Source organism: Wolbachia endosymbiont of Dactylopius coccus (genome assembly GCF_977011065.1).
In genome coordinates, this window is sequence record NZ_OZ347065.1 from 1 (window position 1) to 57,671 (window position 57,671).

Annotated in this window: 47 protein-coding genes, 1 tRNA gene and 7 pseudogenes (1 of these 55 running past the window's edge); 18 read left to right on the plus strand and 37 right to left on the minus strand. The window is 36.1% G+C overall.

What is annotated here, in order from left to right; genetic code table 11:
• Both ACWHVF_RS00005 and ACWHVF_RS00010 read right to left on the minus strand, forming a co-directional pair.
• Window positions 1-205, minus strand: a pseudogene (locus tag ACWHVF_RS00005) (cation:dicarboxylate symporter family transporter); the annotation flags it as partial.
• Between the two features lie 138 nt (window positions 206-343).
• Window positions 344-1,333 (minus strand): ribonucleotide-diphosphate reductase subunit beta, encoded by a 990-nt coding sequence (locus ACWHVF_RS00010; RefSeq protein ID WP_064124838.1) that lies wholly within the window; start codon window positions 1,331-1,333, stop codon window positions 344-346.
• A 131-nt stretch (window positions 1,334-1,464) separates the two neighbouring features.
• Between ACWHVF_RS00010 and ACWHVF_RS00015 the strand changes: the two genes are divergently transcribed.
• Window positions 1,465-1,803 (plus strand): outer membrane protein assembly factor BamE, encoded by a 339-nt coding sequence (locus ACWHVF_RS00015; protein ID WP_006279908.1) that lies wholly within the window; start codon window positions 1,465-1,467, stop codon window positions 1,801-1,803.
• A gap of 131 nt (window positions 1,804-1,934) precedes the next feature.
• On the opposite strand, the gene ACWHVF_RS00020 is transcribed toward ACWHVF_RS00015, so the two are convergent.
• Window positions 1,935-2,087, minus strand: coding sequence for a hypothetical protein (locus ACWHVF_RS00020; RefSeq protein WP_237357331.1), 153 nt, complete (start codon window positions 2,085-2,087; stop codon window positions 1,935-1,937).
• A 70-nt stretch (window positions 2,088-2,157) separates the two neighbouring features.
• Window positions 2,158-2,778 (minus strand): hypothetical protein, encoded by a 621-nt coding sequence (locus ACWHVF_RS00025; protein WP_064124839.1) that lies wholly within the window; start codon window positions 2,776-2,778, stop codon window positions 2,158-2,160.
• 172 nt (window positions 2,779-2,950) lie between these two features.
• Here ACWHVF_RS00025 and ACWHVF_RS00030 point away from each other — a divergent pair.
• Both ACWHVF_RS00030 and recO read left to right on the plus strand, forming a co-directional pair.
• A pseudogene (locus ACWHVF_RS00030) lies at window positions 2,951-3,975 on the plus strand (PDDEXK nuclease domain-containing protein).
• Window positions 3,976-4,169: 194 nt separating this feature from the next.
• The gene (recO, locus tag ACWHVF_RS00035) at window positions 4,170-4,892 is read left to right on the plus strand and encodes a DNA repair protein RecO (protein ID WP_064124840.1); all 723 of its coding nucleotides are present in this window, start codon (window positions 4,170-4,172) and stop codon (window positions 4,890-4,892) included.
• 144 nt (window positions 4,893-5,036) lie between these two features.
• Here the strand turns inward: recO and ACWHVF_RS00040 are convergent, their stop codons facing one another.
• The 6 genes and pseudogenes from ACWHVF_RS00040 to ACWHVF_RS00065 all read right to left on the minus strand — a co-directional run bounded on the left by ACWHVF_RS00040 (window position 5,037) and on the right by ACWHVF_RS00065 (window position 14,608).
• Window positions 5,037-6,419 carry a PleD family two-component system response regulator gene (locus ACWHVF_RS00040; protein WP_064124841.1) on the minus strand — a complete coding sequence of 461 codons (1,383 nt, stop codon included), beginning with the start codon at window positions 6,417-6,419 and terminating at the stop codon, window positions 5,037-5,039.
• The gene (gene tatB, locus ACWHVF_RS00045) at window positions 6,391-6,687 is read right to left on the minus strand and encodes a Sec-independent protein translocase subunit TatB (RefSeq protein ID WP_064124842.1); all 297 of its coding nucleotides are present in this window, start codon (window positions 6,685-6,687) and stop codon (window positions 6,391-6,393) included. Before tatB ends, ACWHVF_RS00040 begins: the two co-directional genes overlap by 29 nt.
• 4 nt (window positions 6,688-6,691) lie before the next feature.
• Window positions 6,692-11,452: an NAD-glutamate dehydrogenase gene (locus ACWHVF_RS00050; protein WP_064124843.1), complete on the minus strand. Its 4,761-nt coding sequence runs from the start codon at window positions 11,450-11,452 to the stop codon at window positions 6,692-6,694.
• A 26-nt stretch (window positions 11,453-11,478) separates the two neighbouring features.
• Window positions 11,479-14,136, minus strand: a complete 2,658-nt coding sequence (locus ACWHVF_RS00055) for an ATP-dependent Clp protease ATP-binding subunit (RefSeq protein WP_064124844.1) — start codon at window positions 14,134-14,136, stop codon at window positions 11,479-11,481.
• 119 nt (window positions 14,137-14,255) lie between these two features.
• Window positions 14,256-14,411 (minus strand): annotated as a pseudogene (locus tag ACWHVF_RS00060) (transposase); the annotation flags it as partial.
• A gap of 65 nt (window positions 14,412-14,476) precedes the next feature.
• On the minus strand, window positions 14,477-14,608 hold the full coding sequence (locus tag ACWHVF_RS00065; RefSeq protein ID WP_447933019.1) for a hypothetical protein: 132 nt from the start codon (window positions 14,606-14,608) through the stop codon (window positions 14,477-14,479).
• A 265-nt stretch (window positions 14,609-14,873) separates the two neighbouring features.
• On the opposite strand from ACWHVF_RS00065, the gene ACWHVF_RS00070 reads away from it, so the two are divergent.
• On the plus strand, window positions 14,874-15,437 hold the full coding sequence (locus ACWHVF_RS00070; RefSeq protein ID WP_447933020.1) for a WD_0033/WD_0034 family tandem repeat-containing protein: 564 nt from the start codon (window positions 14,874-14,876) through the stop codon (window positions 15,435-15,437).
• Here the strand turns inward: ACWHVF_RS00070 and ACWHVF_RS00075 are convergent.
• Window positions 15,421-15,762 (minus strand): transposase, encoded by a 342-nt coding sequence (locus ACWHVF_RS00075; RefSeq protein ID WP_447933021.1) that lies wholly within the window; start codon window positions 15,760-15,762, stop codon window positions 15,421-15,423. The two genes, ACWHVF_RS00070 and ACWHVF_RS00075, sit on opposite strands and share 17 nt — an antisense overlap.
• Before the next feature lie 70 nt (window positions 15,763-15,832).
• On the opposite strand from ACWHVF_RS00075, the gene ACWHVF_RS00080 reads away from it, so the two are divergent.
• Window positions 15,833-16,844 (plus strand): IS630 family transposase gene (locus ACWHVF_RS00080; RefSeq protein WP_447933022.1). Its coding sequence is split into 2 segments (ribosomal slippage): window positions 15,833-16,282 and window positions 16,284-16,844, totalling 1,011 coding nucleotides; the frame shifts between segments, so codons are not numbered across the junction.
• On the opposite strand, the pseudogene ACWHVF_RS00085 reads toward ACWHVF_RS00080, so the two are convergent.
• The 12 genes and pseudogenes from ACWHVF_RS00085 to ACWHVF_RS00140 form a co-directional block, all read right to left on the minus strand.
• Window positions 16,822-18,855, minus strand: a pseudogene (locus ACWHVF_RS00085) (phage tail tape measure protein); the annotation flags it as partial. The gene ACWHVF_RS00080 and the pseudogene ACWHVF_RS00085 sit on opposite strands and share 23 nt — an antisense overlap.
• A 109-nt stretch (window positions 18,856-18,964) precedes the next feature.
• On the minus strand, window positions 18,965-19,222 hold the full coding sequence (locus ACWHVF_RS00090; protein WP_064124952.1) for a phage tail assembly protein: 258 nt from the start codon (window positions 19,220-19,222) through the stop codon (window positions 18,965-18,967).
• Between the two features lie 34 nt (window positions 19,223-19,256).
• Window positions 19,257-19,769: a phage major tail tube protein gene (locus ACWHVF_RS00095; protein WP_064124953.1), complete on the minus strand. Its 513-nt coding sequence runs from the start codon at window positions 19,767-19,769 to the stop codon at window positions 19,257-19,259.
• 15 nt (window positions 19,770-19,784) lie between these two features.
• Window positions 19,785-20,966, minus strand: coding sequence for a phage tail sheath subtilisin-like domain-containing protein (locus ACWHVF_RS00100; protein WP_064124954.1), 1,182 nt, complete (start codon window positions 20,964-20,966; stop codon window positions 19,785-19,787).
• 9 nt (window positions 20,967-20,975) lie between these two features.
• Window positions 20,976-21,533, minus strand: coding sequence for a hypothetical protein (locus ACWHVF_RS00105; protein WP_064124955.1), 558 nt, complete (start codon window positions 21,531-21,533; stop codon window positions 20,976-20,978).
• Window positions 21,534-21,543: 10 nt separating this feature from the next.
• Window positions 21,544-23,010: a hypothetical protein gene (locus tag ACWHVF_RS00110; protein ID WP_447933023.1), complete on the minus strand. Its 1,467-nt coding sequence runs from the start codon at window positions 23,008-23,010 to the stop codon at window positions 21,544-21,546.
• Entirely contained in the window at window positions 23,007-23,201 is a 195-nt protein-coding gene (locus ACWHVF_RS00115; protein WP_007301885.1) for a hypothetical protein, read from the minus strand. Before ACWHVF_RS00115 ends, ACWHVF_RS00110 begins: the two co-directional genes overlap by 4 nt.
• Before the next feature lie 4 nt (window positions 23,202-23,205).
• Window positions 23,206-24,387, minus strand: coding sequence for a hypothetical protein (locus ACWHVF_RS00120; protein ID WP_447933024.1), 1,182 nt, complete (start codon window positions 24,385-24,387; stop codon window positions 23,206-23,208).
• 11 nt (window positions 24,388-24,398) lie between these two features.
• Window positions 24,399-26,333, minus strand: coding sequence for a DUF4815 domain-containing protein (locus tag ACWHVF_RS00125; RefSeq protein ID WP_064124958.1), 1,935 nt, complete (start codon window positions 26,331-26,333; stop codon window positions 24,399-24,401).
• A 13-nt stretch (window positions 26,334-26,346) separates the two neighbouring features.
• Window positions 26,347-27,030, minus strand: coding sequence for a hypothetical protein (locus ACWHVF_RS00130; RefSeq protein ID WP_064124959.1), 684 nt, complete (start codon window positions 27,028-27,030; stop codon window positions 26,347-26,349).
• Window positions 27,031-27,557: 527 nt separating this feature from the next.
• The gene (locus tag ACWHVF_RS00135) at window positions 27,558-28,310 is read right to left on the minus strand and encodes an IS5 family transposase (RefSeq protein ID WP_064124816.1); all 753 of its coding nucleotides are present in this window, start codon (window positions 28,308-28,310) and stop codon (window positions 27,558-27,560) included.
• A 62-nt stretch (window positions 28,311-28,372) separates the two neighbouring features.
• Window positions 28,373-29,028, minus strand: a pseudogene (locus ACWHVF_RS00140) (IS630 family transposase); the annotation flags it as partial.
• Between the two features lie 30 nt (window positions 29,029-29,058).
• Here ACWHVF_RS00140 and ACWHVF_RS00145 point away from each other — a divergent pair.
• The gene (locus ACWHVF_RS00145) at window positions 29,059-30,075 is read left to right on the plus strand and encodes an ankyrin repeat domain-containing protein (protein ID WP_064124990.1); all 1,017 of its coding nucleotides are present in this window, start codon (window positions 29,059-29,061) and stop codon (window positions 30,073-30,075) included.
• 4 nt (window positions 30,076-30,079) lie between these two features.
• On the opposite strand, the pseudogene ACWHVF_RS00150 reads toward ACWHVF_RS00145, so the two are convergent.
• From ACWHVF_RS00150 to gltX, 6 genes and pseudogenes are all read right to left on the minus strand, one after another.
• Window positions 30,080-30,238: pseudogene (locus tag ACWHVF_RS00150) on the minus strand (Rpn family recombination-promoting nuclease/putative transposase); the annotation flags it as partial.
• A gap of 5 nt (window positions 30,239-30,243) precedes the next feature.
• Window positions 30,244-30,783 (minus strand): pyrimidine dimer DNA glycosylase/endonuclease V, encoded by a 540-nt coding sequence (locus ACWHVF_RS00155; RefSeq protein ID WP_064124988.1) that lies wholly within the window; start codon window positions 30,781-30,783, stop codon window positions 30,244-30,246.
• On the minus strand, window positions 30,784-31,581 hold the full coding sequence (locus ACWHVF_RS00160) for an Rpn family recombination-promoting nuclease/putative transposase (RefSeq protein WP_064124987.1): 798 nt from the start codon (window positions 31,579-31,581) through the stop codon (window positions 30,784-30,786).
• Window positions 31,578-33,125: a group II intron reverse transcriptase/maturase gene (gene ltrA, locus ACWHVF_RS00165; protein WP_064124986.1), complete on the minus strand. Its 1,548-nt coding sequence runs from the start codon at window positions 33,123-33,125 to the stop codon at window positions 31,578-31,580. Before ltrA ends, ACWHVF_RS00160 begins: the two co-directional genes overlap by 4 nt.
• A gap of 635 nt (window positions 33,126-33,760) precedes the next feature.
• A pseudogene (locus tag ACWHVF_RS00170) lies at window positions 33,761-34,006 on the minus strand (PD-(D/E)XK nuclease family transposase); the annotation flags it as partial.
• 155 nt (window positions 34,007-34,161) lie between these two features.
• On the minus strand, window positions 34,162-35,484 hold the full coding sequence (gene gltX / locus ACWHVF_RS00175) for a glutamate--tRNA ligase (protein ID WP_064124984.1): 1,323 nt from the start codon (window positions 35,482-35,484) through the stop codon (window positions 34,162-34,164).
• A gap of 503 nt (window positions 35,485-35,987) precedes the next feature.
• On the opposite strand from gltX, the gene ACWHVF_RS00180 reads away from it, so the two are divergent.
• The 3 genes from ACWHVF_RS00180 (at window position 35,988) to ACWHVF_RS00190 (ending at window position 37,847) form a co-directional block, all read left to right on the plus strand.
• Entirely contained in the window at window positions 35,988-36,452 is a 465-nt protein-coding gene (locus ACWHVF_RS00180; protein ID WP_447933025.1) for an IS5 family transposase, read from the plus strand.
• A gap of 45 nt (window positions 36,453-36,497) precedes the next feature.
• Window positions 36,498-37,509 (plus strand): IS630 family transposase gene (locus ACWHVF_RS00185; protein WP_447933026.1). Its coding sequence is split into 2 segments (ribosomal slippage): window positions 36,498-36,959 and window positions 36,961-37,509, totalling 1,011 coding nucleotides; the frame shifts between segments, so codons are not numbered across the junction.
• Window positions 37,506-37,847 (plus strand): transposase, encoded by a 342-nt coding sequence (locus ACWHVF_RS00190; protein ID WP_447933027.1) that lies wholly within the window; start codon window positions 37,506-37,508, stop codon window positions 37,845-37,847. Before ACWHVF_RS00185 ends, ACWHVF_RS00190 begins: the two co-directional genes overlap by 4 nt.
• Before the next feature lie 46 nt (window positions 37,848-37,893).
• Here the strand turns inward: ACWHVF_RS00190 and ACWHVF_RS00195 are convergent, their stop codons facing one another.
• The 4 genes from ACWHVF_RS00195 to ACWHVF_RS00210 all read right to left on the minus strand — a co-directional run bounded on the left by ACWHVF_RS00195 (window position 37,894) and on the right by ACWHVF_RS00210 (window position 45,891).
• Window positions 37,894-38,541, minus strand: coding sequence for a hypothetical protein (locus ACWHVF_RS00195; protein ID WP_064124974.1), 648 nt, complete (start codon window positions 38,539-38,541; stop codon window positions 37,894-37,896).
• A 42-nt stretch (window positions 38,542-38,583) separates the two neighbouring features.
• Entirely contained in the window at window positions 38,584-41,400 is a 2,817-nt protein-coding gene (gene uvrA, locus ACWHVF_RS00200; RefSeq protein ID WP_064124973.1) for an excinuclease ABC subunit UvrA, read from the minus strand.
• 416 nt (window positions 41,401-41,816) lie between these two features.
• The gene (locus ACWHVF_RS00205; RefSeq protein WP_447933028.1) at window positions 41,817-41,951 is read right to left on the minus strand and encodes a hypothetical protein; all 135 of its coding nucleotides are present in this window, start codon (window positions 41,949-41,951) and stop codon (window positions 41,817-41,819) included.
• 658 nt (window positions 41,952-42,609) lie between these two features.
• On the minus strand, window positions 42,610-45,891 hold the full coding sequence (locus ACWHVF_RS00210; RefSeq protein WP_447933029.1) for an AIR synthase-related protein: 3,282 nt from the start codon (window positions 45,889-45,891) through the stop codon (window positions 42,610-42,612).
• Between the two features lie 107 nt (window positions 45,892-45,998).
• Between ACWHVF_RS00210 and ACWHVF_RS00215 the strand changes: the two genes are divergently transcribed.
• The 3 genes from ACWHVF_RS00215 to ACWHVF_RS00225 all read left to right on the plus strand — a co-directional run bounded on the left by ACWHVF_RS00215 (window position 45,999) and on the right by ACWHVF_RS00225 (window position 50,110).
• Window positions 45,999-48,797, plus strand: a complete 2,799-nt coding sequence (locus ACWHVF_RS00215; RefSeq protein ID WP_447933030.1) for a WPE palindromic element domain-containing protein — start codon at window positions 45,999-46,001, stop codon at window positions 48,795-48,797.
• Window positions 48,798-48,934: 137 nt separating this feature from the next.
• Window positions 48,935-49,105 carry a hypothetical protein gene (locus tag ACWHVF_RS00220; RefSeq protein ID WP_447933031.1) on the plus strand — a complete coding sequence of 57 codons (171 nt, stop codon included), beginning with the start codon at window positions 48,935-48,937 and terminating at the stop codon, window positions 49,103-49,105.
• A 252-nt stretch (window positions 49,106-49,357) separates the two neighbouring features.
• Entirely contained in the window at window positions 49,358-50,110 is a 753-nt protein-coding gene (locus tag ACWHVF_RS00225) for an IS5 family transposase (protein ID WP_064124816.1), read from the plus strand.
• 388 nt (window positions 50,111-50,498) lie between these two features.
• Here ACWHVF_RS00225 and ACWHVF_RS00230 read toward each other — a convergent pair whose 3' ends face one another.
• Window positions 50,499-50,696 carry a hypothetical protein gene (locus ACWHVF_RS00230; RefSeq protein ID WP_447933032.1) on the minus strand — a complete coding sequence of 66 codons (198 nt, stop codon included), beginning with the start codon at window positions 50,694-50,696 and terminating at the stop codon, window positions 50,499-50,501.
• Complete coding sequence (gene gatA, locus ACWHVF_RS00235; protein WP_064125455.1) at window positions 50,668-52,137, minus strand: Asp-tRNA(Asn)/Glu-tRNA(Gln) amidotransferase subunit GatA; 1,470 nt, start codon at window positions 52,135-52,137, stop codon at window positions 50,668-50,670. Before gatA ends, ACWHVF_RS00230 begins: the two co-directional genes overlap by 29 nt.
• Window positions 52,138-52,381: 244 nt before the next feature.
• Here gatA and ACWHVF_RS00240 point away from each other — a divergent pair, with 244 nt between their 5' ends.
• From ACWHVF_RS00240 to gpmI, 3 genes are all read left to right on the plus strand, one after another.
• Window positions 52,382-52,573: a hypothetical protein gene (locus tag ACWHVF_RS00240; RefSeq protein WP_082860942.1), complete on the plus strand. Its 192-nt coding sequence runs from the start codon at window positions 52,382-52,384 to the stop codon at window positions 52,571-52,573.
• Between the two features lie 19 nt (window positions 52,574-52,592).
• Window positions 52,593-52,664 (plus strand) — tRNA-Asn (locus ACWHVF_RS00245).
• Between the two features lie 33 nt (window positions 52,665-52,697).
• The gene (gene gpmI / locus ACWHVF_RS00250; protein ID WP_064125454.1) at window positions 52,698-54,194 is read left to right on the plus strand and encodes a 2,3-bisphosphoglycerate-independent phosphoglycerate mutase; all 1,497 of its coding nucleotides are present in this window, start codon (window positions 52,698-52,700) and stop codon (window positions 54,192-54,194) included.
• Between the two features lie 147 nt (window positions 54,195-54,341).
• Here the strand turns inward: gpmI and ACWHVF_RS00255 are convergent, their stop codons facing one another.
• Window positions 54,342-54,467: a hypothetical protein gene (locus ACWHVF_RS00255; RefSeq protein ID WP_447933033.1), complete on the minus strand. Its 126-nt coding sequence runs from the start codon at window positions 54,465-54,467 to the stop codon at window positions 54,342-54,344.
• Window positions 54,468-54,512: 45 nt separating this feature from the next.
• Window positions 54,513-55,475 carry an ACP S-malonyltransferase gene (gene fabD / locus ACWHVF_RS00260; RefSeq protein ID WP_064125453.1) on the minus strand — a complete coding sequence of 321 codons (963 nt, stop codon included), beginning with the start codon at window positions 55,473-55,475 and terminating at the stop codon, window positions 54,513-54,515.
• Between the two features lie 128 nt (window positions 55,476-55,603).
• Between fabD and rpmE the strand changes: the two genes are divergently transcribed.
• The 3 genes from rpmE to ACWHVF_RS00275 form a co-directional block, all read left to right on the plus strand.
• Window positions 55,604-55,816 (plus strand): 50S ribosomal protein L31, encoded by a 213-nt coding sequence (gene rpmE, locus ACWHVF_RS00265; protein ID WP_064125452.1) that lies wholly within the window; start codon window positions 55,604-55,606, stop codon window positions 55,814-55,816.
• 19 nt (window positions 55,817-55,835) lie between these two features.
• Entirely contained in the window at window positions 55,836-56,630 is a 795-nt protein-coding gene (locus tag ACWHVF_RS00270) for an NAD kinase (RefSeq protein ID WP_064125451.1), read from the plus strand.
• Between the two features lie 316 nt (window positions 56,631-56,946).
• Window positions 56,947-57,671, plus strand: partial view of a hypothetical protein gene (locus tag ACWHVF_RS00275; RefSeq protein WP_064124782.1) — the beginning only. 733 nt of this gene lie beyond the right edge of the window; the window shows 725 of its 1,458 coding nt (coding positions 1-725); the start codon lies at window positions 56,947-56,949; its stop codon lies beyond the right edge, outside the window.

A 57,671-nucleotide genomic window follows, 5' to 3' on the forward strand; every position in this document is an offset into this window, starting at 1 on the left:
ACAATATAAACTTTATAGCTGACTGCTTAAGATTGTTAACACTGCTAAAGATTAACGTAAAAATAATAAAAGGCATTATAAATAGCAAAACCTCTTTTATACTCAGGCTCGTTGAGTACAAGAAGGTTTTTGCTTCCATTGGAACTAAATGACCAAAGAATGCAACTGAAGTGATGACCGTGAGTAAGATTAATAGTTGTAGCACGTTCTTATATACCAATGTCCTATGGACATATATATGGTAAGTTAGTTGTTAAGTAAAGCAAAACTGTCTAAACTGTACAGCAAATGGTGTAATGAAAGTAGCTGACACTGGAATGACAAAGAAGAGTGAAATTAGCACTCACTTATTATTCGTGTCGTTTTCAGTAAAAGCCTCCTCCCATGTGCCTTGAGTTGCTGCACGGCTATACTCTGTTACTCTATTTTCAAAGAAATTCGTATGTTCCACGCCATTTAGTATTTCATCAAGCCACGGAATAGGATTATCATCAACATCATATATGGACTCAAGACCTAATTGCATTAACCGTCTGTTTGCTACGTAGCGTATGTAATTGCGCACTTCTTCTGCAGATAGTCCTTCAACGTCTCCGAAATTAAAAGCAAGCTTTATAAACTCATCCTCAAGCTCAACAATAGTGCGGCATGCAGAATATAATTCCTCTTTAAACTCATCGTTCCAAATTTCATTATTCTCTTTAACAAATGTATTAAATAACATAATAATTGAATTGGTGTGCAAAGTTTCATCACGGGCTGACCAGGCGATTATCTGCCCCATTCCTTTCATTTTTCCAAAGCGTTGGAAATTGAGCAAAATTGCAAACGATGCGAATAACTGCAACCCCTCGGTAAATGCACCAAACACTGCTAGGGTTTTAGCTACATGTTTTTTATCATGTTTTTTGCTTTCCTCAAATTCTAGCATGTATTCATATTTCTTTCTCATAGCATCATACTTTAAAAATGCTTGATACTCGCTTTCTGGCATGCCAATTGTGTCTAAAAGATAAGAATAAGCTGCAATGTGTATGGTTTCCATATTGGAAAAACTTGCAAGCATCATGCATATTTCTGTTGGCTTAAATATATTTGAATAATGCCTCATGTAGCAGTTATTTACTTCAATGTCTGCCTGAGTAAAGAATCTAAAAATCTGAGTTAGTAGATTTTTTTCTACGTTTGAAAGTTTAGTTTTCCAATCCTTTACGTCATCAGCAAGCGGAACTTCCTCAGGTATCCAATGGATTCTTTGTTGCTGCAGCCACGCATCATACGCCCAAGGGTAATTAAAAGGTTTGTATATTGGATCTGCTTCTAACAATGACATAAGACACCTATTATTTTCTAAAGTAAATATTATATTAAGTGATATTGAGAATCAGTCAATTTAACTTTTTTGAAATTTGACGGCAGATAATTTATTAGTGTATTATAGCTTCAAGTAATTTATCAACAGAAATGCGAGTATTAATATCTTTTATTTTATTATTTACAGTGAGCTGCACTCACACTATTCACAATCACGGAGCTCCTGGCATTAGTGTTGAATTGTGGAGCAAGATAAAAGTAGGTGACGATAAAGAAAAAGTGGTTCACACTTTAGGATCACCAACATTAGTATCAAAGTTCGATGACAATGTTTGGTACTATGTCTCATATAAAATTAAACAAGCCAACTTTTTAGGAAAAAGGAAGTATAGTAGTAAGTCTCTGCAAATTTCATTCGACCAGGACGGTAAAGTTGAAGATACAAAAGAAACTGACATCTTAGAGAGATCTTTGGCTGTTTCTGATTGAAAGTTTGCTCAGATCTTCCTACGTCATACCGCGGTTCATTCCATAACTGTACGAACATTGCGATTTGGGCCTACCAGAAGGGTGTCATGAAAGTAGTTGACACTAGTTCCTTTATGACGGCAGTGCCCAGACTACTTGGATCCAGGAAACTTAATTGCAAGTAATGCATTGGGTTTGGTAAGTATGGGTTTTGCGTTATAGAATGAAGCACTTTTGGTGAATTTGTAAAGAAAACTGGATCCCAGTGTCAAGCACTGGGATGACACCATTTGTTGTAAACTCACTTTTACTCTATGGTCTTGCTGCTATCCTGAACGGATACAGTGGGCTTATTAAATTATAGAATTACTTTAGCTATAGAATAAAATCTAGTGTTACTTCACGCCAAATGTGGTGGTGCTGAGTAGGCAAGCCGGTCAATGGGCTACATTTATATACTGCACGCATTGCGTTATCTGCTATCGACCTGAAAAGTGGATTATTTCGATAGGAATCACTGTCTGCTACATCCGCCATAATTATCTCGCCTTGACTGGATAACAATAAGTTAATTTTTATATTAAAATTTTCTTTGTAAGCTATGCTTTCAGGAATGCTCCAGCATTTTGTGAGCTTGTCTCTTATAGAGTTAATAATTTCTGTTACAACTAATTCATCCTTTTTGCTCTCAACGCTTTTTTCGTTTCCTATTTCATTTTTTGCCCCTCTAACATCCCTTCTTAGTTTTTTCTCTACACTTTTTTTTCTTTTTGGAATTGGAATGAATTCTTTACCCTCGTTAATAATGACTTCTTCTTGCATTTCGATAATTTGCCTCGGTTGTGCTACAACAGTGTGCTCAACTATTTCTTTTTTCCTTTGTGGTATAGGAACAGCTACCGTATCATTCGTTTGGGCTTTTGTTGAAGATAACGAAAAAAGCAAAAAACAACATAAAGACAAAAAAAGAATATAATTAGAATAGAAAAAACGCATATGTTAAGCAGCTTGTTTTACTGGTTTAAAGCTAATATTGCACGTAAAGTCAATATATTTTAGTTGATGGACGAGTTTGAAGTCAATAAGGAATCCCTTCAAAGCTGAAGGCAAGCGGAAGATTGTCTTCTCGACAGACAAAGGAATTGTATAATGGATTAAAAGGAACCGTATGACAAAAATTATAGCAAAAGAATATACAGAATTTTTAGAGCAGTTGAAAGATCGTATTGCAACAAGCCGTTATAAGGCAGCAAGAACAGTAAATAAAGAACTGCTACTGCTTTATCATTATATTGGAACGCGGATTCTAGAAAAACAAAAGAGTCAGGGTTGGGGAGCTAAAGTAATTGAGCAGTTAAGTAGAGACTTAAAGGCTGAATTCCCGGAAATGAAAGGATTTGGTATTGCTAACTTGCATAATATGAGGCGTTTTGCGGAGATTTATCCTAATCCTGAATTTCTCCAGCAAGTTGCTGGAATATTACCATGGTATCATCATGTCGTTTTAATGGAACAGATCACGAAGCAAGGCTATTTTATGTAAGAAATGCTTCAGAGTATGGTTGGTCACGCGCTATAATGATACATCAAATAGAACTTGGCCTTCATAAACGGCAAGGTAAAGCAATTACAAATTTTAAAGAAAAACTGCCTTATCCAACATCAGATCTAGCAAATCAAACTCTTAAGAATCCATATATTTTTGATTTTTTAAGTATAGGCAAAGACGCTCATGAGAGAGAAATAGAAAAAGGGTTAGTGGCACATATTGAGAAATTCCTACTGGAACTCGGCGCTGGTTTTTCTTTTGTTGGGCGCCAATACCATTTAACAGTTAGACAAAAGGATTACTACTTAGATCTCCTATTTTATCACTTAAAGCTTAGGTGTTTTGTAGTAATAGAAATTAAAGCAGTTGAGTTTGAACCAGAACATTCTGGAAAGATGAATTTTTACTTATCAATGGTTGATGACTTGCTAAAACATTCAACAGATAACCCTTCAATAGGATTAATTTTATGCAAATCTAAAGATAATGTACTTGCTGAATATGCACTCCGAGACATGACCAAACCAATAGGTCTTGCAGAATATTAAATCACTGAGAATCTACCAGAAAACATAAAAACAGCTCTGCCAACAATAGAAGAATTAGAAGCTGAATTATCGAAAGTTTCAGATAAGGAAAAGTAATGCTACTAAAATCATTCAAACAATTATTTAGCAAACCAAAAGCTCAGCATGGAGGCTCAGGAAGAAGAGTGGCAGCCAATAACTTACTCTCTCATAGCCTTGAAACTTTGGAATAGTAACGGAGTAAGTGATTTTTATGGATTACAAGCTCTAGGTGTACTATTCTATAATATCATACGGTCAATATACTCTAAATGAGATGGAAAGATGAAGGCATCATTATAGCTGCTAAAAAATACGGCGATAAAAACTTAATTCTTTCTCTGTTTACAAAAAATCATGGAAAGCGCAGGGGATTAACTAAGCTAACAAACAATAGCAATTATAAGTTTCAGATAAGTAATCTATTACATGCAGAATGGAGTGCTAAGTTACCTGAAAATCTAGGTTTTTTTAAGTGCGAATTAATCGAATCTCCATTCCATCATTTCTTTCAAGATAGGTTAAAAAGCATTACTATTGTTTCTTTCTCCTCTATTTTAGAAAAAGTGCTTCCAGAAAGTGAACCCTGTGCCATGCTGTATGACAATTTTCGATATTTCATCGATGTAATTAAACACAACAATCAGTCTTGGCAAAGCCATTATCTTAACTTAGAGCTTCTGCTTCTTACGCAATTGGGATTCAAGTTAGACTTATCCAAATGCGCTGTAACAGGTGTTAAGGAAAATCTGCAATTTATTTCTCCAAAAACTGGTAGAGCAGTGTCAAAAAAAGTAGGAGATTATTATGCAGATAAACTCCTACCTTTTCCACAAATGTTGCATGATGTATACAATAATACCCTACAAAACAGCTACTCATTCCAAGAATTTCAGTTAGGACTGAAAGTCACAGGATATTTTTTAAATAAGTATATATTTTTGCAGTTAAACATGAAATTTCCAGAGCTGAGAAACCTCATGTTGTCGCTTTAATCTTAGTTATCATTTTTTTGAAATCATTTCAGAAATCTATAGCTAACCCAAGCAACACGTCATACCGCGATTCATTCGCGGTATCTCAGCATAGATTCCGCTAACGAGTAGCGGAATGACGGTTGTCGGTAAACTTAAGCCACTTTAGCTATAGCCAGTAACCACTCTATTTCTACCACTGTTTTTTGCTTTATATAAATATCTGTCAGCACGTACTATAAATTTTTTAATATCATCAAAGTCAGATCCTTGCATTTCTGCAATTCCAATGCTCACAGTTACATTATGGGTTGTATTTTTATCCGCAAGTACAAAAGGTTCTTTAGCAATAATTTTTCGTATTCTCTCCGCAATAGTATACGCATCTGATACATTGGTATCTGGCATTACAACAACAAACTCCTCACCACCAAACCTAGCTAGTAAATCTGTCACTCTGATATTTTCAGAAATTCTTTTCTGTACTTGCTTTAAAAGTTCATCTCCAGCACTATGCCCAAAACTGTCATTCACTATCTTAAAATAGTCTATATCAAGTATCATAAGAGACAACCTTCTATCCTTTTCCACAGAGTCCTTAACAATGTTTCTTAAGTGTGCATCAAAATATCTTCTATTATAACAGTTAGTTAATGGGTCCTTTATAGACATTTCCGCATTATTAAATAAATTCATTCTCAAGGCATCTTGATATCTTTTGCGTTTTACTTGCGAATTAACCCTTGCTATTAACTCACCCTCATCCAAAGGTACTGTTAAATAATCATTAGCACCTACATCAAGTGCTTTTACTAAATTGTTTTTATCATAATCCTCAGAAAGAATCAGAATTGGTGTATAGCGTGTTTCTACTTTACTACGAAACTTAGAACACAAACGCAGGCCGTCAGTTTTTGAAAACTGCATATCAGAAATGATCAGGTCGTAATTATTCTTAATACCAACCTTCAATGCTTCCATTGGATCACTCAGTATTTTAATTGACCTAAAGCGGTGCTTTAGTACATTATATATCTGCTCTGCTTGAAAGACATCTTCATCTACAACAAGTATGTTAGCATCAAAAATCTGATTAGAATAATCCATAATACTGTTTCCTGCTACTCCGCCAATCTCAGCGTTGGTTTCTCCTCTTAAACGCAATTCATCTATAATCATTTTTAAGCGCGTGAGAGACTTGATCCTTGCAGATAAAGCAGTTTCGTCTATTGGTTTAGTCAGAAAATCATCTGCACCAGCATTAATGCCCTGTACTCTATCATGAGCGTCATGCAGCGCAGTTACCATAATTATTGGAATATGGGTTGTCAAGGGATCATTCTTTAGCTCCTTACAAACTTCAAAGCCATTCATTTTTGGCATCATAATATCGAGTAATATAATATCGGGCTGCTGTTTTGCTACTAAATCCATGGCTTCCTCACCATCATAGGCCACGATAACCGTATAGTACTCTGCTTTTAGTCGAGCTTCTAAAAGCTTAACATTACATAGTACATCATCTACTACTAGGATCTTTGCTGTCATTATCTTTGGATATATTATCTATATCGTAAGTAGGATAAAGCTTACCATTTTTACCAACTATGTAATTTACTTTCTCAGTATTACACTCTTTATATAAGTCTTCAATTCCTGCGTCTTTCAATAACCTCCTAGCTTTTGATTTTATAATCATAAGATACTTATATGTATTCCTAATAAGATCAATAAATACAGGTACCTTATTTTTATCAAGAACAATTATGCTCACTAAAGCTACAACTAAAATTTCTGAAAGACCTATATTGAACATTTTCCTATGAAGCAAGTACTTTAATCCTTCTGATTATAAATATTAATTTGCTTAAATCAAGTTTAGAAGCAACCATCTCATCTAAAAAACTATTATAACGTTCTATGTAGTCCTTATCATTACAAGCCCAGGTTTGAACCTTATCTTCAGGGTTATCAGTAGCTTTTATGACTTTAACAGCTAGCTTGTGATGGTAATTGCTTAAATCGTCCAATAAATCATTAACTAAGCTGCGATCCCAATAAGAAGAGCGGCTTTTCATCTTGATGGCAATTGTTTTAATCAGATCGAATCTTAACAGCGACTTTAACTCAAAGTATATTTTACCAGCATCAAGAATGGACAAAGATGTCTGTTCAGCAACAGATATAATGTCCAGTGCATAAGCAAGAACGCATAGATCAGCAACTTTTTTTGCTAGATCTTTATTTATATTAAGTTCTACTAAAGAAGTTGATTCATGGCTATAGACCTTTAATAGGTGTTCATCTAAAACATCAGTTAAGTTCTGGCCTAAAGTTTCAATTGCATCTTTAAATTTTGTAACATCATCCAATTCTACAAAGCTAAGCTTGCCAAGATTTTTCACTAGCCAAAATGATACTCTGCCAATAAATTTCTGCACGTTCCTCACTATTTGTAAGTATGAGTTAACATCAATTTTTCCATCCAATTCATCAATTTTCTGCCACAGGCTGTTTAAATCATACAGGTGGTTAACAACAATATATATGTTAACCGCTTCTTGTACCTTAATTCCAGTGTTCTCAGCCAAATTATTGATGAATATACAGCCCATTCTATTCACTACATCATTTGCAATGCAAGTAGAGATAATTTCTCTACGAAGTTGGTGTTTTAATATGAAATCCTTAAACTTTGTTATCATCTTTTTAGGAAAATAACCTAGCAAGTAGTCATTAGATATAAGATCTTTTTCAGGCAGATCGGAATGTATAATTTCATTTTTTATTGCTGTTCTAGCATAAGACATTAGAATAGAAAGCTGAGGAGAACTGAAACCTTCTGCACCAGTTAACATCCTTGCTATCTCTTCTTCAGTTGGAAGAAATTCTACGCTTCGGTTTAACAGCCCAGATTTTTCTAAACTGAGCAGTAACCTGTGGTGCTGCTCCAATCTCTCTTTAGCTTGCAAACACTCAAGAAGTAATGCTTTTGTTTCAATTCTGTTGTGGTTCTCAAGCACTTTGGATGCAACTTCGTCCACCATACTTGCCAGTATTTCATTCCTTTTTTCTAAAGAAACACCCCCTGCTTTCATAGCCGAAACAAATGCAATCTTGATGTTAACTTCAAGGTCCGAACATATCACTCCGGCTGAATTATCAACAAAATCTGCATTGATATATCCACCTCTTTCAGCATATTCTATTCTTCCAAGCTGTGTGCATCCCAAATTTCCGCCTTCTATAAACATAGAAGCTCTAATATCTTTACCATTTACTCTCAGCTCATCGTTTGCTTTGTCACCGACCATGCTATGATTTTCACTCTTTGCCTTAACAAACGTGCCAATTCCTCCATTCCATATGAAGTCCACTTCTGCTTTGAGTAGATATCTAATCAAATCACTTGGAGGTAGCATATCTTCCTTTATATCAAAGCGTTTTTTTATTTCTTGAGAAATGTTTATTTGCTTGCTGCTACGCTCAAATACTCCTCCACCCTTAGAAATCAAATCTTTGTTATAATCCATCCAAGTTGAAAATGGTAACTCAAAAAGGCGTTTACGCTCTGTGAAACTCTTTTCTGCACTAGGATTTGGATCAATAAAAATATGCATATGGTTAAATGCGCCGATTAAATGTATATTTTTTGAAAGCAGCATACCATTTCCAAATAAGTCGCCAGCCATATCTCCAATTCCAATAATAGTTGCATCTTGGTAAATATCCTTATTCATTTTCCAAAAATGCCTCTGCGCTGCAATCCATGCACCTCTGGCTGTAATACCCATTTTTTTGTGATCATAACCTGCTGATCCACCAGATGCAAATGCATCGCCAAGCCAAAAATTGTATTCAGAGGCTATTTGGTTGGCATAATCAGAAAATGAAGCAGTGCCTTTATCAGCAGCAACCACGAGATATGGATCATCCTCATCATACCTAATCACATTCTCTGGTGGAATTATTTTGCCATTAACTACATTATCAGTAATGTCAAGCATTCCCCTGATAAAACTCTTATAGCATTCAACACCTTTCTCTCTTAAAATATCTTTGTCTTTATAAACTTGCTTAATTACAAACCCACCCTTTGCGCCAACAGGTACAATAACCGCATTTTTTGTCATCTGAGCTTTCATGAGCCCCAAAACTTCAGTGCGAAAATCTTCCGTCCTATCCGACCACCTTAAGCCACCACGGGCCAATTCCCCTCCTCTTAGATGTATTCCCTCAAAAAGATTTGAATAAATATACAATTCACGATATGGACGAGGATCAGGCAAACCATTTATTTTATTTGAGTCAAATTTTGTAGATAAATATGGTTTATCGTCTTGATAATAACTGGTCCTTAAAATAGCCATTATCAAGTTAAATATCGAGCGCAAAACGTAATCATGTGAAACATTGCTGATCTCTTTTAGAAGTTCCTCAATCTTTTCTATGAAAATGTCCGTGGTTTCTGCTCTATCAATGTCTATGCTAGGATCAAATCTTGCATGAAATAGTTGTATCAAATACTTTACTATTTTTGGATACTCTGAGACTACCTTTTGGATATATTCTGGATTGTAGTTAAATGACGTCTGCTTTAGGTAAGCACTTAACGCTCTAACCAGAAGCACTTCTTTCCACTCCAGTCCAGCAATAATGACCAAACTATTGAAATAATCATTTTTAATTTCCTTTCTAAACACTTTCGCAAGTGTTATTTCAAATTGCTCTTTTAGAGTAATGTTGTCTATTAATTCATCAACTCTTGACAACACAAAATGGTGTATCCATATTCCGCCGTTAATTTCTATGTAATAGCCATTATGAGATAGAATCTTAGCTCCCAAATTCTTAGTAATTCTTAATATCTTCGATAATTCAAGACCTCCATTGCTCGAAGTGTAAACCTTTAATTGATAATTAAGATTGTCACGAGTAAGTCTTAAATCGACCTCGCTAACTCTTTTTTTCCTCACTATCTCCAATTTTTTCATATCGTAATATGCGTCATGAGGTTCGAAACTCTCTTGATAGCTTATTGGAAATGCCTTGCAATAACGGATGAATATATCCTCAACAGTACTAAAAGTATTATATAAATTGTCTATAAAACGATCTTCCCACTTTTCCGTAATGTTCCTTAATTTGTTTTCGATACGCAAAACTTCATCATCAAGAACGCTAGCATTTTTGGTCTTTAGCACTACATGCAATTTCATCAAATCATATTCATTGATAATGTGATTGTTATAAATATCTGAACTCTCTGCACTTGTCTCATCCTTCAATATATCACGTATCTTGAACATTAGCCTAGCGCTAGCATAACGCATCGGTATCAGCACTATGCAACTAATAAAATCCCCTACTCTTCTTAAAAATAACCTGACCCTTGGTCTAATCGCAAGAGACATGATCGAAATGCAAATTTTAAATAATTCGTCTTCATTTGATTGGAATAATTCATCACAAGAGAATGTTTGTAAAATAGAAATCAAAGCCTTGTTATTGTGACCCCCGGTTACAAACCCTGCATTTTTTTCTATAATTTTAACTTTATCTCTTATTATTGGAATAGTTCGAATATCTTGGACTTCCGCTACAGAAGTAAATAAACCAAAAAAACGCCGTTCCCTTACCACATTACCCTGGTCATTAAATTCTTTTACTCCTATACAATTCATGTATGTACGCCGATGGACTATTGAAACTAGATCTGACCTAAATATATACAAAGAACCTAGATCCTCAGATGAGATCGATGCATTTTGATACTCTTCACTTGCTCTCATCAAACCAAGATTTTCCTTGCTAGTAGCAAGGAATTTTTCATCCTGATTTGCGGTGCATTCTTGATAACCCAGAAATACAAAATTATTATTCTTTAACCAAACTAGAAAATCTTTTTGCTCTTGATTTCGGTCTGGTGTCATTCCAGTGCGTGACACTGGAATCCACGTGTCCTTTTCCTGGATCCCAGTATCAAGTACTGGGATGACAGAAAGACTTGCCTCATCAAGTTTCTTGAGCATTAAGTGCCAATCTTTCACAACGCAATTAACTGCTTTCAGCGTTTTTTGTAGAGATTCTTTTAATATATCAATAAAACTGTCACTTATACCTTTGATAATTACATATATAACTGACTCTTTGACTCCATTGCTTTCTTCCAAAGAGTAAATCTCGTCTATTAGGCCATCTTTTCTTTTAATGTTAATTATGCTGTTGCTGTAATAGCATATGGTTAAATTGTGCGATTTAATAGTTGCAATAACAGAATCAACCAAAAATGGCATATCATCGCTTGTTATCTTAATCGCGGTAAAATCGCCTTCTATTCCTGGTATATCATCTATATTGCTTACTACTAACTTACTTTCATCTTTCTCTTTTTGAGAAACAAAATTGTAAGCATCGCTTACAATATATAGCAAAAACTTATCGTTGGCTTTCAGGTCGCTTTTATAAACAAAACTATAAAAATACTTAATAAATTTTTTAATTTTTTCTTTATCTTGCTGATTTTCTTGATCAGCTAACTTAAATAAAGACTCAGTGTCAACATTATGATCTATACACATTTTTTTAACAAAAATACACAGTGAACTTAAACCTTTTTAACTAAGATTTCATTATCAAGAGCGTACACTATTAGCTCATCATTTTCTACTACTTCCCCTGATAAAACTAATTTAGCTAAATTATTTTGAATACACTCTTGTATAACCCTTTTTAAGGGCCTTGCTCCATATTCAGGGTCATAGCCAGTTTGTGCTATTAGTTCTTTAGCTTCCTGCGACAAACTTATACTCAGTTTACGCTTAGCAAGTGTTTTTTGTAAATAAGAAAATTGAACATCTATAATTTTATAGATGTTATCTCTGGTTAAACTGTGGAATATAATAATTTCATCCAGCCTGTTTAAAAATTCTGGACGAAATGTTGATTTAACTATTTGCATCACTTCATTTGATCTCTCTGGTGTCATTCCAGTGCGTGACGCTGGAATCCACTTTTTTTCCTGGATCCCAGTGTCAGCTACTTGGATGACAGAGGGCTTTTCAAGAGAGCTATTTTCTTTTGCTCCTTTAAGCATTATCTCAGCGCCAAGGTTAGAAGTTAAAATCAGTATGGTATTGCGAAAATCAATTAATTTGCCATGACTATCAGTGAGTCTACCCTCATCCAAGATTTGCAGCAATATATTAAATATATCTGGATTTGCTTTCTCTATTTCATCAAACAGAATAACCTGATATGGCCTTCTTCTTACTGCTTCGGTTAATCTGCCACCCTGCTCATAGCCAACATACCCTGGAGGCGCGCCAATTAGCTTTGAAACAGAATGTTTTTCCATATATTCTGACATATCAAAACGCAAAAGCGCTGATTGATCGTCAAACAGAAATTCAGCAAGGGCTTTTGCCAGTTCCGTTTTACCAACCCCGGTTGGGCCTAAGAATAAAAATGAACCGAAAGGTCGATTAGTATCTTGCACACCAGAGCGAGAGCGCCTAACTGCATTACTTATTGCTTCTATCGCGCCTTTTTGCCCTATTACTCTTTTTCCTATTTCATTCTCCATGTTAAGAAGTTTTTCCTTTTCGCTGTGCATCATGTTATCAACTGGAATTCCTGTCCACTTTGAAACAATGTTTGCAATATCATCTCCAGTCACTTCTTTCTTTAAGAAACTATCAGTAACCTTTTCCTGATTTTTTAATTCATTCTCAAGCTGAGGAATCACACCATACATCAGCTCTCCTGCTCTTCCCAAATTCCCACTACGCTGAACTAATTCCAACTCTTTTCTAGCGTTATCTAATTTTTCGGCTGTTTCTTGTATTCTAGCTATTTTATTCTTTTCCATCTGCCATTTGCTGTTCAAGTCAGCAAATTTACTGTTTAGGTTTTCGATCTCTTCATTTATCTTTTTTAAACGCTGTTTAGAATTTTCATCACTTTCTTTTTTTAAAGCCTCTGCTTCAATCTTTAGCTGTATAACCTTTCTCTCAAGTTCATCAATAACTTCAGGCTTGCTATCCATTTCAATTCTCACCCTGCTTGCTGCTTCATCAATCAAATCAATTGCTTTATCAGGTAAAAACCTATCTGTTATATATCTATTGGACAACGTTGCAGCAGCAATTATTGCACCATCTGTAATTCTTATACCATGATGCACCTCATATCTTTCCTTCAAACCCCTCAGTATTGAAATGGTATCAGTTTCAGTTGGTTGAGAGATAAACACAGGCTGAAAACGCCTTGCAAGTGCAGGATCTTTTTCTATATGTTCACGATATTCATCTAAAGTTGTGGCTCCTATACAGCGAATTTCTCCACGCGCAAGAGCAGGCTTCAGCAGATTCGAGGCATCCATTGCACCACTTGTTGCTCCTGCTCCAACTAAAGTGTGCAATTCATCGATGAATAATATAATTTTTCCCTCCGCTCTCGAAATCTCATTAATCACTGCTTTTAACCTTTCCTCAAACTCTCCTCTAAACTTAGTGCCAGCAATTAGTGCTCCAAGATCGAGGGCTAAGACCTTTGCATCACGCAAACCAAGTGGTACATCGTTTGCAACAATTCTATTTGCAAGCCCCTCAACTATTGCAGTTTTTCCAACACCAGGTTCACCGATCAGCACTGGATTATTTTTTGTCCGCCTCAGTGATACCTGCATAGTTCTTCTGATCTCTTCATCACGACCAATTACAGGATCAAGCTTTCCTTGCATAGCAAGCTCTGTAACATCTTTTGTATATTTCTTTGCTGCGTTTAATTTTTCCTCACTGTTTGGCGAGTCCGCACTGCTGCCCTTTCTCATTTCTGCAATAACTGAGTTCAGTTTTTGTGGAGTCACACCATTCTCTGCCAGAATTTTGCCTACAGTATCATCTTTTTGTGCAGTGAGGCCCTGCAGTAAACGCTCAACAGCAACAAATGAATCTTTATTTCTCTTTGCAATACCAATTGAATCTTCAAAAACTTTTGCTATTTCTCTTGAAAGCTGAAGGCCACCACTTCCTGGACCTTCAATTACTGGCAACTTTTTTATTGCGCTATCCACAGCATCAGAAATACTTTGCACATTTCCACCACAAGCGTTTATCAAATCCTGAACTAAACCTAATTCATCCTCAAGCATCACTTTGAGTAAATGCTCAGGCATAAAAATCTGATGCCCAGCTCCCAACGCTTTCATCTGAGCACTTTGAATTAGACTTTTTGCTTTTTCGGTAAATTTATTTAAGTCCATAACACCAGTTAAATTCGTATTTGCTGATGTATATAACAACTGATTTCATAAATTTAAACCTAAAGTTGTTTATTGTTAGGTATGGTCTACAAAAATTTAAAACTTTCTTAAGAATCTGTTTAAAATCTTCGTAATAGGAGAGAGATGAAGGAAAGGACAATCATTTGCAAGCTGGTATTGAGTTTACGTTCGCAATTTTTCCACAACCGCCTACACTTTTCCAACTAAGCAAAAGAGCGCTCAACGACCCATCTCTTTGGCAATACAACAAAGGTCACTGGGATCCAGAAAAGTTTGCTTGTTTATAAGCAAACTAGCATGGAAAGTAGCTGATCTTATACTAAATGAATGTTTTTGATGAGGTTGCATAGAAGCTGGATTCCAGTGTCAAGCACTGGAATGACAGCAGTCCTACGTCATACCGCCTCGGTATCTCATCCGCTAACAAGTAGCGGGATGACGAATTTGTCATTTTTCAAATTGTCGGTAAATCTGATTCACGCTAGCTACAAGTTTCGTTCTTCCCTTACAATGACTTTACTGCGTCTTTTTTTCTGATTCAGAATTAGCAAGAAACGTTCTTGTAAGGTGGTCTACTAAAATTTTGCTTTATAAAACAATGTCTGAACTATGCAATTAATACATTATCAACACAACTGATTCATAAAAGCAAATATTATAACCACGAAGAGAGGAAATGTTATGCTTAGTTTAATAAGAAAGACCTTGAGAAAAAAATGACTTATCAGGTAAACGATTCGAAATTGAAAGAGAAAGATGAAAAAAGTATTTTAAAATTAGCATCAAAAATAAAAGGCAAAAAAAGTAGCATTGCTGAAGAACTAGAAAAAATATCTAAAAAGGAAAAACAAAGGATTCTTACTACGGAAGTAAGCAAACATCGGGGTAAAGAATCAACTTTTACACTACTTACTCATGCTATATTTTGCGAGAATAGTCAAACTGTAAAGGATATTTTGCAACAAGCCAAATTGAGCAACCTTTTAAAGAGTGTTCTTAATGCAAAAATCATTAGTGATGATTCATTAATTTACACACCGCTTACTTATGCCATATTATGTAAAAATAGCAAAGCTATTAAAGAAATTTTAAAAGTCTCTAAGGAGAACGGTATTCTGAAAGATATTCTTGACGCAACAACAACTATAAAATATCTAGATGGTCGGAGAGCAACTGTCACACCACTTGCTTGTGCTATACTATGTGGAGATAGTATAGCTATTGAAGAAATTTTAAAAGTCTCTAGGCTCTGTGGACAAAATTTTAGAGAAGCCATATGAGAGCTCCAACAAAATTTAGAAATCCCATGTAAACCTCTGCGGTCTTGTCAAATCTGGAAAAAATGCGCCTAAAATTTTTAATTTTACCGAAAAAGCACTCAATCAAATGACGTTCTTTATAAATATGCTCATCATAGTATCTTTGCACTTTTCGATTCCTTTTTGATGGAATTACGATTTCACATTTCCTGTTTTCAAGGCTGACCACAAAAGCATTGCTGTCATAACCCTTATCAGCTACTACAATGGAGTTATAGACATTTTTTGTTAATACTTCAGCTTGTGTAATTTCATTCCTCTGGCCAGGAGTAATACCAATTCCCATTACACGGCAAACAGATAGACAATAATAGAAGACAAGCCATAATGAAATAAGTGAAATAGTCGAGGTATAAATGGCACTAAGATCAAAATTATTGGATGAAGAAGTAGTAAAATCAGCAAAAAAAATGCTGAAGAAAGTAAGGAACAATGCATATGTTGCAAAAAAACTAAATGCTGTAATTGCAGCAAAAAAGCATAGTATAACGGCTGCAGCAAAAATATATTGCATTTCAAGAAGCGCACTAACTTCGTGGATAAAACTCTTGAAATTAGGCAGAGAAGAAAAATTGTTTGCTCCTCCACAACGGCGTAGAAAAACTAAATTAAATCAGGCTCAACTACAGCAAGTTGAAGCATGGGTAGGAGAAAATCCTAATATTACCATTAAAGAAATGAGAATAAGAATCCAGGAAAAGTTCGGCTTAAATATTAGCAAATCTACAGTACACCGCTATATGCAAAAGATGAAATTCTCTTATATTACACCAAGACCAGTACACAATGTACAAGATAAAAGAAAATAAGAGGAATTCAAAAAAAAATCTCAACGAAGTTATTGGCAAGTATCCTGAAAAAGAGCTGTTTTTCTTCGATGAATCGCGGTTTGGCACACATTCAAAGACCGGGCATGGATGGTTTAAAAAAGGCGTCAGAACAAAAGTTAAGGTAAAATTAGGTAGGGAAAATTTTTATCTCTACAGTGCAGTTAATCCTAGAAATGGGGAGAATTCTAGCTTGTTTGCACCGAATGTCAACACTGATTGTATGAATATATTTCTTGAGCAAATGTCTCAATATTTGGGACCACGAGAAGCCTTTCTTGTTATGGATTGTGCTAGTTGGCATAAGTCGAAAAGTTTAAAGGTACCTAAAAATATTGAGATTATATACCTACCACCATACTCACCTGAACTCAATCCAGTTGAGAGGCTTTGGTTGTATGTAAAACAGAACATTTTGCGCAATAAAATATACGATACTATTGCTTTGCTTGAGAGTGCTTTGTGTAAATTTATTACTTCTCTTACCTACTCCACAATTAAACAACTCTGCTATGTATCCTATTTGAATGACCAACAATGAGAATTGGTATTAGCAAAGGATTTCCACTGTTGAGAATATTACTCTTTAGGGGACTATGTACTGCTTTTACTTCAGTTTTTCTTTTTTCAAACTCTTTCAGTGGGCTATTCCCTAATACTTTTCCAAATACACTTTCCCCTATCCATGAAAAAGCTTCTTCTATGGGTTTTATTATCAATTTCCAAAAGCTAGAGAAAAAGTCTTTCACCTTTTGCCAATTAGTGATAACAAAAGCCGCACCAGTGACAAGTCCAGCAATTAAAAGTCCTATAGGGTTAGTTATTACAGCTAGTGATATTGCTCTTAGCCCTGTTATTACTGCAGGAAAAACTGTAGCTGATAAAAATGAAAATGTTGCCAGTATCGTTGCTTTAAGACCAAAAATTGTACTTCCTAATAAAGTAATTCCATAGCCTACTCCCACTACTAAGACTTTTAAACTTATCAAAGCTGCTAAAGTACTCATGATTGCCGTAGTTAAAGTTGGATGTTTTTCTGCAAAAGAAGCTATATGCTCTGTTATTGTTTTCACACTTCCAGCTACATAATTCAAGGTAGGTAACATTACTGACCCTAGATTCATGCCAGCTTCAACTATTGCATTTTTAAGTAATTGTAATTTATTAGCTGTGGTGTCTGCACGATTTTTGAATTCTTTCTGCAGAGATCTTTTATACTCTTCTGTTTCAGCCAGTAACTTTATTGCATCCTTGTACTTACTGAAACTTCCAGCTAATAATGCAATGTCATCTTGATATTCTTGACCGAAAAGTTTCATCAGGGTTGTAGAGCGTTCCTGGTTGTCCATTTTCTTTAGAGTTTGGAAAAAGTGAAGTAGTGCTTCTTCCCCATTTTCACTGATCCTTTGTACCATTTCTTCTGTGGTTATACCCATTTCTTCTAGTGCTGCCTTAAACTCTTTTCCTTGACCTTCAGCAGTTTGCAGCTTAGAAAGTAAAGCATTTATGGCAGTTCCTGCTTTTGCTGGTTGTTTGCCTAAACTAATGAAAGCATTTACTAAACTGCCTGTTTGTTCAAACTTTAATCCAAACTGCTTTGCAGTACCACCAACTATTGCTAGAGCTTCAATCATGTCTTTTGCTTTAGCAGCAGTGTTATCTGATAAGTGGTTGATTACATTACCAACATGCTCCATTTCACTAACATCAATTCCGTAAATGTTAGAGAGTTTAGCTATGGAATCACCTGCTTGCTCTGCGGACATATCAAATGCTGTAGACATTTTTGCCACTGTTTCTGTAAACTTAAAAAGATCTTCTTTCTTGATACCAAGCTGTCCACCGCTTGCAGCTATTTGTGCTAATTCTGCGGCCGATAATGGTATAGTACGTGACATCTCTTTTAACTTCTTGGCAAATTTATCAGCTTCCTTTGCTTCATTATTGAAATTGACAACTTTTTTTACATCAGCCATAGCCGATTCAAAATCAATTGCAACTTTAACTGGAGCTGCAAGCGTTAATCCAAGCCCAATTGTTTCTATTATTTGTGACTTAAAATGTGCCTTACTTGCTAAAAAACTTTGGCGACTACGTATTGCAGACCCAAGCTTACCATACTTGCCTTTCAGCGCTTCAATGGACGAGCCAAGTTTATATTGGTCACTTACTAATGACTTAATATTTCTTCCACTTTTTCTTACTTCTTCATTAAATGAATGTAAAGCATCTCTCTTTTTCAAATATGCTTCTTTTGCTTTTGTTGCGGAGGTTTTGGCCTTGTCAAACTCTGCTTTTAAAGTTTTGCTTGGTTTCTCCACCGCTTTCATTTGTTTAGCTAAAGATTTTACTTGATCTTCAAAGCCCTTCCACGACCTCCTGCTGGTCAAAACATCATGACCTAACTGTTTAAACTTTGATACTGACTTGAAAGATGAATCAAGCTTTCTTATATTCTCACCAAGATTAGAGAGTTGACTACTACTTCCCTTTATTACAGTATTAAAACTGCCATCTAAAACTGCTCCGATTTTTATAGATAATGTTGACATTGTACCTTCCTCGCTGCTTTATGCCATAAGATAAATTCATTAATCTCCATATCAAGTATTTGTTCAACCCCGCCTCCTACAACAGAGCTGAACATTAATACTTCTAATCTCAAGTTTTTTGGATAATCGGTGAAAAAAAATCCTTTAATACCTCTTGAATTTTCACATAATCAGCAATATCTAACTCTTCAATTGCTTCTTTTGCAACTGATGTCAAATTAGCAGTCAAAGTTACTTCTTTACTAAGGTCACTACCATTTAAGCGTTCAATTGCAAGATAGTCTCTAACTTTTGGACGTCTAACAGTAAGTTCTGAGACAGAAATTCCATCAACTGTAATTGGGTTGTTTAGTGTTATAGTGTGCATTATTGCCTCCTTAAAATAAAATTTCGAAATCTTTTCATATGCCTAAAACCGTTTGCAGCAAGGCCATTTGATCAACACCATTTATCTTTCTAATCATATTTTCAGCATCGATTTCTATTAATTCATTACCACCTATGGTAAGTTTGTAGTAATGGGCAGCTACAGTACACTTTAGCGTTGCTTTTTCAGCCGGTTTCCAGCCACCAAAATCAAACTCTTTAAATATTCCCCTAAGGTTGATAATTACTCCTTCAATATCATTGTTTCCGCTGCCTTGTAATCCTCCTCTTAGCGTCAAAGATACCGAATTTCCATTTATCAACCCAAATAGCCGAAAGAGCTCTGTATCGTATTCAGAAAAAGTGAAATCTGCTTCAAGTTTCTCCATCCCCATCCCCATATCTATATTTACTGGAATATCCATACCACCAGCTCTATATTCCTCAGTTTTAATGGTGAGCTTCGGCAAGGTTATCTCATCAATTTTTCCTGCATAACCCCGACCATCTACGAATACATTAAAATTCTTTAAAATCTTCGGTAACATCTCTTTCTCCCATTTTTATAATATTGTACCACTCACAAGATGTGACCTGAAAGTAATCTGTTCTGCTGGATATGGCGGTGTAAACTCAAAATCAAAATATACTTTTCCACTTGCAATATTTGTTGGTGTATTGAGTTCTGGGGTTGCATAACATTTTCCGCTGATAATTGCTCCTTGCGCTTTTAAATTAGCCAAATAAGAATTCACCCCCTCAATCACATCATCTATATAAGTTTTGGTAATATTGCGATCAACTGCCCATAGATGAGCTCGAAGTAAACTATCATTGATTAAATCTGCAGTACGCCTCACTGACAGAAAAGCCCATTTCGAATCATTTGAACATGTTCTATTTCCCCAAAGCCTGTAGCCATTTTGATGAATTATTGTTGTTACTTCATTTTCATTCAAGTGATTTGCTCTACAATTTGTATCACCAAGCGTAAAATCAATAGGCCTGCTTGTTCCAACAATACCATTTATCTCTTTATTTGAAGGTGAATGCCAGAATCCTTGTTCGCTATCTACTTTCGCTATTAAACCAGCTACAAATGGGCTTGATGGCAAGATTTCTTCTTTTCCTTCAATAAATACCTTAATCCATGGGTCAACCACGTAAACTCTTGAGCTGCCTACACTTTTTCTCCACTTGATTGCTTCTTCATCATTGGTATTTGGTCCATCTGCTACTATTATGCTTCTCAGCTTTTCTACTATAGGAATTAATGCTGAAACTACTGGATTTTTGCCATCTTCTGGTAGTTGGTGAGTAAACTGAGGTGCAATTAATATTCTTGGAGCAACATGAACTATACTTTCACTGCTGAGAAATGCCTCAATTCCCTGATATTCCCCGGTTTCTTTATCAACTCCTCCAATTACATTTCTCAGCGTTTCTTCTTTTTTTAATTTTGGATCGCTGTTCTCACTTTCTTCAACTCGAATAACTACTACTGTTGCACCAATTTGGGAAAATATTCCATTTATTGCAGAAGGTAAACTGCCACTCTTTCCAAGCTTTGCTGCTTCCTTTAAGCTTCCTGCAATTAACACTGGTTTATTCAGTGGAAACTTTTGCTCATCGGCTTCAGATGCAGTACCAATTACACCTATCACTGATGATTTAGCTGTACGTACTGATCTTGTCCCTGAGGTTACCTCAATAACATTTACTCCGTGTAAAAATTCTTCTGGCATTTTTTCTTTTTAACTTTCTTGCATTTTTTGTTTAAAATCATTGAGCAAAGTCTGTAGCTCTACTTCACTTTTAGCTTCTTCAATTTTCTTCTTGGTAATGTCTTCCAACTCTTCACATTTAATTATTGCTTTTACTGCTTTTTTCACTTTTTCCTCAATTATTCTTGCCATTTCAATAACTGTAATACCACGGACTTTTGCTAAAGGCTCTATAATTTCTGCATCTTTTTCATCTATAGATTCTGGTGATGCTAGAATGCTTTTTGCGGCTTTTTCTTGTATTTGATACGATTTAGACTTTTGATGAGATACTCCTGTGTATTGGTGAGTATAGTTATCATAATGAGCACGAAGATTAGAAAGTACAGAAAGTTTTGCATTTTCGAGTAACTCCAACTGAATATCTTCCTTATTCCTTTCAACAATTTTCTCTCCTTCAGTTAAACAATAGCTTTTTTGCCAATCAAAATCTTCTGGTGCTTCACGCCAATCATTTCCAGTTGGCTTGTTTTCAAGTGTTGTTGTTTCAATCTGCTTATGATTTTTGAAACGTATATAAATAGTCACAAATTCCTCCTCATTGCCATATTTGATCAGTTCGTTCTAACCCTGGACATTGCCAAGCCCTGAGCGTCCTTTCCACATCTACTTCAAGCCCTGTAGTCAGAAAATTGCTACGTATGTTATAAATTCCCCACTGAATAAATTGAACATAGTTGTGTACATAATTTGATGCAAGCATACCTTGACTAACTTGTGTTCTGGAATACAGGTAAGATGATGTGTAAAGTAATATTGCAACTGTTTTTCCTGCTGGAATCTCCACATTACCAGATCCAGCTAATTTGGTATCAGAACTTGTGTATTGGTAAACATTTTTCCATATTATTCTTGAAATACTTGATTTGTTAGAGTTAGTATTATCTGGTGTCCCCACAAATAATCCTGCACCCCCATACTCCGTACTAGAGTATGATGATCCAACAAATTCTATTGTTTTACTTATGTTCACATTGGTTGTATTTTTTATAAATACTACTCCAAGTGCAGCATATGGGTAATAGTATATCTCATCATAACTACCCGAAAAGCTTTTTGTGCATAACTCTCCGTAAATAAAGGTTCCTTTACTTCCCTCTATAAAACTTAGTTGTCTTGGCCGATAAAAACTAACGTAATCTGTATCGTATGTATGGCTACCTGCTAGTAGTTGTAACATATAGTCAGTTTTTGTTATATCACTACTCCACTTTCCAAGCTCTGTCATAAAAGTTCCGTGGCCAAAGTAATTATTTTTTCTTCCAAGTACACCAAATAAGAAAGGTAATGACCCTGGTTCAACCATATTGCGCTTTCTTATTTCTTGTGTAAGCGACGCTTTCAACTCATCATCTCTAGTTTTTATCTCGTTTATCAGGGATATTTTTAATTGGTTATCACGAGTTTCTATTTCCCTAATAATTGATGAGCCAGATGGTACATTATTAACAGCACGAAAATCTTCTACTAAACCTTTAAGGCCATCTTTATGACTGTTACTAATGCTATTTATTGCTGCAATATTGGCATTCTTTCTCGTATCAAGTAGAGATATATGCGAATCTGATGATGCTTTTAAGGTGTTTAAGGCATTATCCCTAAGCTTGTTGATTTCATTGACGGAATCTGTTTTTGCTGCAGTTATTGACGATATTGAGTTTGTTTTGTTGCTGTTTATGTCATTTAAGTGTTTTTTTGCACTATCAAGAAGTTCTTTTAACTTACCATCTGTCATCTGTACAATTTCAGAAACTGCACTTTTGTCGACTATTGATTCCAATGCTTTAGCAAGATATGCTAATTGATCTGGAGTACTGTTTACTGCTAAATCCTTAAGCCTCTTTTGTAGTGCATCAATTATCTCTTTTACCTCAGTCATCTGCACAATGTCAGCAATAGCTTTTTTATCTGCTATCAACTCCAGCGATTTTGCAAGATATGCCAGTTGATCAGGTGTGCTGTTTGCTGCTAAATCCTTTATCCTTTGGTATATTGCTTCTTTCATTCCCAAAAATTCAAAAAAGTTTCAAATCTAAATCGTTTAAAATTATTTTTTAGTTGATTATGCTCATCTTCTCTTTCGGTAATATCTTCATCTATTTTCTCAATTGTGGTACGAATACGAACAACATCTTGCACAGCAATATTCTCTGGATGCGGTAGTGAATATCCTCTACTTGTTTTATCATCTGACATTCTGCTAAGTGATAATGATTCGTAGATTTTTGACTTTAGGACGATAGACAACTGTTCCACTTAAAACTAATTTTATCCTTGTCTCATTGCCATTAAAATTTGATAGCACATGAGTTCTCTCTACCCAATTTTCTCCAATTGGTTTTCCTGATGTTAAATTTACTAATTGCCAATCCACGTTTTTTTGTACATATGCTTTAACATCTGCAGTGCCAGGTATTAGCGCATCATAGGTAATTGTTATCTTAGTGTTAGCTCCTGCTGTAATACTTCTTGTAACATAATCTCCTTTTTCCCCTATATTACCCATAACTAACTGTAACCCAGGATAAAGAACCGGACTTTTTTCTTTTGACCCTTTTAAATTTGCCTTTACTGTTAACTCTCCAGATAGTCTTTCACGCAGCGCGAGCGGCAAGTTATCAGATAGAAAATTTTCTTTTCCCTCTTCATCTGTTAAGATAAATTCCACATTAGTATCAAATGCTACTTTTTCGACGTTCGTCAAAGCTATTAAATCTGAAGTATTGTTTGCAGTAACTTTGCCCAGATCAATAACATGAGAATTTTCACTAAATTTTGCAGCTAGTAGTCGAAACGTTAAATCTAAATTTTGATGCGGTGTCCAGGTACTTGCATTGCTTGATGAGAGTAATACTCCTACTTGATATGGTTGACTTGTTACCCAACGGCTATTTACTGCATCATATTTGCCAAGTTCTGCTATTTTTACTGCAGTATCTGCATCATCAGTGAGTAGCACTATTGCATACTCTTGTCCTGCATGGCAAAACACTGGTGACCACTCTATACGTGTTGCTGTGCCATCTATCTTTATATCTTTTGGCTCAACATAACTTTCAGCAATGACAGTCTGCGAGGGCATTCCCACTGCTGTTTCTCTAATCTGCACAACAACACGTTTTTTGCCGCTATTTATAAACCATAAGTCTAGACCTCCTATGTGTCTGCTCTCATTTAAAGTAAATGTTTGCGCTAAAGGATCAACTCGTCTTGCTGCGATAACTCTTCTTCTTTCTTCTATGGTAATTGTTTTTTTACCAGTATAAGTTGCTTCTCCATAGCTTCCTTTATCTCCATAAAATTGCACTAATTTAGTACCTGCTGGAATATTTGCCGGCACTTTCACCCTTCCTTTTAATTTTCCCTGATTGTTAGCTTCCACTTTTTTTTCCTCTATGCCATAGGTGTAATAGAAATGCCATCAAATTTTACTTCTTTAAGTTTTTCATTTGGCTCAAAACCTTCGATCTCAAAATTCTGTACTGCTTCTCTCATAAATTCAGTTTCATATGAAGTACTTGACAGCAGCTCTGTTGTTTCTTTAACATTAAATACTCTGGTTACTAGACTTTTCCAATTTGTTTTTACCTCCGTCCAGTGATCAATATTTTTATTTAGAGTAATTTGTGCCGGGACTGGATCAAAAGCTTGATATGGATTGATCTTTTCTCCTTTGGTCTGTAAAAGCTTCTCCAGTACCGGTTCAAGTTCATACGGCAACAAATAAGTTTTTTCTCCTCCATCAATATCAGCAATAGTTACATCTATTGGTAAAATTAGTTCCTTGTTTACTATTGCTGCAGACTGCGAAATTCCTTGATCACGCATATCATCATCGAAGAACGAATCAACAAATACTCCTTTTTTTGTTGTAGGTTCTCTTGAATTTGCATCACTGCGTAGACGTTCCTGTGCAACCAGCGCATAAAGATCATTTATTCCTTTTTTCATTGCTTCAAGTTCATTCATCGGTACAGCATGAATAGCACTATTCACTATTTTCACCCCTTCTTTTTCTCCGTTTTTCCATGTTTGGTGAATGTAGCAGAGCAAAAGTTGTCCAGAAGGTGCTTTAGGCATTGATGGTCTCCAAGAGTGGGAAATTCCTTTTATTCTTCTTACCACTCCTTTGCTATCGATAGTAATTAAATCATAACGGGGCATTTTCCAGGTATAATCTATCAAAACCAAGCTGTTATCAACTGCTCCTTTTACTTTACATCCCTCTTCGCTTATATCTTCAGGACTTATATGAGTGCGACAGCGGTAAGTTATTTGATAACTACTTCCAGGTGCAGGTTCTTTGCCAGGTAACGACCAATCAACATTTCCTGCATTTAACTTATAGTCTACACTATTTTCATAAATAACATTGCCTTGTTTAACTTGAATAATCTCAAGTACTGCAGAGTCAGGTATCGGGTCAACAGCTCCAGAGTATGAACCATGAGTAACAGTAATGGTTTTTTGAACAGTTATATCTACTTTTTTGATTTCACTTATTGGAAAATCATTAACTTTAAGTTCCATTACTCTTTGGCTATTTGGCTGAAAAGTATGTGGTTCTGATTCAACTGATTTTATATCTGGATCTTCATCAAAAGAAACACGAATACTGTGAGGAAGTTCAATCTCATAGCCGTCAACATGAGCTTTTCCCTCATTAATCACAAATATTTTTTTTCCTCCTTCCCCCTCTTCCTTTTGCAGGAACATTACTTCAAGGCCATTTACGACATAGGAACCATTTGCCTCTTTGTCATAACGAGCAAGAGCGGTAGTTACTATGTTTGCTTGTGGAGGTGGTGAATGTTCTATTAATACTCCATTTTCTATGTTATAGATTGGATAAAACTCTCCTTCAGAAAAACGTGGAGAAAGACCTTCTGCTTGATACCCCCAAATGGTGGAAACTTTAAGCCTTGCAGCGCCTATTTCTTGATAATTACGTGTACCAACTGCAGGATCACGAAGATTTTCATCCTCAAGCTCTGTAATAGTAGATTCTAGATAATAAACACCTATACGAACTGTGGTACTCAGTGGAATAATAAATTCTTCTTTTTCGACTTTTCTAACTGCTCCACGAAGATAGATTTTTCCTGATTCAAGCGTAACTTTACCAGTTTCTCTATCTATAATACAATTGCTTCCTGTTATAACATCACCATCACGAAATATTGCATCGCCTATACCTTTAAGCTTAGAGAGAGCATATTCCTGAGTCTCGTTTAGTTCTGCAGACTGTAGACCTCTTCCTGCAAGAAATAAGCTTTTTTCATATTCTTTATCAGGATTAAAGCGATTATAATAGCTATTCAAAGTCATTCTTTTCCCCTCTTCAGAATGTAACGACAAAGGCAAAAGTTTCCCGGGTTGCTGCGGTTCTGATCAGTGGTACCGTGTGTTCTAAAACTAACAAAATTCCAGGATTTTCCACGTCTTTTGGCTCAAAATATCTCTGTCCAGGAGGTGCTTTCTCCTTTACCTTTGTACCAACCATAACCCCGAGTTCCCTGATAACTTGATTTGCTGCGTCCGTGAAATCGAAAGTGAATTTGAGAAAAAGATTATTAGTTGGTACATTTGAGGGCCTAAACCTTCCAGAAGGAGTTATAAGTTCGCCGTTTTCATCACCTGTGCAGAATAGCACTTCATCTGCAGTACGTCTGCCAAGCTCATTGAGCAGTTTTTGAGATGTAATGGACTTTGGTGGTGTGTCTTGAATGTATTCTATAGTTACTGTACTATTCTCTACAATAGAGCTGTTTTTCGTACGTTTTATTATACCACTACTGCTCTCAACTATATAGTCAATACTGGATTGATACACTGTTTGTCCTATAAAAACCCTTACATCTTTAATAGTGTGGTGATCTAGAGCTATTTCACCCTCAATAAAAACCTTTGCGACCTGATGGCTACTTTCCCAGCTTGTATTACCAATGCCCCAGGCAAGATGTAGAGATTGCTCTTTTATACTTGCTGCTATCGCTGCTCGACCTGATTGTGTAAGAATTGACATTTGAAAGTTTGACCCCTGTATTATATATATACACGGTTGCTCAACAATTCGTCCAAACAATATAAAAAAAAGTTTAAATAATTTTAAGGCAGCTTTTGAAAATCAACTAAATCATAGAAAAGTAGTGCACCAATACAATATTCCACTGTTTAAATAAGATTTTTGGAAATTAGCCAGTCTTTCTAACTAGCTTATATCAAATTTCGTTATTGGGAAGACCAAGGTGAATATATTTTAAATTTCAGCAATTCACTGAAAATCAAACTCTCTCTCATCCGATTTTCATCTGTCTTATTTAATTTTAGAGAAGTCTTATTTGATCTATTAATAAAATAATTATTGTCTTATTCTATTTTTCATAATAGATAAACTATTCTTATTTAAATTCTGCAGAGTCTCGAAAGAAGAATTAGTAATAAATCTTTGATTATTCGAGGTTTTTATGAAATCTAAAAATTCTTTTTCAGGCATTGATCCAATAATTGTTAAATATATAAAGTACTATGCTAGGCTCTGTGGACAAAATTTTAGAGAAGCCATATGAGAGCTCCAACAAAATTTAGAAATCCCATGTAAACCTCTGCGGTCTTGTCAAATCTGGAAAAAATGCGCCTAAAATTTTTAATTTTACCGAAAAAGCACTCAATCAAATGACGTTCTTTATAAATATGCTCATCATAGTATCTTTGCACTTTTCGATTCCTTTTTGATGGAATTACGATTTCACATTTCCTGTTTTCAAGGCTGACCACAAAAGCATTGCTGTCATAACCCTTATCAGCTACTACAATGGAGTTATAGACATTTTTTGTTAATACTTCAGCTTGTGTAATTTCATTCCTCTGGCCAGGAGTAAGTATAAATTTTAAAGGATTTCCCAATGCATCAACAAGTGCATGAATTTTAGTCGTAAAGCCACCTTTACTTCGCCCTAAAGCCTCTTGATCCTTCGAATCTTTTGTATATCCAGCCGAACATGGATGGGCTCTAATGATCGTACCGTCGATTATGACGGCTTCTAAATCTGGCTCTTGTTTTGTGTACTCCAATAAATTTTTCCAAATACCCCTTTCGCACCATCTCTTAAATCGTTTGTGTATACTTCTGTAATTGCCATAGATTTTCGGCAAAAGTCGCCATTGGCAACCACTTCGCGCCATATACCACACTGCTTCTATGAATATTCTTAAACGTTTTTCGTCTTTACTATGCATTCCTTTTATGCCTTTTATGAATTCTAAAATTTGTTTCCAATTTCTTTCTTTTATATAATATTCCATTCGGTAGTTTCTCCATTTTTATGTTCATTTGGTTAAACTGCCACTTTTTTTCTCCCTCTTCATATTTTTTGTCCACAGAGCCTAGGATTAACTGCACTGTAGAGATAAAAATTTTCCCTACCTAATTTTACCTTAACTTTTGTTCTGACGCCTTTTTTAAACCATCCATGCCCGGTCTTTGAATGTGTGCCAAACCTGGATTCATCAAAGAAAAATAGCTCTTTTTCTGGATACTTACTAATAGCTCCATTGAGATTTTTTTTTGAATTCCTCTTGTTTACCTCTATCTTGTACATTATGAACCGGTCTTGGTGTAATATATGAGAATTTCATCTTTTGCATATGGCGGTGTACTGTTGATTTGCTGATATTTAAGCCGAACTTTTCCTGGATTCTTATTCTCATTTCTTTAATGGTAACATTAGGATTTTCTTCTACCCATGCTTCAATTTGCTGTAGTTGAGCATGATTTAATTTAGTTTTTCTACGACGTTGGGGAGGAGCAAACAGTTTTTCTTCTCTGCCAAATTTCAAGAGTTTTACCCACGAAGTTAGTGCACTTCTTGAAATGCAATATATTTTTGCTACAGCCGTTATACTGTACTTTTTTGCTGCAATTACAGCATTTAATTTTTTCGAAACATATGCATTATTCCTTACTTTCTTCAGCATTTCTTTTGCTCACTTTTTCATCCAATAATTTTGATCTTAATGCCATTTATACCTCAACTATTTTACTTACTTCATTATGGCTTTTCTTCCATTGTTGTCCATCTGTTTCCCGTGTAATGGGAATTGGTATCATAATGATGTAGCTAAACTTCTTCTGGTGGAAGGGGCTAATGTTAATGCTGAGGCTAATAAAGGTGTTGCTCCTTTACATTCTGCAGCACGAAATGGTCATAATGATGTAGTTGGACTTCTTCTGGAGCATAGAGCTAATGTTAATGCTAAGACCAGCCAAAGTTTTACTCCTTTACATTCTGCAGCACAAAATGGTCATAATGATGTAGTTGGACTTCTTCTGGTGAAAGGAGCTAATGTTAATGCTAAGGCTGAGAGAGGTTCTACTCCTTTACATTTGGCAGCACAAGCAGGTCATAATGATGTAGCTAAACTTCTTCTGGTGGAAGGGGCTAATGTTAATGCTGAGGCTAATAAAGGTGTTGCTCCTTTACATGTGGCAGTAGTACATGGTCACTATGATGTGGTTGAACTTCTTCTGGAGCGTGGAGCTGATTTTAATGCTAAGGTGGGAGGATTGGCTCCTCTGGCGCTAGCGCTAGAACATAGCCGTTCTAAGGTAATTGACCTTCTGCTTGCTAATCCAAATGCTAATGTTGGTTGTATAGATCTTCAATCCGTTAGTAATGAAAAAGCAGATAAAGGAAAACTTGTCTGCAAATCAGTTCAAGATCGCAAGTTGCTTAATGCGGTAAAACAAGCAGGAAAAGAAGTAGATGAAAATAAGATAGAAGAGATAAAGGATTTACTGAGGCCAGAAAGTGAATATGGTTTTAAGCCAAGTTTGAATTACTCTCCAGATGGTAATGATGAAAATACGACTATTAAAACTGCTATTAAAGCTGGTGGAAAGGTATTGCAGCTTTTATGTAATTATGCTGAGGAGAATATAGGTGTAGATACTGAAATATTTAAACAACTCAAACATGCTAAAGAACATGAAAAAACTCAGCCTAAAAGTGATGTTAGTAATGTTTCTGTTTCTTGTCCATTTGACTCAAGCTCAAGGTTTTTAATATGATTATTTAGTTCCTTAACTTTTGAATTTCATCTATCGAAAGGCCGGTTGTTTTAGCTACAATATCAGTGGAAACACCAGCTTTAAGTAGGTTTTTAGCCACAGCAATTTTAGCCTGTTTTTCGCCCTCTTCCCTGCTTTTTTCATGTCCGATGAGGATGACTTCTGTGTTTATTGGCTGATAACCGTAGTGCAATGATTCCCTATTATCCAATCCGGTGCTTCTCTGCCCTTTTCCCACTTAGCAAATCTCATCTTTTCATGTAGGTAGTACTTTCTATAGGCTGTTATGGGACTACTACATTTATACCGGTCGGGCAGTGCTTGTACAAAAGCTTGTATATCGGTTGATTGAAAAATGAGTAAATCCTTATTACTATCACACCAATTTATTACTTCCTCTGATTTATGCTTTCTTTTGTATCGCCAGGTATACTCTGTACACAACTCTTTCCCATACTTTATCAACCAACGAAAGGTTCCTTCTGATTGTCTAGCCCATAAAGAACAAGGATGATTGTTGTGAGTCAGTTTATATGGGACTTCTATATTCTGATTTATGATACTGACAAAAGGATTTGGCACTTTCAATGCTGTTGAAAAAACATTACTCAATAATTGAGCAGTTTCTAATGGCATTTTTACTATATGCTTATCACATAACATTTGAGCCGCAATTGCTGGGTTTTCATCTAGTATAAAGATGTTCATCTAGACACCAAAAGAGCTTAAGTCTTTGACTTCGTTAACTGTAAGACCAGTAGTTTGAACTACGATATCGGTAGAAACCCCTGCTTTAAGTAGATTCTTTGCAACTTCAATTTCCCTCTCTTTTCTGCCTTTTTCATGTCCGATGAGGATACCTTCTTCTCTACCTTCTTCTCTACCTTTTGCAGTAGCATCATCAAGTTTTTGAGCGAGGATGCCTTCTTCTTTGCGGAGATCCATTATCCTTTCTTCGTACGCTATCAGATCTTTCTCATTCCAGCGAAACTTGTCTAACTCATCGTAGGCTAGCTTTATTATTGGAGATTTTTCTGCTATATCTCTTAAGTCTTCATCTGTAGTATCTTCTGCGTACTTGAAAAAAAAGCACCAGCGCTCTATAGTACTCTCTAGCTGCTCTACTCTGTTCTTTGTAAACTTAGGCAACTCAATGAAGACAAATTGAAAATCTTTTAAGTAATGGCCGTTGGTTTTTATATCACGTATATTATGAGTAGAGATATAACCAACTTCTTCAGGAAGTAAGTTACAATTGGAAATAGCAATAAAGAAGACTTTCTTTAAATCAATGTAGTTGCCAGATTTATCTAATTGTCTTGAGTAAGCCTTAGCAGCATATAGTTGAGCGCGTTTCTCAAAACCTTTATCACGAGCCAGTTGGTTAGGTAAGGAAGTAGTATTGCTACTACTTCCTCCCTTAGAAACGCAGCATGCAGGTTTCCCCACACTACGCTTGAGCCCCTTATCTAAGTTCTTCTTTTCTCGAACCGGCTTGTCTTTCATAAATCCTCAGAATACATCAACTTTAGTGGTGACACTAACAGTAGAGAACCTTCTCTTGAAAAGGAGCTTGCTAACATTCTTGTTCGTTTCACTCTTTCATCAAAATACTTTTTCCATTTTAAGTCAAGTGGATTTGCATCCGCCCTGATTTTAACATGACGTCTAATAGGAATGTCGCTTAGTTTGAGTAAGCTCATAAACCTTATTTCCTTTGGTTTGTTCTTGCATACAGAAGTAGCAAAGACCCATTGACGATGATTCATTACTTTAAAGTAACGATTTTTTATCCAACGTAATCCTTTACGGGGATGTCTTGTCTTTGCCCATTTCCATAAACTATGCCAAATTTCATTGTCTATCTTGCTGAACGCTTTTTTAGCACACACATGACGGTAGTAGTTTCCCCATCCTCTTAATAAAGGGTTGAGTGATTTAATTACTACAGCTTGTGAACTGCCTATATTTGCTTTTATTAATGCACGCACTTTTTTAAGAAATCTCTTAATACTTTCCTTCGAAGGCGTAATAAATAATTTCTTACTATATCTACGCACATTACAGCCAAGAAAGTCGAACCCTTTTGTAATAAATGTAATCTTTGTCTTTTCTTCTGACAGAGCTAGACCTCTTTCACGAAGAAAGGATGATACCATAGGCTTGACTTCATCTTCCAGTAACTCATGTGTGAAACCTGAAATAATAAAGTCGTCTGCGTACCTGATTAAATTTACTCCACTTCTGATTTTGTCTCTTCTTTTGCTACCTAATTTACCAAAGCGACTTTCTAATAACCGTTCAAGACCATCTAAGGTAAAATTAGCTAGTATTGGAGAGATGATACCACCTTGTGGGGTACCTGCAGTTGTGGAATACAGAGTTTTTGATTCTAGGAAGCCAGCTTTTAACCAGCTATGAAGAATTTTCTTCTCCATAGGAATATGCTTCATGAGCCATTCATGGTTAATGTTATCAAAACACCCTTTAATATCACCTTCGAGTATCCACTGTAGTTGGTTACGGCTTGCCAGTAACAAGTGACAAGCCACAGTAGCGTCTGCGCAGGATCTTTTTGGTCTAAAGCCATAAGAGTGACGATCACTGATCGTTTCAGCTATCGGTTCCAAAGCAAACAAGTATAATGCTTGCATGGCTCTATCTTTTATCGTAGGGATTCCAAGAGGTCTTCTTTTGCCATTAGACTTACTGATGTATATCCGTTTTAGCGGAGAAGGTTTGTATCCTCTTTGTTTTAATAGCTTTATTCCTTGAAATTTTGTGTTGCAAGTTGACCATATTTGACGATCTACACCTGCCGTGTTTTTTCCGTGGTTTTCAGTTACTCTTTTAACAGCTAAAGCTTTGCTACTAAAGGAGCGTGTGAGAAGATGTTGTAAAGCTTTCACCTTACCCCATCTTCCTTGTTGGACAGCCTTAACAATACGTCTTTGTAGCCTCATAACAACTTTTTGGTATTTCTTCCAGGATAACTGGTTCCATGCTTCGGAATTGTTGGTGGGTGCACTTACAGTTTTACTTGTAATCATCTGCTTTCCTACCTTAAGTGGTTAACAAAGTTTCTTGTCACGAGGGACCAAATGGAAGTCTGCTCGTTTTCACGCGAGTTGATGTTACAAACTCTATCCATTTCGTTACAAAATGGCATTCGCTTTCTCCATTATCCTTTACCTGCACCTTCATCAGCATTCCTTGCGGTTTGCTTGCCGTATAGGCGGAAATACAGGCTTACCCTGTTCCTTCTGTCATACAATAGTGGGTTAGGTGGCTTCTCTATACCGGTGGAATTATTATTTGCGTACATCCAGAGATGAAAAATGTAACTTATCCACATTACCTTTTGGTCAGAGCTTATCAGCATCTTTAGCTCTTTCGTAATTACGATACTTATGAAACTTCACTTGCGTTCACCATACCACTAAGCCTAGCCCTCCAACCACATGATGCTTGTAGTTTATGCTTTCTCTCACGATTGGGCATCTTCTTTTTCAAGAGGAGGTTCATTGTCCGCATCGCTTGGCACCAACTGGTTACCCAATTCGCACTGATGCGTAGACTCAGATGGCAAAACATCTGGTTTAATAAGTTTTAGGATTCTTTCAGTTTCTTTCTGAAGGAATTCCTCTCCTTTTAAACAATATGACCGAAGACTTTCAGGTCGCACCATCTCAATCACAAACCTATTACCAATAGAATCCTTGCAGAGAACATCAACAATACTTTGTTTATCAGAGGCGACTTCAGGATCCATGATAGTACTTAAGAATTCTACTTCTTGTATTGCACTTGCCTCAGCAAATCCTAAAATATCGTTCAAAAAGTGAATAAGGATATTCTTATTTTTTTCCGTTCCAAAGATTTTTTTGAAACACAAATCATTGCGAGGATCGAGAAATTTTGAAAGAGCCATAATGCTTGGAAAATATTAATAATTATACACACAATTATTCAACTATATTTTTGAAGATAGCTAGTTTCTGTATTTACTTTAAATTGAAGAAAGCTCAAATGAAAGATCGCGTTTTTTACAGAATGCAGTCTGGTTACTATATAATTTTTTGGTTTTCACTTTTCTTTTAACCTTGCAATGATATTTTCTTTGCCGATAAAAATTAATAATTTAGCAAGTTCTGGGCCTGTTTCTGTTCCTGTTAAAGCTGAACGCAACTGCGTAAATAGGTTTTTTGCCTTTATATCCACTGTTTGTCGAATAGTTTTGACCCATTCTGACAACGTGTTTTCATTACAATCACCTTGGGGCAATGCATTGAACGCAATTTTTATAAGCTCCTTATCAAGAATCACAGGCTCTATATCAGATTTGCATATTTTCCACCACTTGGCCACCTCAGAAAACCTTTCTATATTGTTCCTTATAAAATACCAAAACTCTGAGGAGTCCACTCCAATTTGATTTAAACGGTCTTGCACCATTTCAAATGGCATTTGTTGCAGAACTTTGCTATTTAGCTTATATATTTCACTCAAGCTGAATTGTACAGATGCTGAGCTAAATTTTTTAATGTCAAATGAGTCAATTAAAGACTGTATGTCAACATAAGCTTCTATCGGATCAGATGTTCCGAGCTTCACTAAATAGCTAGTTAGCGCCATTGGTTCAATTTCATCTTCTCTTATGGACTTGATATCCAGCCCGCCTTTCCGTTTCGATATCTTGCTATCATCAAAATGTAGCAGAGAAAGGTGAGCAAACATAGGAATTTTCGCTTTTAATGCTTTAATCATTTGGATTTGCACTGCGGTATTAGTTACATGATCTTCCCCACGTACAACATGGGTTACATTAAAGTCAACGTCATCAATAACAGAAGGTAGCATGTATGTGTAAATTCCATCTTCTCTTTTTACCACAGGGTCACTGACGCTACTGGTTGCAATATTTATTTCACCTTTAACTTCATCATTCCATTTAATAACTTCATTTCTATCCAACTTAAATCTAAAATGTGGTTTTCGTCCTTCTTGCTCATAATGGATTTTCTCTTGCTCAGTTAGAAGCAATGCACTTCTGTCATAAACAGGAGGAAGTCCTTGTTTTAATTGCAACTTTCGTTTAATTTCTAACTCTTCTCTTGTTTCATAGCATGCATAAATATGCCCTTCTTTTATTAACTGCAAGAACACCTCGTTATAGCGCTCAAAGCGCTCTGATTGCTTAAAACTTGCATCCCAATCGATACCAATCCATTTTAGGTCTTCTATGATATTATTTATATATTTGACATCTGAACGCTGAAGGTCAGTATCATCAAAACGGAGTAAAAATTTTCCGTTTTGATTGCGTGTGTACATCCAACAAACCAGAGCAGTTCGTACATTTCCTACATGGAGATAGCCAGTTGGGCTTGGAGCGAATCTTGTTAGCATTTAAACGGCAATATTGTAAAATAATAACTTATTTACTCTAATTTATTTTAATTTTATATAAATATATGGCTAAAGCAAGTGAGATCTATTTCCTACTCTTCTTTCTTGGCTAATCCATAGTTAGCGTTAAAGAAGCTCGTTGCTACGGCTTATTGGCATGGAAAAAGCTACTTGAGTATACCAAGCAAGAATCTAGCAGCAACATTAACTGAAAATGTCTGTAATACTACTGTAGTAAGGCTATATGCTTTTGTTTGAAAGCAAAGAACAGCTAAAACGTAACCGAAAAATGTAATGTTTTTTCACCAAAATCAAACATTTTAAGCGTATTTTCTCTCGATTTAGCTGAGGTTTTTATGGGTTTTCTAAATTTTGTTGGGGCTCTTATATGGCCTCTCTAAATTTTGCCCACAAAAACCTAGGCTCTGTGGACAAAAAATATGAAGAGGGAGAAAAAAAGTGGTAGTTTAACCAAATGAACATAAAAATGGAGAAACTACCGAATGGAATATTATATAAAAGAAAGAAATTGGAAACAAATTTTAGAATTCATAAAAGGCATAAAAGGAATGCATAGTAAAGACGAAAAACGTTTAAGAATATTCATAGAAGCAGTGTGGTATATGGCGCGAAGTGGTTGCCAATGGCGACTTTTGCCGAAAATCTATGGCAATTACAGAAGTATACACAAACGATTTAAGAGATGGTGCGAAAGGGGTATTTGGAAAAATTTATTGGAGTACACAAAACAAGAGCCAGATTTAGAAGCCGTCATAATCGACGGTACGATCATTAGAGCCCATCCATGTTCGGCTGGATATACAAAAGATTCGAAGGATCAAGAGGCTTTAGGGCGAAGTAAAGGTGGCTTTACGACTAAAATTCATGCACTTGTTGATGCATTGGGAAATCCTTTAAAATTTATACTTATACCAATTCCCATTACACGGCAAACAGATAGACAATAATAGAAGACAAGCCATAATGAAATAAGTGAAATAGTCGAGGTATAAATGGCACTAAGATCAAAATTATTGGATGAAGAAGTAGTAAAATCAGCAAAAAAAATGCTGAAGAAAGTAAGGAACAATGCATATGTTGCAAAAAAACTAAATGCTGTAATTGCAGCAAAAAAGCATAGTATAACGGCTGTAGCAAAAATATATTGCATTTCAAGAAGCGCACTAACTTCGTGGATAAAACTCTTGAAATTAGGCAGAGAAGAAAAATTGTTTGCTCCTCCACAACGGCGTAGAAAAACTAAATTAAATCAGGCTCAACTACAGCAAGTTGAAGCATGGGTAGGAGAAAATCCTAATATTACCATTAAAGAAATGAGAATAAGAATCCAGGAAAAGTTCGGCTTAAATATTAGCAAATCTACAGTACACCGCTATATGCAAAAGATGAAATTCTCTTATATTACACCAAGACCAGTACACAATGTACAAGATAAAAGAAAACAAGAGGAATTCAAAAAAAAATCTCAACGAAGTTATTGGCAAGTATCCTGAAAAAGAGCTGTTTTTCTTCGATGAATCGCGGTTTGGCACACATTCAAAGACCGGGCATGGATGGTTTAAAAAAGGCGTCAGAACAAAAGTTAAGGTAAAATTAGGTAGGGAAAATTTTTATCTCTACAGTGCAGTTAATCCTAGAAATGGGGAGAATTCTAGCTTGTTTGCACCGAATGTCAACACTGATTGTATGAATATATTTCTTGAGCAAATGTCTCAATATTTGGGACCACGAGAAGCCTTTCTTGTTATGGATTGTGCTAGTTGGCATAAGTCGAAAAGTTTAAAGGTACCTAAAAATATTAAGATTATATACCTACCACCATACTCACCTGAACTCAATCCAGTTGAGAGGCTTTGGTTGTATGTAAAACAGAACATTTTGCGCAATAAAATATACGATACTATTGCTTTGCTTGAGAGTGCTTTGTGTAAATTTATTACTTCTCTTACCTACTCCACAATTAAACAACTCTGCTATGTATCCTATTTGAATGACCAACAATGAGAATTGGTATTACTCCTGGCCAGAGGAATGAAATTACACAAGCTGAAGTATTAACAAAAAATGTCTATAACTCCATTGTAGTAGCTGATAAGGGTTATGACAGCAATGCTTTTGTGGTCAGCCTTGAAAACAGGAAATGTGAAATCGTAATTCCATCAAAAAGGAATCGAAAAGTGCAAAGATACTATGATGAGCATATTTATAAAGAACGTCATTTGATTGAGTGCTTTTTCGGTAAAATTAAAAATTTTAGGCGCATTTTTTCCAGATTTGACAAGACCGCAGAGGTTTACATGGGATTTCTAAATTTTGTTGGAGCTCTCATATGGCTTCTCTAAAATTTTGTCCACAGAGCCTAAGTTACTTTAGCTATATAAAAAGAACTTATAACTCAGTTTGCGGTATACTATTGGCTAAAGTAGCCTCCGAATCACTCCAATGAGATAAACGCTGATATTTTTCTGGCTCCTGTATTTCACTTAACTTACTTTGCACTTTGTTGCAAGCCCACACAAGTGGCGTTATCATTGACGCGGCAGCCCAAATGATAGCAGCGCAAGCATAACTTACAATCTTGTTAAATACTTCAGCTACTGCACTAGCACAATCTTGCCCAGCACTTAAAAATGCATTTGAATGATCAACTAATGATTTTGTATTTGCTTTTAAACAATAGTCCCCTGTTATTTTTGACAATAACTTGGTTGGAAAGTATGACAAATATGCCACCATCAAAAATAAAGGTTGCAATATTATATTGGCTGCTAAAACAGCACCCAGTGTACACAATGAATATACTCCCTCTGCTCTGTGGCCCACGTATTCACATTTATCATTATCTTGATAATACTTGTTATAATTGTCTTTACTCTCAACTCCACAAATTACATCTTTCACAGGTCCTAGCACATTATCAACGTAACGTACAGATTTATAGAAACTATTTTCTGGAACTAGTGTGCAATCTTCTGCTCTCTTAGCAGGCACAACTCCATATTCAACGTACCTTCTAAAGTATCGATATACTGACATTCTTATCTCCAAATCATAAATATGCAACCTAGCCTAATATAATTAAAAAATAGTGTATGCTCTATTTGATAAATATGTTTTAAGATACCTGCCTGTAACACTTTCTGGAATTTTTGCTACTTCTTCTGGAGTTCCAGTAGCAATCACTTCTCCGCCTTTTATTCCGCCCTCTGGTCCGATGTCTATTATATAATCTGCAGTTTTTATAACATGCAAATTGTGCTCAATAACTATAACAGTGTTTCCCAGATCGACTAATCTATGGAGTATTTTTAGTAAGTTATTTATATCTTCAAAGTGTAATCCAGTTGTTGGCTCATCAAGAATATACAATGTTCTTCCGGTAAATCGTTTTGATAGCTCTTTGGACAGCTTTATTCGTTGTGCTTCACCCCCAGACAACGTTGTTGACGACTGTCCGAGTTTTATATAGCCAAGCCCCACTTCCTGCAAAGAAACCAACTTTTCTTTTACCATTGGAAGGTTTTCAAAAAAATCACAAGCCTGATCTATCGTCATATCAAGCACATCAGAGATTGATTTTCCTTTATAAGTAACTTCCAATGTTTCACGATTATACCTTCGCCCTTTACACTGCTCACACTTCACATAAACGTCCGGTAGGAAATGCATCTCTATCTTTAAGTGCCCATCACCTTTACAAGCCTCACACCTTCCCCCTCTGGTATTAAATGAAAACCGGCCTATATTGTATCCCCTTGCTTTTGACTCCGAAAGACCTGCAAACCAATTTCTTATATGAGTAAACATACCGACATATGTTGCTGGATTTGACGCAGGAGTTCTACCAATTGGCGACTGATCAACTTCTATAATTTTATCTACATATTCAAGACCTTCTATTCTATCACACCGACCATACCGTGCAGACGAATGATGTATCTTATGTGCTGAATATTTATATAACGTTTCTATGACTAAACTTGATTTTCCCCCTCCTGATATTCCAGTAACACAAATAAGATTCCCTATAGGAAATTTAACGTTCACATTTTTTAAGTTATTTTCACATGCATTTATTACTTTTATGAACTGAGTTGCTTGCTTTCTTCTCCTTGGAATTAAAATTTTTTTCTCTCCACTCAAATATTGCCCTGTTATGCTCCCTGAATTTCTTTGCACCTGGTCTGGTGTTCCTTCTGCAACAACTTTTCCACCATTTACACCAGCTCCAGGACCAATATCAATCGCATAATCAGCAGCCATTATTGTATCTTCATCATGCTCAACAACGATTACAGTGTTACCCATGTCTCTCAAGTCTTTCAGTGTAGCAATTAACTGATCATTATCGCATTGATGAAGGCCTATCGAGGGTTCATCAAGCACATACAGCACTCCTGTTAAACCAGAGCCAATTTGCGAAGCAAGTCTGATCCTCTGACTCTCACCGCCAGAGAGAGTGCTAGATTCTCGATCGAGCGTTAGGTAATTCAACCCTACATTCTTTAGAAATGCTAGCCTCTTAATTATTTCATTTAATATTTTACTTGAGATTTGCTTCTGTTGTTCTGTGAGCTTGTCTGGCAAATTTTCAAACCACTTAAGGGATTTATCGATGCTGAACCCTGATATTTCACCTATATGTTTGCTATCAATTTTTACTGTAAGCGCTTCTTTTTTCAATCTATAGCCAGTACATTCTCTGCAGTGAGTGACAGAGCAATATCGCTCAACAAGTGTTTCATCATAATCCATCTGGTTCTCCAAGATACTGATCAAACCTTGAAATTTATTAGAGCCAAAGAGTATCATATCTTTTACTTCTTGATCTATGTTCTTCCACGGAATATCAAGGTTAAATTTGTAGTTTTCAGCCAGTGATAGAATTGCACTTTTTAGAAATCCATAACCTGTGTGCACTTGACGGAACATTGATCCCACTGGCTTTAAAGCACCCTCAGATATTGAAAGAGTTTCATCCGGTACTATTAGCTTTATATCAACACTTAGTTTTTTACCAAGCCCATTACACGAACCACATGCACCGTAAGGGCTGTTAAAAGAAAATAATCTTGGTTCTATTTCCTCAAGAGTGAAACCAGACTCGGGGCATGCAAAATTCTCTGAAAAAGTCAGAATTTGACCATTTTTATACTCGGAATTATGGTTGTCAGGTAGGTTTACTATTTCTACATACATTAGACCATTACCAAGTTTTAGTGCGGATTCTATACTACTTGGCAGTCGATTTCCTATATCGCCCAATATTGATATTCTATCTCCAACCACAAAAACGTCGTGTTTCTTGTTCTTGTCGAGTTTAGGCAAGTCATCTACATTGTACACTTCACCATCTATTTTGAACCTTACGTAACCTTGTCTTTTAATTTCCAATATCTCTTTAAGATGTTCTCCCTTTCTACCACGCACAACAGGGGCAAGTATATATATCTTAGTTTCTAAAGGTAACGCAATTATAGTATCTACAATTTGAGACACCGTTTGTTTTGTTATTGGTAATCCAGTTGCAGGTGAATAAGGAACTCCTATTCGTGCATATACTAAGCGCAAGTAATCGTAAATTTCGGTAACAGTTCCAACTGTTGACCTTGGATTTTTTGAGATCGATTTCTGGTTGATAGATATTGCAGGAGAGAGACCTGTAATCGACTCAACATCTGGTTTATCCTGAATGTTGAGAAATTGACGCGCGTAAGCTGACAGGCTTTCAACGTACCGGCGTTGGCCTTCTGCATAAATCGTATCAAATGCGAGGCTAGACTTGCCAGAACCACTTAGCCCAGTTATAACAACTAGCTTATTTTTCGGTATATTGACGTCTACACCTTGCAGATTATGTTCCCTTGCGCCCTTAACTCTGATAAAATCGTCCATATTATACTATATAACGTATTTTAACTATTATAGCCTTAAAATACATGAATTTACAGTGATATGTTGATTTTCTATTGATTTTTCAACTGTTACGGAAAATTAGGCAGCGTTTGATAAATCGTCATTCCGCTACTTGTTAGCGGCTGAGATACCGCGACGGTATGACGGTTAAGTAGGCCAGTGCCCCTATGATGTCATCCCAGTGTCAAGCACACAACTGTACGAACGTTGTAGTTTGGGCCATCAGTTGGGCAGTGCCCAGACACTGGTTCTATGCAACTTAATTAAAAGCGTTTGTTTTAGCGTAAGACAACTACCTTTAGCTCATCAGCTCAGTTATAAGCAAAATTTCTGGATTCCAGACTGGAATGACACCATTTGCTGTCTTCAAAAATGAATGTTCGTACAGCTATGTGTCAAGCACTGGGATGACACCATTCTTTTTTCTGGATTCCAGTGTCTGGGCACTGCCCCACTGATAGGCTCAAATCATAATGTTTGTACAGTTGTGGGTTTAGGCTACCTATAAATTCTAAACTGTTGTTACGCACCAAATACACCCCCAGGACCCAAAGTCAGTTTAGCTATATCAGAAAACAGGTTATGTGGAAATCTTAAAATATTTCTTGCTTGTCAAGCAAAATAAATACATTCCTACAAACAAACAGATGCTCAATATTGACACATAAGAAAACTTAAAAATTAAATCTCTAATATATATTGATAAGCATTTACCTGCAGAAAATTTGTATAGTAATCCAACACATAAAACGGCACTATCAACAACTGATGCTATAATTAAAGTAATGAAATTTGCCATATGAAAATTCAACTTGGACTTCAATTTTTCAAAAATAATTATGCTTGAGAGAAGAGATACTAAAATTGCAGTATATGAAATCAATATCATCAAATTAAAACTTTGCAATTTAAAAACACAACATAGCATTGTACACACTATTAAGTTGTACGTAGCTTTGCTTCTGCCATAAAATTCAACCATTGAATTTACAACTAAAGCAGCTCCCACAAATAAGGCAGCACATATTATCAATTTATTTGAAGTGTTGAGTAAAGAAAGACTGATAAACAGGAGTATCGATAAAATAGACATAATTACCTACCCAAAATTAATAACATACATTCATTCTAAATAAACATTACATATAGTAAAAGAGTTATTTAGCATAATAAGAAAAATATTTTATATTAGCATGCCACATCTTTCAGATCTACTTTTAAAACATCCTTTATGTTTAGCACCTTTTTCTCTGTTACTTTGCCAATACATGAATAAACTGCACCTTCAAACAATTCTTCAAACCTCTTCTGATTTTGTGGTGCAATAGTAACCAAAATTCTACTTTGCGATTCAGAAAACATTATTATCTTGTTTATTATGTCCGTATTTTGTATTTTTCCTATTGGCACTAGTGAAAGATCGATTTCAGCACCAAGGTCTCCTGCAATTAGCGATTTTGCCAGAGCAATAACTAATCCGCCTAAGTTTGGTGCAATTGCAGAGGCAATTATGCCATCTTTTATTGCCTGGTTGTAACGCTCATACAACTTCCTAGCGCTCTTTGCATCAACTTTTGGTACATTGTTATTATCTATTCCACTGTATAATTGATATTCAGATCTACCAAGTTCATCAAGTGTTTCTCCAAGCACGTATATTAAGTCCCCCGGCATTTTCACATCAAGCGATACCGCATTTTCAATATTTTCTATAATTCCAATTGCTGAAATGAGTAATGAAGGTGGTGCAGAGATCATCACTTTCTCGCCATTTTCATCATATCCCTTAAAGTCGTTAAACATACTATCTTTTCCGGATATGAATGGTGTTTTAAATGCAGTTGCAAAGTCATAACAAGCTTCTGCAGCTCTCTTTAGTTGCCACAACCTTTCTGGATTATAAGCATCGCACCAGCAAAAATTGTCGAGCAACGCTAGATGATTTATATTTCCTCCTGCAGCTACGTAGTTGCGTATGGCAGTGTCAATCGCACATGCTGCCATGTGATAAGTGTCAATTTCTCCATAACTTGAGCCAAATCCTTGCGATTTTACAACACCTTTATTTGAAGAAAGGATTGGTCTTGAAACAATAGCTTCACTGCACACTCTTCCCTTGCCCTGCAGTGGTTTCAGCACTGACGACCCTTGAACCTCATGATCATATTGCACCACTATGAACTCTTTGCTGCAAATGTTTGGTCTGCTCAGCATTTCTTTTAGTTCAGTTTCTTGGCTTGATGTCATGCAAGTAGCTGACATGCAAAGGGTGTCATTCCAGTGCTTGACACTGGAATCCATTTCACATTCAATTCCACCATTAGATGAGTTTTGGCGTAAAATGTTTGCAGGCTTTACCTGCTGGATCCCAGTGTCAAGCACTGGGATGACAGGAAAGGATACAGCAGACTCCTTAGACCATGGCTTTGTTTGTAAATGCACTTTGGGATTACCGTCATGCAGAAATTCAGTTTCGATGTCCATTATTACTTTCCCTTTAGGACATTTAACAACAGCTTTACCACTCTCATTGAACTCTCCTATCACACAAACCTCCACATCATGTTTTTTCATGATTTGCTTAAACATAGGGAGATTTTCTTCTGGCACTGCTAAGGTCATTCTCTCTTGTGATTCTGATATCCATATTTCCCACGGAGCCATACCATCGTTTTTAAGTAGAACCTTGCTTAAATCAACCTCGAATCCATCCTTTCCCATTTCACCAATGGACGACGACAGCCCACCTGCTCCATTGTCCGTTATTGCATTATAAAGACCAAGATCTCTTGCTTCCAAGGTGGCATTGGATAATTTTTTTTGTGTTATAGGGTCACCAATTTGCACAATTGTTGAAGGGCTGTTTCCCGACAATGCCTCTGAAGAAAACGTTGCACCGTGAATTCCGTCTCTTCCAACTCTTCCACCAATAATTACGATTTTATCGCCGTTTTTAGGCCCTTTGATGTGTGAAGGTACATTATTTATACTGCGCGGAATAATTCCGACACTGCCAACAAAGACTAACGGCTTTCCACAAAATCTATCGTCAAAATATACCGATCCAAGTTGTGTTGGAATACCAGAGCAATTACCAGCAACATTAACACCGTGAATCACTTCTTTCATTATATATTTTGGCGGTAAGATCTCATCAGTGCGCTCTTTATCCCTATAAAATTTGCCTTTTGCTTCTTTGGCAAAGCAAAAGTAATAGGTATTCATTATAGGCTCCGCGCCTTTCCCGAAACCCACTATATCACGATTAACTCCAAGTACTCCGGTCATTGCTCCACCAAATGGATCAAGAGCTGAAGGGCTATTGTGAGTTTCAACTTTATCTACAATCAAGTAATCGTCATCAAAAATTATTCCTCCTGCGTTGTCGGAGAAAACTGACACGCATATGTCAGAATTTATCTCACGCGTTGCACGCTTAATATAATGTGCGTATAGGCCATCTTTTATTTCATCAATGGGAGAGCAAAAAATATTGTGTTTACAATGTTCAGACCAAGTCTGTGCCAGAGACTCAAGTTCAATATCATATGGATTTCTATTAAGTTTTTTAAAGTAATCCTTTATAGCTTTCATTGCTGCCAGAGAGAGCCCTAAAGTGCCATTACCATCGATTCCATCTCTGCTGATTTTCTCAAGTTCTTGGTCACTTACATTTAAATCAACAGATTTAGCTCCATTACTACCTGATGTCATTCCAGTGCTCTCTTCTGTCATCCCAGTGCCCTCTTCTGTCATCCCAGTGCCCTCTTCTGTCATCCCAGTGCCCTCTCTTGTCATTCCAGTGCTTGACACTGGAATCCAGTTTTCATTATACAACTGCTTGAAATTTTCTGGATCCCAGTGTCGGGGCACTGGGATGACACCAGGTGTTGTATTCGATTTACCATAATATTTCCAGCTATAGTTCTTACAGACAAGTGTGCAATACTCAGTGATAGGGTTGAATTCTTGTTTTATATCATCTTCAGTTGGCAAATTCCCTTGACTTAGAATCAGTTTTGAACTTCTTGCTTTTATCTCAATTGATGTCATTCCAGCGCGTGACGCTGGAATCTGCGTTTTCTCTTTCTGGATCCCAGTGTCAAGCACTGGGATGACAGAAGGGAGGGCTGGGATGACAGACTGGTCGATATAGCCTTTGCTTATTAAATATTCTGTAATAATTTGTTTTGCTGTGTTGCCTACATTGTCGGTCATGCCAGGTAAAAAGCTTATCTCCAAGCCCCACTTTGCTTGTGGTTCTATGAAGTCATATTGAACTTCCTCAAGGTTTTCATTGTAGGAATAATAACGGCAGTCTTGTATGACTTTATTATAAAATAGCCCGCAAATTTCTTCATATAATTTGGGTGGTAACTCTTTGCACATGCAAATCGAGTAAACGTTGACTAACCATCTGCGGCCAACTTGTTCACATTTATTTAAAACTTCTATTCTGATGTTTGCCATGTAATATTGTGAAAGACTTTAATATATCATAGCATAAGAAACTGCGAGCACATTTATATTTTGAGTGATTTCTATATAATAAAATATTGTATTAATTGTTACTGTTAGTGGGAAGAGTTTTTACCGTTAACGTGGATGAGTCCTTTTTCAATGTATTGGTTCAGCACATATTTTCTGAATATGAAAGAGAAAAAATTCCCGAGATAAAGATCATACTTCCCTGCAAAAGGGATGTAATAGCGCTGCTGAGTGCGTTCAAGAATTATAACGCTAAAAAATGCATAATTTTGCCAGAGATAGTTTCACTGGAAAACATTGATGAAGAGGATTTAATATTAAATCTTGATAGAGTTAAAGTTATCAATCCAACAAAGAGGATGCTGCTACTCATTCAATTCATATTGGAGTGGAATAGAAAAAATAATGATAATTTCCCAATTGATTTAGCTTATAGCCTGCCATCATTGCTTGATAAAATTCAGTATACCCAAATGGCAGAGTTCGATGAACATTCAAAAAAAATAGAAAGTTTCATAAGCTTACTCATTGAGAGTTGGAATAAAATTTTAAAAGATTTAGGAGTAGTAGATATATTAGAACATAAGAGTGATTACATAAACAATATGATAATCTCTTTACAAAAAGACCAACATATAATCTTTGTTGGAATTGGAAAGGATAAATCGTTAATTAAGGCTATATATGACCTGCCGTTTGGAAAAATAATTTTGCCTAATCTGAATTTGAAAATTAAAGAGAAAGATTGGCAATCACTTGATAAAAAACATTATCAATATTGCCTGAAAGATCTGCTCGATTATTTAAAAGTGGATAGAAGGGATGTTAGTTTTCTGCCAGAAGCGTGTTCTGGTGTCATCCCAGTGCCCAGACACTGGGATCCAGAAAACTTAACTTTAAATGAGCGCACCAGGTGGCTGTATAATGAAAACTGGATCCCAGTGTCAGCTACTTGGATGACAGAAGAAAGGGCTGGGATAACAGGAAGTCCTGAGGAATATCTAGATTACGTCTTTGATACAACTGCCGATCTAAGCAAAGTTAGTAGTGGACATGTTGGCAATATTGAAGTCATCACTTGTGCTTCCAGAGAGGAAGAAGCACAAGTGACATCATTAATTATAGAGAATGAAGGTTATGAAAACGTTTCTTTGGTTGTCTTTGATAAATTACTTGCAGCTCGTATAGCATGTTTATCAAGGCAACACAGTGCCATACCGGAAAATTACCCTTATATAACACTCCTACTTTATAGTATCGAAGTTTTGACCTCAAATTGGAGCAGTGTGTCATTACTTTCGCTCCTTAAACATAGGCTAGTGACTTTTGATTACACTCAAGAAGAGTACTCTCAGATTTTATCTGAATTTGAAATAGAGATATTACGCAACTTTAGTACAAATGGCCTTAAAGATATTATAGATGCTATCAATGCCCATAAAAAGCTAAAATATAAAGAAGATATATTACTTATTATCAGTAAGTTAGAGGCTATACTTAATCTTTTGCTTAACTCTATAAATTGCCCTATTTCTGATGTGGTGGCAACTCATTTGCAGTGTATTAATATATTATCTGGTATAAATTTTTCAGAGCTAAATAGTGAAATAGGTAATTTTACCTGTAATTTCTCAAATGCATGTGAAGGTATAGAAATTAAGTGCTCCTTAGAGTTATATAGCCAAATTCTGACCTTATTTTTAGAGAAAGAGTTTTTCTCTGTAGCAAATGACTTGAATAAATTCAGCTTATATCACAACAAGGTTGTAATACTCGCTGGATTTAATGAAGCGCCAAGCTTTCAAGGGCCGCTTTTGAATGCACTTACGAGAGAAAAATTTAGCCTTCCTTCTGCGCAAGAAGAGCAGGGGTATTTTTTTTATACTTTACACAATTTGTTTTGTGCAAGTAAGGTTTATATTACAAGATCGCTAAGCCATAGAAAGCCAATTCTATTGCAGCGTTTGGAAATTCTGCTCAAGGAGAGGAAGCAGCCGTATCGTGATTGGCTAAGGATATTAAATACGCCTGAATGTATTGTTCCATGTACTCAGCCTATGCCAAAACCTCAAACCGAAGTTAGAAAAGAAAAAATGCAGGTGATGTCTTGCAGTGCAATAGAAAAGCTAATTCGTAATCCTTATTCATTTTACGTTGAATATATACTGGGTCTTAAACAATTAAGAGACTTGAATTTTAAGCCATCGATATTGGAATTTGGCACTATGGTACACAACATTCTTGCAAGATATTTACGCAACAAAAAATCGCCAATGAGCATTGTACGAGAAGCATTCTCGACTAGTCAGTTTAATTTTTCAAATATGTGGTGGGTAAGACTGCAAAGGATAATTCAATCTTTTGTCGAATTTGATGAGACTCGAAGCAATTATGTTGAGTTGGAAAAGAGCTTTTCCTGTCCAATATTTCATATTCCAGCGCGTGACGCTGGTTCTTGTGATCAGTATGAAACTGCTTGGATGACAAATAGGCCACAAGAAATTTCACTGACAGCAAGATGTGATAGAGTTGAGTATCTACCAAGTGGGCAAGTGGCAATTATAGACTATAAGCTTGGTACACCACCTTCCAATGAAGAAGTAATGTCGGGATTTTTTCCGCAATTAATTTTACAAGCCTTAGCGGTAGAACATATAACAAAAAGAGAAGTCTCAGAACTTGCTTATTGGAAACTTGATTATGATAAAATAAAAGTTATTTCTATACAAAATTATAGATACAAAATGCAAGAATTAAAAAATGATCTGCCTGGTTTTTTATCTAACTATTTAAGTGATTCCACACCCTTTATTGCCTCTCCATATTTTGATAAATTCTTGAGATTTAACAGCTATAAACAGCTAGAAAGGGTAGGGGAGTGGTTGTAAATGGTGTCATGTAAGTAGCTGACACTGGTTCACTCTATAATGGTGTCATCCAAGTAGCTTGACACTGGGATCCAGAAAACTTAACTTTAAATAAGTGGCTGCATAATAAAGGCTGGATTCCAGTGCCAAGCACTGGAATGACAGCAATCCTACGTCATACCGTCACGGTATCTCTAGATCCCGCTAACAAGCAGCGGGATGACGGTTGTCAGGTCAGCGCCCCTATGATGTCATCCCAGTGCCCCTATGATGTCATTCAAGTAGCTGACTACTTGGATCCAGGAAAAAGAATGGTGTCATCCGAGTAGCCCCTTTTTTGTCATCCCAGTGCCCTGACTACTTGGATCCAGGAAACTTAGTTGCAAGTAATGCATTGGGTTTGGTGAGTATGGGTTTTGCGTTATAGAATGAAGCACTTTTGGTGAATTTATAAAGAAAGCTGGATCCCAGTGTCAGCTACTCGGATGACACCCTACTAGGCTCTGTGGACAAAAAATATGAAGAGGGAGAAAAAAAGTGGCAGTTTAACCAAATGAACATAAAAATGGAGAAACTACCGAATGGAATATTATATAAAAGAAAGAAATTGGAAACAAATTTTAGAATTCATAAAAGGCATAAAAGGAATGCATAGTAAAGACGAAAAACGTTTAAGAATATTCATAGAAGCAGTGTGGTATATGGCGCGAAGTGGTTGCCAATGGCGACTTTTGCCGAAAATCTATGGCAATTACAGAAGTATACACAAACGATTTAAGAGATGGTGCGAAAGGGGTATTTGGAAAAATTTATTGGAGTACACAAAACAAGAGCCAGATTTAGAAGCCGTCATAATCGACGGTACGATCATTAGAGCCCATCCATGTTCGGCTGGATATACAAAAGATTCGAAGGATCAAGAGGCTTTAGGGCGAAGTAAAGGTGGCTTTACGACTAAAATTCATGCACTTGTTGATGCATTGGGAAATCCTTTAAAATTTATACTTACTCCTGGCCAGAGGAATGAAATTACACAAGCTGAAGTATTAACAAAAAATGTCTATAACTCCATTGTAGTAGCTGATAAGGGTTATGACAGCAATGCTTTTGTGGTCAGCCTTGAAAACAGGAAATGTGAAATCGTAATTCCATCAAAAAGGAATCGAAAAGTGCAAAGATACTATGATGAGCATATTTATAAAGAACGTCATTTGATTGAGTGCTTTTTCGGTAAAATTAAAAATTTTAGGCGCATTTTTTCCAGATTTGACAAGACCGCAGAGGTTTACATGGGATTTCTAAATTTTGTTGGAGCTCTCATATGGCTTCTCTAAAATTTTGTCCACAGAGCCTAGCAGAAGTTACTCTCAAATGTTTGTTCATGTTAGCTACAAACATTAAGAAATTTACCAAATGAAAAAAAAGGCAAAAGAAGCCCCGTTGGTGACTAGTTATTTATATGTACTTCAAAATATTGGCGTTTTTTTATTCTAAACGCTACGATTCAGCCGCTTTTAAATGCAACTAACCTAAATTATAAACGTTAAGAAATTTACTGAGCGGAAAAAAAGGCAAAGAAACCCCAGGGTGGCTAGTATTCAAATTCTCCCTTGTCTATTTGACGTCTTTTACTGTCTTAAACGCTTTATAAGCGCGTTTCAGCTTATATAGGTAGAAACCTAGAAGTTTTATAAAGACATGAGGTGCACATAGTGCAAAAAATTAAGCATGATTTACGCCAAATACATTAAGTTTTTTGTCATTAATCCACTGCAGAGATTGCGAAGATAAATAAATAGCTTCACTTTCATGATAAGGGGGGCTGGCGGAGTTTGTCAAGGAAGTTTTTTCGTTAGCAAATTTTAATGTAAAATTACTATCAGAAAACAGATTATGTAAGAGAGCTAATTGTTCTGCCACAATTTTGCTCTATCACACTTGCCACATTTAATATTCCAGCTTCGTCATAATAATTTCCAATCACTTGCAAGGCAAGTGGTAAACCCTCATTGGAAAGCCCAACAGGAACAGAAATAGCAGGCAATCCTGCAAGACTTGCTGGCACGGTAAACACATCATTGATGCACATAATTAGCGGATCTGGCTTTTCATTTAAGCCAAAAGCTTCTGTTGGAGCAGATGGCACAAGTATGTAATCTATTTTTTCAAACGCTTTTATAAAATCATTTCTGATTAATGCTCTAATGCACTGCGCTTTTTCGTAATATTCATTATAATGACCTGAAGAAAGCGCATAAGCGCCAATTAAAATTCTTCTTTTCACCTCTTTACCAAAACCTTCTGCTCTTGTTAGTGAATACATTTCTTCAAGGGTATCAGCATCAACCCTTAATCCATAACGCACACCATCGTAACGAGCAAGATTGGATGAAGTTTCAGCAGAACAGATTAAATAATAGACCGGTATTGCATATTTAGTATGTGGCAGAGTAATGTCAACAACTTCAGCGCCATTTTCTTTTAAATAGGAAGCAACTCTTTCCCAATTATGAACTATTTCCTCTGAAATTCCATCCATCCTATATTCTTTTGGTATACCAATGCACTTACCCTTGACATCACCATTTATAAAGCTAGAAAATTCAGGTACTGGCTTTTCGCTCGATATTGAATCTTTTTTATCATAGCCACAAATTACTTCCAGCATTAATGCTGAATCAGAGACAGAACGAGTAATGACTCCTGCTTGATCCAGAGAACTCGCAAATGCAATCATACCAAAACGCGAGCACCTTCCATAAGTTGGCTTTATTCCAACTACTCCACAATAAGCTGCTGGTTGGCGTACAGATCCACCGGTGTCGCTTCCTAACGCTCCAGCGCATAAAAATCCAGCAACCGATGCTGCAGATCCACCAGATGATCCACCAGGAACAACTTTTTCTTCGTCACTTTTTCTAACCCACACATTTTCAACAGGACCAAAATAGCTATTGGTGTTCGCAGAACCCATAGCAAATTCATCCATATTAAGCTTACCGAGCATGGCTGCTCCACTTTTTAAAAGCAAGTCAGACACTGTAGATTCGTAAGTCGGAACAAAATTTTCCAGCATTCTTGAGCATGCTGTTGTTTTGATTCCTTTTGTACAGAATAGATCTTTGATGCCAACTGGTATACCCATGAGCGGCGAGATTAAATCATCTTTTTGCCTAGAGAAATATTCATCTGCAACTTTAGCAGCTTTCATTGCTATCTCTGGGGTTTTTGTTATAAATGCATTTAACTCTTCATTTTCAACTGCATCGATGTGTGCTTCTATAAGCTCAACAGCAGAAAAATTCCTCTTTTTAAGCCCATCATGCATTTGTGTAATGCTTAACTTTCTTAATTCATTCATCAATATTTAATTTTTAGCAAGACGTTAATTATAACATGGCACGATAAAAAATCCATACATTTATAGTTACAGCTAGAAATATAGCTAAGAATCTGTACATAATTGATGCTCAGAGTGTAAAGAACGCAGATACTGCTGAAGAAAAAGGCTAGACGCTGGTAAAAAAATCTCAGGGCCATATCGCAGTTGATACTCAAGACATGCAATTTATGTAGCAACTGCAGGAACAACTAGTGCTGTGAGAATGGTCAACAATGCAAAAGAAAACCTTTCTGGAGTTAAGAATATACTGGTTGATGCGGGCTATACAGGAGGGAATTTTGCAACGCAAATAAAAGATATTATTGGTGCAACTGTTGAAGTAATAAAGCGAAGTGAATTTGAACAGGCTCTTACAAAGTATACAAAAAACGTTTACAATCAACATTCAACGTGATAAATTAAAGACGGTTTATTCCTCGGTAGCTCAGTGGTAGAGCAGTTGGCTGTTAACCAATTGGTCGCTGGTTCGAATCCGGCCCGGGGAGCTCTTCTCTATGAAATTCTAGTGTTAATCTTATATGGGCATTAAATCAATCGTTTTATGTATACTAGATGGCTGGGGAAATGGAGTAGAAAGCAGTAAATATAATGCTATTAGCAACGCAAATCCACCCTGTTGGCAATATATTAGCTCTAATTATCCAAAATGCAGTTTGTCCGCCTGTGGAACTGATGTTGGGTTACCTGGTGGTCAAATAGGTAATTCAGAAGTTGGCCATATGAATATTGGCAGTGGTAGAGTAGTAATGCAAAGCCTTCAGTGCATTAATCAAGAGATTGGAACAATAGAAAACAATGTAAATCTACAAAGTTTTATTAGTAATCTAAAAAGTAAGAACGGAGTATGCCATATAATGGGATTAGTGTCAGATGGCGGTGTTCATTCGCATCAAAAGCATATCTCGACTTTAGCAAATAAAATATCACAGCATGGAATCAAAGTGGTGATACATGCATTTTTAGATGGCAGAGACACATTACCAAATTCAGGAAAAAAATGCATTCAAGAATTTATAAAGAGTATAAAGGGAAATGACATAAGAATTGCTACTGTTTCTGGGCGTTACTATGCTATGGACCGTGATAACAGGTGGGAGAGAACAATTGAAGCTTATGAGGCTATCGCATTTGCAAAGGCACCTCGTCATGATAATGCAGTATCGTTGATTGATGAAAATTATCAAAATAACATAACTGATGAGTTTGTCAGGCCCGCAGTAATAGGTGACCATCAAGGTATAAAACCAGAAGATGGAGTGCTGTTGGCTAACTTTCGTGCTGATCGAATGATACAATTAGCAAGTATTTTGCTTAGTAAAACAAACCATACTGAAATAGCAAAACTCTCTTCAATTTTAAGCATGATGAAATATAAAGAAGATCTCAAAATTCCTTATATTTTTCCTCCTATATCTTTTGCTAACACTTTAGGACAGGTAATAGCAGACAATAAATTGCAACAATTACGCATCGCTGAAACCGAAAAATACGCTCATGTGACTTTCTTTTTCAATTGTGGAAAAGAAGAACCTTTCTCTGGTGAAGAAAGAATACTCATTCCCTCACCGAAAGTTCAAACTTACGATTTGCAGCCCGAAATGTCAGCCTTTGAGCTCACAGAAAAGCTTGTAGAAAAAATTCACTCCCAAGAATTCGCACTGATAGTTGTAAATTACGCTAATCCTGATATGGTAGGGCATACAGGTAATATAAAAGCAGCCGGGAAAGCTGTGCTAGCTGTAGATGATTGTCTTGCGAAAGTGCTGAGTGCTGTTAAAAAGTCAAGTAACACTGCATTAATTGTTACTGCAGACCATGGTAATGTGGAATGTATGTTCGATGAAGAAAATAATACACCTTATACAGCGCACACTCTAAATAAAGTGCCATTTATTGTGTCTTGCGATAATCTAAAACTAAGAGACGGAAGGTTATCTGATATTGCCCCTACTATTTTACAGCTACTTGGAATTAAGAAACCTGATGAGATGACAGGTAGTTCGTTGATTGTATAATTTTTCGCATTACTCTCTAACTGGATATGCACAGCTGTTGTAGTTTGAGACACCGGAAAGGTGTCATTCCAGTGCTTGACACTGGAATCCAGATTAAAGATTAAGTTGTAATCTTATATTAAAAATAATATCTTTGATAGTGAAAGATTAGATTCCAGTGTCAAGCACTGGAATGACATCATAGGAGTTATCCGATATTGCCCCTACTATTTTACAGCTACTTGGAATTAAGAAACCTGATAAAATGACAGGTAGTTCGTTGATTTCTTGCATTACCCTCTGTCATTCCAGCTAGACGCGCTGGCAAATAGATGTGTTTTAACTTAACCCAACTTTTAAATTCTCTGCTGTCAATATTAACGACTCATTAAAGAAGTTATCCATATCACCAATACTACCTACGCTTTTTGTACTGATAATTCTTTTAACTAGATTAGATAAAACTTTATTAGGGCCAATTTCAACGAACTTGTTAATACCACAACGCGCCATATGTAAAACCATTTCTCTCCATCTCACTCTGCTTATGACTTGTTTAGCAAGTAAAGCTTTTATAACTTTGGGATCATTCTCCTCTTTAGCTGTAACATTTGATATCAAAGGAACTATAGGACGGGTTATTTTAATACCCTCCAAAAATTTCAAAACTTTTTCATCAGCAGGTTTCATAAGAGATGAGTGAAAAGGTCCACTAACCTGTAATTTAATTAATTTCTTCACACTCGAGTTTTTGAATAAATCAGGTAGCATCTCAAGGGCTTCTGCAGTACCACTTATAACTACCTGCCCACCGCCATTATCGTTTGCAATTTCACAAACTCCATCAATTTGGGTTGATTTCAATATATCTTCTACTTCGCTTATCTCTGCTCCAAGCAATGCGACCATTCCACCTTTACATTTCAAAGAAGCTTCATGCATTGCTTCGCTGCGAACTTTCAGCAGCTTGACTGCAGACTCAAGAGTCAATGCTCCTGTAGCACACAGCGCTGTATACTCGCCAACTGAATGCCCACAAACATATTTAACATTATGACCAGGAAAAAGAGATTTATGCTCCATAACACGTAGCGTCGCAATTGACACTGCCATTATAGCTGGCTGAGCGTTTTCTGTAATGGTTAATTCTTCAATAGGACCGTTGAAGATTAAATGAGACAGCTTTCTACCCAATATGCTATCCACTTCATTAAATACTTGTCTTGCAACGGAAAACTCACTATATAAGCTCTTTCCCATTCCTACAAACTGAGAGCCCTGACCAGGGAAAGCAAAAATCATGATAACTATTATTTATTCCTTATTAAGTATAACATTTTATTTATTTTTTGTCAATATTTTAGAATAATGATTGACTTAGTGAATTAAGTTCACTAGAATATTAACTGACTAAAAGTTTATAAGCAACAATGGCAGAAATTGATTATCATAAGGTTACTATAGTCATGACAGATGGTCAAGAGTTTGAAACTCGTTCCACTTATGGAAAGGAGGGAGATAGGATAAAACTCGATAGGGATCCTCTCACTCATCCTGCATGGACTGGAAGTTTGACAAGCGGGTCAGCAAGTAAAACTAGCAAATTAGCTAAGTTTAACGATAAATATGGGGATATTTTCTAGTTTTTCGCTTCTTTTTTAGATGCATAAATACAAAAATATAGGCTATATCGCTTCTGAGTCACTAAAATCGCAGGAAGTATCTAAACTATTAAAGAAACTTAATTTTATCAATATAACAGAAGAAAATAAGTCCGAAATCGATCTATTGATAGTTGTTGGCGGTGATGGCTTTATGCTACGCACCTTGCATAATTACGTTATAGAAAACAAAAACACACACGTATACGGAGTAAACACTGGCAATGTTGGGTTTTTGATGAATAAATGCTTTAGCCGCAGTGAAGATTTAATTGATCATATAGAGCACGCAACTTCAACTCAGTTAACTTTACTAAAAATGGAAGCAACAGACACAAGTGGCAAGAAATACCACTATATAGCGGTAAACGAAGTATATGTTTTTAGGAAAGCAAACCAAATAGTAGAGATGAATATTACTATTAATGATAAACTAAAAGTAGAAAAATTTAGAGGGGATGGAGTAATATTATCTACTCCCACAGGCAGCACTGCATATAACTTCTCTGCCGGTGGCCCAATCTTGCCACTAAATTCAAACTTACTTGCACTGACCTCCATCAATAGCTATTACCCAAGACATTGGAATGGAGCACTAATCTCAAATGATACGATCGTACAAATTGACATTAACGACACAAAAAACCGTCCAGCACTTGTAGTATCAGATTACAAAGAGTTTCATAATATATCACAGATAAAAATACAAAAAGACCACGAAAACACAATAACTTTGCTTTTTGACAAAGATTACCCTCTGAATGAAAGGATCTTTGATAGACAATTTCTATACTAATAATGTATCTGTTCAGATGCATGGCTAATGTACAAATATTGAAACAAAAATTCCAGTGCCCCTGTGATGTCATTCCAGTGCTTGACACTGGAATCCAGCTTTTGATCGAAAATGTTGTATAGTACACAATCAAATTTTCTGGATCCCAGTGTCTGGGCACTGGGATGACACCCATTTGTTCCTATAGTTGTCTTTTCTCGTCTACCTTATTTTGCCACTCTGCTAAACAGATACATTATCTGTAAATTGGTATTTACTACATCTTAATAACTATAGCGTAATCAAAAGAGCATTGTAGTTAATTTCGGAGGGTAATATGCCAGGAACACAAGATACAGTAAAACCACTTTCTTATACACCAATAGATAAAGATGGCAAAGTAACACCAGAAACTCCACCAACACCAACGCCTAGAACAAGTACTCTCAAAAAAAATGATGAAGAAATAAATCCACCATCGCCTGAAGAAGCAGGAAAAACTATCTCAGATATACTGAATATAGCATCATCGATTTTGCCAAAAGCTCCAGGTTTACAAGACAAAGAAGACGAAAATTTGTTTGATCTTAGTACTGAAGTACCACCTCCTTCCCTAGAAGAAACAAAAGGTGAGACTCATGATTGGGCATCACAAACAGCAAGTTTAGGTTTAGGAGGATCATCTGGTAATGAACCAGAAGAACCTATTTATGCAACTATAAACCCAGATACAAAATCTTCGAAAAAGAGCTTAGATAGTGGAATAGATAATCAAAGCTCAGGAATGACAAGATCAGTTTCACAAGAAACGGAATTTAGTAACCCTTGGGATTTTGATAAAACTCTCGAAAACCTAAAAGAAGAGTTCAGTACACAATATAGTACAGGTGAAATGAATTCAAAAACTTCCTTAATCAATTCACAAAAGAAAGTAAACAGAATCTGGCCAAGAGCGCAGTATGCCATGCAGCAGAAGGGCTTTATAATTTTTGGTGCAAGTGCTATTATACTCAGCACATCTGCAGCTTTATTATACTTACAAGATAAAGCAAAATTTATTGC

What these genes read in the sequence shown, in the direction of transcription:
- ACWHVF_RS00010 (WP_064124838.1), bottom strand. Translation starts at nt 1,333, where the DNA reads ATGTCATTGTTAGAAGCAGATCCAATATACAAACCTTTTAATTACCCT.
- ACWHVF_RS00015 (WP_006279908.1), top strand. Translation starts at nt 1,465, where the DNA reads ATGCGAGTATTAATATCTTTTATTTTATTATTTACAGTGAGCTGCACT.
- ACWHVF_RS00025 (WP_064124839.1), bottom strand. Translation starts at nt 2,778, where the DNA reads ATGCGTTTTTTCTATTCTAATTATATTCTTTTTTTGTCTTTATGTTGT.
- recO (WP_064124840.1), top strand. Translation starts at nt 4,170, where the DNA reads ATGAGATGGAAAGATGAAGGCATCATTATAGCTGCTAAAAAATACGGC.
- ACWHVF_RS00040 (WP_064124841.1), bottom strand. Translation starts at nt 6,419, where the DNA reads ATGACAGCAAAGATCCTAGTAGTAGATGATGTACTATGTAATGTTAAG.
- tatB (WP_064124842.1), bottom strand. Translation starts at nt 6,687, where the DNA reads ATGTTCAATATAGGTCTTTCAGAAATTTTAGTTGTAGCTTTAGTGAGC.
- ACWHVF_RS00050 (WP_064124843.1), bottom strand. Translation starts at nt 11,452, where the DNA reads ATGTGTATAGATCATAATGTTGACACTGAGTCTTTATTTAAGTTAGCT.
- ACWHVF_RS00055 (WP_064124844.1), bottom strand. Translation starts at nt 14,136, where the DNA reads ATGGACTTAAATAAATTTACCGAAAAAGCAAAAAGTCTAATTCAAAGT.
- ACWHVF_RS00065 (WP_447933019.1), bottom strand. Translation starts at nt 14,608, where the DNA reads ATGACAAATTCGTCATCCCGCTACTTGTTAGCGGATGAGATACCGAGG.
- ACWHVF_RS00070 (WP_447933020.1), top strand. Translation starts at nt 14,874, where the DNA reads ATGACTTATCAGGTAAACGATTCGAAATTGAAAGAGAAAGATGAAAAA.
- ACWHVF_RS00075 (WP_447933021.1), bottom strand. Translation starts at nt 15,762, where the DNA reads ATGGGAATTGGTATTACTCCTGGCCAGAGGAATGAAATTACACAAGCT.
- ACWHVF_RS00090 (WP_064124952.1), bottom strand. Translation starts at nt 19,222, where the DNA reads ATGCACACTATAACACTAAACAACCCAATTACAGTTGATGGAATTTCT.
- ACWHVF_RS00095 (WP_064124953.1), bottom strand. Translation starts at nt 19,769, where the DNA reads ATGTTACCGAAGATTTTAAAGAATTTTAATGTATTCGTAGATGGTCGG.
- ACWHVF_RS00100 (WP_064124954.1), bottom strand. Translation starts at nt 20,966, where the DNA reads ATGCCAGAAGAATTTTTACACGGAGTAAATGTTATTGAGGTAACCTCA.
- ACWHVF_RS00110 (WP_447933023.1), bottom strand. Translation starts at nt 23,010, where the DNA reads ATGAAAGAAGCAATATACCAAAGGATAAAGGATTTAGCAGCAAACAGC.
- ACWHVF_RS00115 (WP_007301885.1), bottom strand. Translation starts at nt 23,201, where the DNA reads ATGTCAGATGATAAAACAAGTAGAGGATATTCACTACCGCATCCAGAG.
- ACWHVF_RS00125 (WP_064124958.1), bottom strand. Translation starts at nt 26,333, where the DNA reads ATGACTTTGAATAGCTATTATAATCGCTTTAATCCTGATAAAGAATAT.
- ACWHVF_RS00130 (WP_064124959.1), bottom strand. Translation starts at nt 27,030, where the DNA reads ATGTCAATTCTTACACAATCAGGTCGAGCAGCGATAGCAGCAAGTATA.
- ACWHVF_RS00135 (WP_064124816.1), bottom strand. Translation starts at nt 28,310, where the DNA reads ATGGAATATTATATAAAAGAAAGAAATTGGAAACAAATTTTAGAATTC.
- ACWHVF_RS00145 (WP_064124990.1), top strand. Translation starts at nt 29,059, where the DNA reads ATGGCTTTTCTTCCATTGTTGTCCATCTGTTTCCCGTGTAATGGGAAT.
- ACWHVF_RS00155 (WP_064124988.1), bottom strand. Translation starts at nt 30,783, where the DNA reads ATGAACATCTTTATACTAGATGAAAACCCAGCAATTGCGGCTCAAATG.
- ACWHVF_RS00160 (WP_064124987.1), bottom strand. Translation starts at nt 31,581, where the DNA reads ATGAAAGACAAGCCGGTTCGAGAAAAGAAGAACTTAGATAAGGGGCTC.
- ltrA (WP_064124986.1), bottom strand. Translation starts at nt 33,125, where the DNA reads ATGATTACAAGTAAAACTGTAAGTGCACCCACCAACAATTCCGAAGCA.
- gltX (WP_064124984.1), bottom strand. Translation starts at nt 35,484, where the DNA reads ATGCTAACAAGATTCGCTCCAAGCCCAACTGGCTATCTCCATGTAGGA.
- ACWHVF_RS00180 (WP_447933025.1), top strand. Translation starts at nt 35,988, where the DNA reads ATGGAATATTATATAAAAGAAAGAAATTGGAAACAAATTTTAGAATTC.
- ACWHVF_RS00190 (WP_447933027.1), top strand. Translation starts at nt 37,506, where the DNA reads ATGAGAATTGGTATTACTCCTGGCCAGAGGAATGAAATTACACAAGCT.
- ACWHVF_RS00195 (WP_064124974.1), bottom strand. Translation starts at nt 38,541, where the DNA reads ATGTCAGTATATCGATACTTTAGAAGGTACGTTGAATATGGAGTTGTG.
- uvrA (WP_064124973.1), bottom strand. Translation starts at nt 41,400, where the DNA reads ATGGACGATTTTATCAGAGTTAAGGGCGCAAGGGAACATAATCTGCAA.
- ACWHVF_RS00210 (WP_447933029.1), bottom strand. Translation starts at nt 45,891, where the DNA reads ATGGCAAACATCAGAATAGAAGTTTTAAATAAATGTGAACAAGTTGGC.
- ACWHVF_RS00220 (WP_447933031.1), top strand. Translation starts at nt 48,935, where the DNA reads ATGACAGCAATCCTACGTCATACCGTCACGGTATCTCTAGATCCCGCT.
- ACWHVF_RS00225 (WP_064124816.1), top strand. Translation starts at nt 49,358, where the DNA reads ATGGAATATTATATAAAAGAAAGAAATTGGAAACAAATTTTAGAATTC.
- gatA (WP_064125455.1), bottom strand. Translation starts at nt 52,137, where the DNA reads ATGAATGAATTAAGAAAGTTAAGCATTACACAAATGCATGATGGGCTT.
- ACWHVF_RS00240 (WP_082860942.1), top strand. Translation starts at nt 52,382, where the DNA reads ATGGTCAACAATGCAAAAGAAAACCTTTCTGGAGTTAAGAATATACTG.
- gpmI (WP_064125454.1), top strand. Translation starts at nt 52,698, where the DNA reads ATGGGCATTAAATCAATCGTTTTATGTATACTAGATGGCTGGGGAAAT.
- ACWHVF_RS00255 (WP_447933033.1), bottom strand. Translation starts at nt 54,467, where the DNA reads ATGCAAGAAATCAACGAACTACCTGTCATTTTATCAGGTTTCTTAATT.
- fabD (WP_064125453.1), bottom strand. Translation starts at nt 55,475, where the DNA reads ATGATTTTTGCTTTCCCTGGTCAGGGCTCTCAGTTTGTAGGAATGGGA.
- rpmE (WP_064125452.1), top strand. Translation starts at nt 55,604, where the DNA reads ATGGCAGAAATTGATTATCATAAGGTTACTATAGTCATGACAGATGGT.
- ACWHVF_RS00270 (WP_064125451.1), top strand. Translation starts at nt 55,836, where the DNA reads ATGCATAAATACAAAAATATAGGCTATATCGCTTCTGAGTCACTAAAA.